General features: G+C 41.0%; 43 protein-coding genes and 2 tRNA genes (1 of these 45 only partly in view). 29 read left to right on the forward strand and 16 right to left on the reverse strand.

The window, feature by feature from the left end; genetic code table 11:
- Positions 1–1,494, forward strand: the 3' portion of a protein-coding gene (locus K1X66_07670) for a DUF11 domain-containing protein (GenBank protein MBX7158247.1). It extends 948 nt beyond the left edge of the window; only the last 1,494 of its 2,442 coding nucleotides appear in the window; its start codon lies beyond the left edge, outside the window; it ends in the stop codon at positions 1,492–1,494.
- A 169-nt stretch (positions 1,495–1,663) separates the two neighbouring features.
- Here K1X66_07670 and K1X66_07675 read toward each other — a convergent pair whose 3' ends face one another.
- Positions 1,664–2,623: a hypothetical protein gene (locus K1X66_07675; GenBank protein MBX7158248.1), complete on the reverse strand. Its 960-nt coding sequence runs from the start codon at positions 2,621–2,623 to the stop codon at positions 1,664–1,666.
- A 4-nt stretch (positions 2,624–2,627) separates the two neighbouring features.
- Positions 2,628–3,605 (reverse strand): hypothetical protein, encoded by a 978-nt coding sequence (locus K1X66_07680; protein MBX7158249.1) that lies wholly within the window; start codon positions 3,603–3,605, stop codon positions 2,628–2,630.
- A 42-nt stretch (positions 3,606–3,647) separates the two neighbouring features.
- Here K1X66_07680 and K1X66_07685 point away from each other — a divergent pair, with 42 nt between their 5' ends.
- A complete protein-coding gene (locus K1X66_07685) occupies positions 3,648–4,190 on the forward strand; it encodes a peptidylprolyl isomerase (GenBank protein MBX7158250.1) in 543 nt (180 codons plus the stop codon).
- Positions 4,191–4,218: 28 nt separating this feature from the next.
- On the opposite strand, the gene K1X66_07690 is transcribed toward K1X66_07685, so the two are convergent.
- Entirely contained in the window at positions 4,219–4,704 is a 486-nt protein-coding gene (locus K1X66_07690; GenBank protein MBX7158251.1) for a hypothetical protein, read from the reverse strand.
- Between the two features lie 91 nt (positions 4,705–4,795).
- Here K1X66_07690 and K1X66_07695 point away from each other — a divergent pair, with 91 nt between their 5' ends.
- Entirely contained in the window at positions 4,796–5,842 is a 1,047-nt protein-coding gene (locus K1X66_07695) for a fructose-bisphosphatase class II family protein (protein MBX7158252.1), read from the forward strand.
- 3 nt (positions 5,843–5,845) lie between these two features.
- On the opposite strand, the gene K1X66_07700 is transcribed toward K1X66_07695, so the two are convergent.
- From K1X66_07700 to K1X66_07715, 4 genes are read right to left on the reverse strand one after another with little or no spacing between them, the layout of a single operon-like run.
- On the reverse strand, positions 5,846–7,009 hold the full coding sequence (locus tag K1X66_07700) for a glycosyltransferase (protein ID MBX7158253.1): 1,164 nt from the start codon (positions 7,007–7,009) through the stop codon (positions 5,846–5,848).
- A complete protein-coding gene (locus tag K1X66_07705) occupies positions 7,006–8,943 on the reverse strand; it encodes a hypothetical protein (GenBank protein ID MBX7158254.1) in 1,938 nt (645 codons plus the stop codon). Before K1X66_07705 ends, K1X66_07700 begins: the two co-directional genes overlap by 4 nt.
- A gap of 15 nt (positions 8,944–8,958) precedes the next feature.
- Entirely contained in the window at positions 8,959–10,245 is a 1,287-nt protein-coding gene (locus tag K1X66_07710) for a glycosyltransferase (protein ID MBX7158255.1), read from the reverse strand.
- On the reverse strand, positions 10,242–10,400 hold the full coding sequence (locus K1X66_07715; protein MBX7158256.1) for a hypothetical protein: 159 nt from the start codon (positions 10,398–10,400) through the stop codon (positions 10,242–10,244). The genes K1X66_07710 and K1X66_07715 overlap by 4 nt, the downstream gene beginning before the upstream one ends.
- Positions 10,401–10,467: 67 nt before the next feature.
- Here K1X66_07715 and K1X66_07720 point away from each other — a divergent pair, with 67 nt between their 5' ends.
- From K1X66_07720 to K1X66_07765, 10 genes are all read left to right on the forward strand, one after another.
- Entirely contained in the window at positions 10,468–10,830 is a 363-nt protein-coding gene (locus tag K1X66_07720) for a hypothetical protein (protein MBX7158257.1), read from the forward strand.
- A 1-nt stretch (position 10,831) separates the two neighbouring features.
- Entirely contained in the window at positions 10,832–11,071 is a 240-nt protein-coding gene (locus tag K1X66_07725; protein ID MBX7158258.1) for a DUF4160 domain-containing protein, read from the forward strand.
- Complete coding sequence (locus tag K1X66_07730) at positions 11,052–11,315, forward strand: DUF2442 domain-containing protein (GenBank protein MBX7158259.1); 264 nt, start codon at positions 11,052–11,054, stop codon at positions 11,313–11,315. Before K1X66_07725 ends, K1X66_07730 begins: the two co-directional genes overlap by 20 nt.
- A gap of 94 nt (positions 11,316–11,409) precedes the next feature.
- Positions 11,410–12,546, forward strand: a complete 1,137-nt coding sequence (locus K1X66_07735; GenBank protein MBX7158260.1) for a Re/Si-specific NAD(P)(+) transhydrogenase subunit alpha — start codon at positions 11,410–11,412, stop codon at positions 12,544–12,546.
- Positions 12,547–12,567: 21 nt separating this feature from the next.
- Complete coding sequence (locus tag K1X66_07740) at positions 12,568–12,843, forward strand: NAD(P) transhydrogenase subunit alpha (GenBank protein ID MBX7158261.1); 276 nt, start codon at positions 12,568–12,570, stop codon at positions 12,841–12,843.
- Positions 12,844–12,847: 4 nt separating this feature from the next.
- Positions 12,848–14,215, forward strand: coding sequence for an NAD(P)(+) transhydrogenase (Re/Si-specific) subunit beta (locus K1X66_07745; protein MBX7158262.1), 1,368 nt, complete (start codon positions 12,848–12,850; stop codon positions 14,213–14,215).
- 6 nt (positions 14,216–14,221) lie between these two features.
- A complete protein-coding gene (locus tag K1X66_07750) occupies positions 14,222–14,674 on the forward strand; it encodes a hypothetical protein (protein MBX7158263.1) in 453 nt (150 codons plus the stop codon).
- 9 nt (positions 14,675–14,683) lie between these two features.
- Positions 14,684–14,968 (forward strand): hypothetical protein, encoded by a 285-nt coding sequence (locus tag K1X66_07755; GenBank protein MBX7158264.1) that lies wholly within the window; start codon positions 14,684–14,686, stop codon positions 14,966–14,968.
- Positions 14,965–15,750 (forward strand): tetratricopeptide repeat protein, encoded by a 786-nt coding sequence (locus tag K1X66_07760; GenBank protein MBX7158265.1) that lies wholly within the window; start codon positions 14,965–14,967, stop codon positions 15,748–15,750. Before K1X66_07755 ends, K1X66_07760 begins: the two co-directional genes overlap by 4 nt.
- Before the next feature lie 37 nt (positions 15,751–15,787).
- A complete protein-coding gene (locus K1X66_07765; protein ID MBX7158266.1) occupies positions 15,788–16,069 on the forward strand; it encodes a TfoX/Sxy family protein in 282 nt (93 codons plus the stop codon).
- 52 nt (positions 16,070–16,121) lie between these two features.
- Here K1X66_07765 and K1X66_07770 read toward each other — a convergent pair whose 3' ends face one another.
- The gene (locus K1X66_07770) at positions 16,122–16,793 is read right to left on the reverse strand and encodes an MgtC/SapB family protein (GenBank protein MBX7158267.1); all 672 of its coding nucleotides are present in this window, start codon (positions 16,791–16,793) and stop codon (positions 16,122–16,124) included.
- A gap of 28 nt (positions 16,794–16,821) precedes the next feature.
- Positions 16,822–18,090: a DNA recombination protein RmuC gene (locus K1X66_07775; protein MBX7158268.1), complete on the reverse strand. Its 1,269-nt coding sequence runs from the start codon at positions 18,088–18,090 to the stop codon at positions 16,822–16,824.
- A gap of 365 nt (positions 18,091–18,455) precedes the next feature.
- Here K1X66_07775 and K1X66_07780 point away from each other — a divergent pair, with 365 nt between their 5' ends.
- The 3 genes from K1X66_07780 to K1X66_07790 all read left to right on the forward strand — a co-directional run bounded on the left by K1X66_07780 (position 18,456) and on the right by K1X66_07790 (position 23,349).
- Positions 18,456–19,685, forward strand: coding sequence for a hypothetical protein (locus tag K1X66_07780; GenBank protein MBX7158269.1), 1,230 nt, complete (start codon positions 18,456–18,458; stop codon positions 19,683–19,685).
- A gap of 339 nt (positions 19,686–20,024) precedes the next feature.
- Positions 20,025–21,386 (forward strand): hypothetical protein, encoded by a 1,362-nt coding sequence (locus tag K1X66_07785; protein MBX7158270.1) that lies wholly within the window; start codon positions 20,025–20,027, stop codon positions 21,384–21,386.
- The gene (locus K1X66_07790; GenBank protein MBX7158271.1) at positions 21,361–23,349 is read left to right on the forward strand and encodes a hypothetical protein; all 1,989 of its coding nucleotides are present in this window, start codon (positions 21,361–21,363) and stop codon (positions 23,347–23,349) included. Before K1X66_07785 ends, K1X66_07790 begins: the two co-directional genes overlap by 26 nt.
- On the opposite strand, the gene K1X66_07795 is transcribed toward K1X66_07790, so the two are convergent.
- Positions 23,346–24,131 (reverse strand): hypothetical protein, encoded by a 786-nt coding sequence (locus K1X66_07795; protein MBX7158272.1) that lies wholly within the window; start codon positions 24,129–24,131, stop codon positions 23,346–23,348. The two genes, K1X66_07790 and K1X66_07795, sit on opposite strands and share 4 nt — an antisense overlap.
- Before the next feature lie 23 nt (positions 24,132–24,154).
- Between K1X66_07795 and K1X66_07800 the strand changes: the two genes are divergently transcribed.
- The 6 genes from K1X66_07800 to K1X66_07825 all read left to right on the forward strand — a co-directional run bounded on the left by K1X66_07800 (position 24,155) and on the right by K1X66_07825 (position 34,071).
- Entirely contained in the window at positions 24,155–25,360 is a 1,206-nt protein-coding gene (locus tag K1X66_07800; protein ID MBX7158273.1) for a hypothetical protein, read from the forward strand.
- 82 nt (positions 25,361–25,442) lie between these two features.
- On the forward strand, positions 25,443–29,480 hold the full coding sequence (locus tag K1X66_07805) for a hypothetical protein (GenBank protein ID MBX7158274.1): 4,038 nt from the start codon (positions 25,443–25,445) through the stop codon (positions 29,478–29,480).
- 311 nt (positions 29,481–29,791) lie between these two features.
- Positions 29,792–29,968 (forward strand): hypothetical protein, encoded by a 177-nt coding sequence (locus K1X66_07810; GenBank protein MBX7158275.1) that lies wholly within the window; start codon positions 29,792–29,794, stop codon positions 29,966–29,968.
- A 268-nt stretch (positions 29,969–30,236) separates the two neighbouring features.
- Positions 30,237–31,892: an Ig-like domain-containing protein gene (locus tag K1X66_07815; protein MBX7158276.1), complete on the forward strand. Its 1,656-nt coding sequence runs from the start codon at positions 30,237–30,239 to the stop codon at positions 31,890–31,892.
- Between the two features lie 772 nt (positions 31,893–32,664).
- On the forward strand, positions 32,665–33,714 hold the full coding sequence (locus K1X66_07820) for a right-handed parallel beta-helix repeat-containing protein (GenBank protein MBX7158277.1): 1,050 nt from the start codon (positions 32,665–32,667) through the stop codon (positions 33,712–33,714).
- Between the two features lie 3 nt (positions 33,715–33,717).
- A complete protein-coding gene (locus tag K1X66_07825; GenBank protein ID MBX7158278.1) occupies positions 33,718–34,071 on the forward strand; it encodes a diacylglycerol kinase family protein in 354 nt (117 codons plus the stop codon).
- A 66-nt stretch (positions 34,072–34,137) separates the two neighbouring features.
- Here the strand turns inward: K1X66_07825 and K1X66_07830 are convergent.
- A tRNA-Gln gene (locus tag K1X66_07830) sits at positions 34,138–34,210 on the reverse strand.
- 180 nt (positions 34,211–34,390) lie between these two features.
- Between K1X66_07830 and gltB the strand changes: the two genes are divergently transcribed.
- Positions 34,391–38,959, forward strand: coding sequence for a glutamate synthase large subunit (gene gltB / locus K1X66_07835; GenBank protein ID MBX7158279.1), 4,569 nt, complete (start codon positions 34,391–34,393; stop codon positions 38,957–38,959).
- Here the strand turns inward: gltB and queA are convergent.
- From queA to K1X66_07855, 4 genes are all read right to left on the reverse strand, one after another.
- Positions 38,956–39,993 (reverse strand): tRNA preQ1(34) S-adenosylmethionine ribosyltransferase-isomerase QueA, encoded by a 1,038-nt coding sequence (gene queA / locus K1X66_07840; protein ID MBX7158280.1) that lies wholly within the window; start codon positions 39,991–39,993, stop codon positions 38,956–38,958. The two genes, gltB and queA, sit on opposite strands and share 4 nt — an antisense overlap.
- Before the next feature lie 99 nt (positions 39,994–40,092).
- The gene (locus tag K1X66_07845) at positions 40,093–40,599 is read right to left on the reverse strand and encodes a DUF2335 domain-containing protein (GenBank protein MBX7158281.1); all 507 of its coding nucleotides are present in this window, start codon (positions 40,597–40,599) and stop codon (positions 40,093–40,095) included.
- Position 40,600: 1 nt separating this feature from the next.
- The gene (locus tag K1X66_07850) at positions 40,601–40,828 is read right to left on the reverse strand and encodes a hypothetical protein (GenBank protein MBX7158282.1); all 228 of its coding nucleotides are present in this window, start codon (positions 40,826–40,828) and stop codon (positions 40,601–40,603) included.
- A 360-nt stretch (positions 40,829–41,188) separates the two neighbouring features.
- A tRNA-Val gene (locus K1X66_07855) sits at positions 41,189–41,260 on the reverse strand.
- Positions 41,261–41,516: 256 nt separating this feature from the next.
- Between K1X66_07855 and K1X66_07860 the strand changes: the two genes are divergently transcribed.
- The 6 genes from K1X66_07860 to kdsB are packed head-to-tail and all read left to right on the forward strand — an operon-like array spanning position 41,517 to position 46,411.
- A complete protein-coding gene (locus tag K1X66_07860; GenBank protein ID MBX7158283.1) occupies positions 41,517–42,467 on the forward strand; it encodes a GDP-mannose 4,6-dehydratase in 951 nt (316 codons plus the stop codon).
- Positions 42,464–43,213: a DUF3108 domain-containing protein gene (locus K1X66_07865; GenBank protein MBX7158284.1), complete on the forward strand. Its 750-nt coding sequence runs from the start codon at positions 42,464–42,466 to the stop codon at positions 43,211–43,213. The genes K1X66_07860 and K1X66_07865 overlap by 4 nt, the downstream gene beginning before the upstream one ends.
- A gap of 12 nt (positions 43,214–43,225) precedes the next feature.
- On the forward strand, positions 43,226–44,164 hold the full coding sequence (locus tag K1X66_07870) for a hypothetical protein (GenBank protein MBX7158285.1): 939 nt from the start codon (positions 43,226–43,228) through the stop codon (positions 44,162–44,164).
- Positions 44,161–45,141, forward strand: a complete 981-nt coding sequence (gene rfaE1, locus K1X66_07875) for a D-glycero-beta-D-manno-heptose-7-phosphate kinase (GenBank protein ID MBX7158286.1) — start codon at positions 44,161–44,163, stop codon at positions 45,139–45,141. Before K1X66_07870 ends, rfaE1 begins: the two co-directional genes overlap by 4 nt.
- Positions 45,134–45,670 (forward strand): HAD family hydrolase, encoded by a 537-nt coding sequence (locus K1X66_07880; GenBank protein MBX7158287.1) that lies wholly within the window; start codon positions 45,134–45,136, stop codon positions 45,668–45,670. The genes rfaE1 and K1X66_07880 overlap by 8 nt, the downstream gene beginning before the upstream one ends.
- A 3-nt stretch (positions 45,671–45,673) precedes the next feature.
- A complete protein-coding gene (gene kdsB, locus K1X66_07885) occupies positions 45,674–46,411 on the forward strand; it encodes a 3-deoxy-manno-octulosonate cytidylyltransferase (GenBank protein MBX7158288.1) in 738 nt (245 codons plus the stop codon).
- Between the two features lie 127 nt (positions 46,412–46,538).
- On the opposite strand, the gene K1X66_07890 is transcribed toward kdsB, so the two are convergent.
- On the reverse strand, positions 46,539–47,227 hold a 689-nt coding region (locus K1X66_07890), incomplete at its 5' end, for a hypothetical protein (protein ID MBX7158289.1).

A 47,227-nucleotide genomic window follows, 5' to 3' on the forward strand; every position in this document is an offset into this window, starting at 1 on the left:
CGCGTTTTAATTTACAACCAAGTGCCTGACACCAATTTCCCCTCGGCTAATGTGGTTTTAGGTCAACCTGATTTTGTTTCTAACACGCCCTTTAATACTGGCACCAATGCTCAATCTATGGTGCGACCGTTTGGTATCAATTTCGATCTTAACGGCCGTCTTTTTGTGAACGGTCCTGACATGAATCGTGTGATGGTTTTTGGTGACTTGCCAACCAATAAAGCGGAGTTAGCAGTTGATATTAGCTTCAATCTCGCCACTCAAGGCATCGGTGGATTGGTTCAGATGCTTGTGACAGTGAATAACAATGGTGATTCTACTGCGGATAATGTCGTGGTCTTTACGGCGCCCCCCGTTGGATTGGTTACAAATGGTGCACCGATTGTGAGCACGGGCACTTATAATATCGCTTCTGGTTTTTGGAGTATTCCCAGCTTGGCAAGTGGACAAGCAGCGACGTTAACCATTCCTCTTAGAGTCGATGCCAATGCGCAAGTGGATAACACGTTAACCGCTTATGCTTCCATTATGGCCTCGGATGCTTTGGATCCTATTATGACTAACAACGCTGATCGTGCGGAAATTGTCATCGGAGGAGTTATTATTCCTGTTGGAACGGGCATTTATGGTGATTTGAATAATGATGGTCGCCCTGACTTGCTCTGGCAGAGAAAGCTGAAACTCGATGGTTCGAAACAAACTGTAGTTGCGGGTTATTTAGCCAATGGCCAGGGTGGCTTTAGCAGTTCGGAACAAGTGCTGGCTTCCAATACGAAAAAGTTCAGCGTGGTTTCCATTGGTGATTACAACCGCGATGGTTTTTCGGATCTCTTTTGGCAAGGTAAAGTCAAAGTTGCGGGAAGTCGCAAGAAGATGAATATGATTCAAGTTTCGCTAGGAAGCTTAAGCAATGGATTTGCAAGTCCGACTGCTATTGCTACCAACACGGCAAAATTCAAGCTTGCTACATCACGTGATGTGAATGGTGATGGCATTGAAGACTTGCTCTGGCATGGAAAAATTAAAGTCGAGGGCACTCGCAAAAAACAACGTGGCGTCCAAGCCTATTTTGGTGATGCCAATGGGGGTTACCCTACCAATGCTTTCATAGCAACGAACACTCTCAAACGTGTGTTGGTGACGGCGTATGACTTTAACGCAGACCTTCGTAACGATTTGATTTTTGAAGAAAAAGTGAAAGAAGGTCGTAAACGTGTCAGTCAATTAAGCGTTTATGAAAATCAAGGCAATGCAGTATTTGATGGTAAAAAAGAACCGGGTAAACCTTATAAAGTCACTGCGCCAGAACCGAAGTTGAAATTTGCTGCAGCTGGTTTCTTCAATAATGATGGTATTATTGATGTGATCTGGCAACGCAACAAACGAAAGACTCGTTCTGCGATTGCTGGTTATCTCGATGACTCGGGTAAAGTGATTGACAGTCCCGAAGTGGCGACCAATAAGAAGCCCTGGAATATTGCAGGACCCAAATAAGTAGACTTTCTTACCCCACAAAACTTAGAGCCGACTTCAAAGTCGGCTCTTTATGTTTTACCCTTTTTATTTGGCAAAACTCAAAAGTTTTCTTATGGAAAGAAGAAAAATTATTTTTCCCGGGTAAAAGCATTGCGGAAAATTTTAGAGAATTGCTAGGGATGCAATATTAAGGTTTGTTTTCCTGAGGTTGAAACATTTTCATGCTGGCTTCTTGCAGATTTAAAATACTTTCTTGATAAGCTTTATAGCGTTTCAATTGTTCTGGATTTAAAATAGTTTGAGCGCGCGCTAAAATGCGTTCATTTAATTCTCGCTGTTTCGTGAAATAATCATCGCTTGTTTTTTGAGATTTTGTCATGGCGTTTAGCGCTTGATTATCTGACATGCGATTCAATCGATTGTGCTGGTATTCATCGATTAGAATTTGAGTGAGTTGTTCTTTTTGATAAGGTTGAATCGGCATGTCGCTAGAGGCCATTTGATCCACAAATCCGCCAACTACCATGCGTTCGGATAATGTTTTTTGATAATTTTTAAATTGAGTATATTGATCCTCGCCTAGCAGTTCTTTGATTTCATTTTTGACAGAATCATTTTTTGTTCTGATGCGAGAGTTAGTTCCGCCAAAAATTTGTTGAACTGACTCAAATTGTTGCATTTGCTCTTTTTCAATTAACGCCATTAACTTTTCTTTGGCTTCTGGAGAAAGCGTGGTGTGTTGAATGAAATCGCGATAATTTTTTTCTACCATCATGTGTTGTTGAGCGCGCATGATTTCTTTCATTTGAGGATTGGCCATAAGTTGAGCTAGGGGATTATTATTATTTTTCGCTTTTTCTTGAGTGGGTTTTGTTTCCATGGGGGATGGAATAACAGTGGTTTCTTCATTTATTTCTTGGTCATCACGGGCTTTGATGGTTTGAGCGATTTGTAGACGTCTTTTTTCGCGTTGTTCTTGTCTTTTTTCGAAAGCTTTTTCTGCACGTTTTGTTTGGGCTACGAGGCGTTCATTTAATTGATGGGTTTCTTGCCTTAAAGCTTTAGCGGTTTGCCATTGATAAACATTGGTCATCAGAAGAAGGAAGCATAATAGGCTAAGCGCAAATGTGGTAATGGGTTCTTTCATGTTTTTAATTTTGTTGATTTTGTTGATTCGCACGATCGCGAAATACTTTTAAACCAGTTTCTTGAATTTTTAACAAACCATTTTGAAATTCTTTAAATTGTTCAAGTTGTTTAGGATTTAATACGGTTTGCGCGCGCAATAAAATGCGGTCGTTTGCTTTTTGTTGGGATTCAAAATATTGTTGAGCAGTCGCTTCATCCCATTGGCTGAATTGACGCATCATATCGCGTTGTCGTATGCCGCTAAAAGGAGCGTTGCGGTTTTCTTCAATTAAAATCTGTAACATTTGATCGCGTTGGTAGGGTTGTAGGGGTGCTTCGCTGAGAGCAATCTGTTGCTCAAACTGGCGCATGGCTGAACGTTGTCCTATAGTTTTTTGATAGGATTCATATTGAGCATAACGCGAAGAACCTAATAGTTCTTGAAGTTCCGATTCCATTTTATTTTCTGTTTCCGCGTTTAATTGATTGGTGGGAGAGTTGGACGGCCAGCGACGATTTCGTTCGGGAAATTGTGTCTGATTTTGTGCAAGGATATCTAAAAATTTTTCTCGTTCCTTTGGCGATAAACCAATTTGGTTAACAAAATCTTTATAAGTATCTGCCAAAAAACCACGCTGTCGCGCTTTGATGAACTCTTGCATTTCTGGAGTGCGAAAAAGCTCGCGAAAAGGGTTGTCTTGATTGTTGTTGCCGTTTGCGGATTTACTGTTTCCTTTCTTAGTGAGATCCATTTGATTAGTTAGTTTAGCATATTGGGCTTGGGATTTTTCTTTTTCCAGGGTGTGAATGCGCTTTTTTAATAAATCCTTTTTTCGTTCGGAAGATCCTTTCTCAGCCATTTTATCCTGTGTGAGATAATCATTTAAAAAATTTTGCAAGGCGGCTTGACGTTTTAAGGTCGATTGATGAATGTGCCATTGATAAGCATTAACCACTAACGAGCCAATGCATACGAAGCCGACAAGGATTTGTCTTTTCATTAGTTCAAGTTTAGTTAATATTAACTTCTGTCACAAGTCATTATGAAACGAATTTTTCTTCTTTCATTATTTTTAATCTTAACCGGAGTTCCCATGTCTGAAGCTGCTGAAACCAATACTGTGTCTCATCCTGTTATTCGTATGACCACTTCCAAAGGAGCTTTTGATATTGAACTTTATCCTGAATATGCGCCTAAACATGTGGAGCGCATTTTAATTTTGGTAGAGAAAAAATTTTATAATGGTATTCGTTTTCATCGGATTGTGCCCAATTTTGTGGCTCAAGCAGGTGATCCTGCTACGAAAAAGGGCCTGGATCAGCGTAACATTGGGTCAGGTGGCTCTGACCTTCCAGATATTCCTTTGGAAGTTACACCTAAAATAACTCATCAACGAGGCATGGTCGGTATGGCACGAGCATCAGATCCCGATTCAGCCAATAGTCAATTTTATATTGCTCTTAAGGACATTCATCAACTCGATATGCAATACACTGTTTTTGGCCGTGTGTTAAATGACGGCGTGAAAGTAGTGGATCAACTCAAAGTCGGGGATCAAATTATTGATGTGAAAAAACTGGATTGAAGGAGAAAAAAACGAAAATTTCTCGCGATTAATTATCAGAAATTAACCAGGATTTTAGCTCTTTTAAATCCTCATCCTTTAAAGCGATTTCGCGAAAGCTTTCATCTAGTTTAAAGCAACGCTCTAAAGAAACTTTCGCTAAATCAGGTTTGCCTAAGCGCGTTTCGTAACACGCCAAATTGTAATGAAATAGAGGTTGTCGAACTAAAGTGTCTGGACCAGATAATAATTTATCGCGCGCTTCTTTGGTGCGATTCATTTCGTGTAAACAAAATGCTGCGTGAACAAAATAATCGTCGCGATCAGGCACAACCTGGCATAGCGGTTCCAGAATTTCTAAGGCTTCTTTCCAATGTTTTTCTTGCATGTGAAGTGCGATGCGGAGATCGATTACCGCTGGCAACAGTTGTTCTTGCAAGGTTAATTTATGCACTTCTTGCCAGGCTTCACGATACATTCCTAGCAACACATAACCTTGAGCAGCCTCAATAACAGGTTGAATATCAATACTCACATCTCCTCCACTTTAATATCTTATAATAAGATTGCATTCTTTGAATTGACAAGCAACTATCTTGAGAGGTTTTTATAAAGAAATATTGCTTATGGCTAATTTAGAAAGAATGATTGAGTTTGAATTTGTGCGTGCTACGGAAAATGCTGCTTTAAATTCTATTCATTGGTTGGGGAGGGGTGAAAAAGAAAAAGCAGATGAAGCCGCATGTGACGCTATTTACGGTGTTTTTGATGTTGTCGATATTTGTGGAGAGGTGGTGATTGGCGAGGGGATTAAAGATAATGCGCCCGGAATTTTTTTGGGTGAACGTTTAGGCACCTGGAAAGAAGGGTCGCCTCATTTTGATATAGCACTGGATCCAATCGACGGCACAACCAATATTTCGAAGGGATTGCCCAATTCCATTTCTGTGATTGCGGGAGCTCAAACTCGCGACAGCCAAACTCGTGCGATGTCTAATGTGCCCAGTTACTATTCGCACAAATTAGCTTATGGTCCAAAAGTTGCAAAAGCGCTTAAGAAAAAAGGGAGTGCTCATGCGCTTTTGATTGATAATCCTTTGGACGAAACACTCAAACTAGTGGCAAAAGCCTTGGACAAGCGAGTGGCGGAAGTGGTGGTGGTGATTTTGGATCGCCCTCGGAACCAAAATTTTATCGATACGGTCCGAAGCGTTGGAGCTTCTTTGCGGATGGTGGGGGATGGTGATATTACTGCGGCGGTGGCTCCTTCGCTGCCCGATTCGGGTGTTGATCTTTATGTTGGCATCGGTGGCACGCCGGAAGGCATTTTAACGGCGGCGGCTTTAAAGTGTTTGGAAGGGGAAATTCAAATGCGCATGTGGTTTCCCACACCGGAAGCGCGCAAGAAAGAATGTGACGGGTTGAGTGATGCGGAGTTGGATAAAGTTTATTACACGGAAGATCTTTTATCAGGGAAAAGCTCTATTTTTTGTGCTACAGGCATCAGTGATAGCCCACTTTTACCTGGCGTAAAATTGATTGGTAAGACGGCGATTACGCATTCTATTTTGATGCGCGCTCACAGTCGCACCGTGCGCTACATTCGCGCGATTCACAATTTGGAGCACAAAACCATTCCGCTTCGCAGCAATCCGCGAGAGAAAACGATTTAAATTTTAGAGCAAACTTTCAACCCATTGCACTAGCTTTTGGGCGCGTTGAGACCAACTGAATGCGAATCCTCGTTGATGAGATTGCTCGCAAGCATTTTCGTAATTAGCACGATCTGCCAATAACATTTCACAAGTCTGGGCCAAAGTTTGGGGTTTATCGGAGTCAAAATATAATGCGGCATCTTGGAGTAAGGTTTTGACGCCCAATAAATCAGAAGCGATGATGGGCAAACCGAAGGATAAATAATCCAAAGCTTTGGCAGGGCAGGTGAGATAACGATTGTAAAAAGTGTCTTGCAAAGGCACTAATCCTAAACTTACTTCGCTCGCAAGGGCTTCATGAAGCTCTCGCAAAGGTCTAAATCCGATGCATTCCACAGTGTCTTGAACTTTTTCTTCATGCATCAATTTTTTAAAGCGTTTGATTTGTTCTTGCGAGCCGCCCCACAAAGCCATTTGAATATTGCGACGATTGAGTTCAGAAGCCATTTTTACCAGATCGGCTACACCTTTTTCGCGATCCAGATTGCCTACATACACAACTTTTCTTTTGAGCCGTCTTGGCTCTAAGATTAGTCTTATGTCTTCAGCTTGGGGCTTGGTGCCTAAGGGTAAATTGATAGCTGGCAATTTCGGGAATTTGCGTTGGTAAAGTTCTTTTTGAGGTTCAGTAATGCAAATCACGCCAGAAAGCTGGGGTAAAAAAAGATTTTCAATAAGTTCTTGTTTATAATCTTGAAACGATAAGTGATCGTTGCACCAAAATAAGTCAGCATAAAAATTGTGTGCTTCATAAAATCCAAGTGTTTTTTTATCTCGGCATAATTTGGCGAGGAAAGGAACAAAAGAGGCTTCTCGGGTTAATACCACAACACGATCTTTTTTTTGCAAACGTTGAATCAGTGATTTGGCTTCAGAAAAAATAGATAAACTCAACGTGGTTTTTCCTAGCTGTTTGCGTGGCACGCGATGAATGTGTAAATGAGGCGAAGGAGTGAGATCGTAGATTTCTTTTAAATCTTCTTCCGTGTCTGACGCTTCGCCTTGTCCAATGCAAAAATAAGTTTCATGACCCAACTGCGCTAAAGCATGCGCATTATGCACGCCCACATTCATAATCGGGCCGGGATGTTTCCAATTCCGTTTATTGACCCAAACAAAAATCATGATTTTTCTCCCGCCCAAGCCAGATTGGGTAAAGGTTTAGCCTCCTGATTTTGTAATAATTGATTGGAAGCCGCTAGCACGTCGGCGATAGTAACTTTTTTTAAGCATTGATAATGGCCTAGAGGACATTCTCGTCGAAAACAGGGACTGCATGGCACGTGATGTCTCACATAAGCTACGCTGGATTGTCTAGCGCGTGTGGCCTGAGGTTCAGTGGAACCAAATATCGCTACCACTTTAGCGCCACAAATGCCTGCGAGATGCATGACGCCGCTATCGTTGCATAAAACAAAATGCGATTTTAATAACAGTAAAATTAATTCTCCTAAATTGGTTTTGCCGCAAAGATTTTCTACTCCGGGCAAGAGTGTGGCTACTTCACGACAACTTTTTTGATCTTCTGGAGCGCCAACGATCACCCATTTTTCACACACTTCCGATAAGCCTCGGGCTGCATGAGCAAAACGTTCGGGTAACCAGCGCTTTGCAGGGCCAAAAGCCGCGCCCGGCGCAATCACGCCCAAGCTTTCCCGATTGATTCGCGTGGTCGCTTGTAGAAGATAAGGCTCTGTTTTGAATTCGCCCCCTAACCATTTTACGGCATTAAGCCAACGAAATGCTTGATGTTCATTGGGTCTGTCAAAATAGTTCATTGGAATTTTGTGGTTGATGGCTCGTTTCCCACGACCTTGAACACGAAAGCCAACCCGTCGTTTTATTCCACCCAACCAAACTTCCAAAACCGTTCGATAAGAGTTTGGCAATAAAATCGCCACATCAAACGATTGTCCTCGGAGTTGTTGTGCGGTGAGCCAAACTTGGCGCAAGGTTTTTAAAAAATCGGAGACTTGAGGAAGAGGTTGAACTGCGTCGACAAATTCACAGGCACAGTAAAGATCCGTTAAATTTTTTGGTGTTAAAACAGTGAGATGCAAATCGGGTCTGCCTTCTTTTAAATTTCGCAAGGCGCCCAGATGCATCACAGCGTCGCCCAGCCAATTCATGCCTCTCACTAGAACTCGGAAAGGTTTTACCGAAACGGATTGAGGAATATAAATTTCGCGTTTGGCTTGTTTTAATAAAAAACGCGGATTAGGAATTTTCCAACGTTCATGGCCCCATAACCAATCGTGTGGGTGTTTGCGAATGGCATTTTCCCATTGTTGATTGAGTTGAAAGGTTAACTCGGCCACCGTTTGCTTGTGTGGTTTGAGTGGCAAAGAAAATTCGACTTCCCATCCGGTTTTTGTGGTGCGGATAGTTGCCGGGACGATCCAGGTGCGAGTGCGTTTGGCGATTAAAGCAGAAAGGGGAGAGGTGGATGCTAATTTGCCAAAAAATGGTGTCCAAATACCATGATTGCCGGCATGTTGATCCGCAAAAATTGCCACGACTTCGCCTTGACGCAATTTTTCGCAAGCAGTTTTCCAAGCACCACGTCGACTGATTAATCCTACACCGCATCGCGCGCGGATTTGTCGCATCCATTCGTCCATGCGCCGATTTTTTAGAGGTTGGTAGAGAGTGTTAAATTTTAAATCGGCAGCAAATTGGGGAATGTGCGCCAGCAATTCCCAGCAACTGAAGTGACCTGTTGCCATCACTGCACCACCGCTTTGTTTTACGGCTTCGTAAAGGTGTTCTAAGCCGATAACACGCACCCATTTCTTTTTTTGTTCAAGGGTGGAAGCGCTCATTTTTAAGGATACCAATAAATTGCGACCTAAATTGGCCCAAAGTTTATTTTGTTCACAGAAAGAAAGTGGTTGTGAAAAAGCAATCTGCCAATTTTCTTGAAAGACGTGGCGATAAGGAAAAGCAAAAATTCCAATGATCAGACCTAAAAATGATCCTGTAATTCGACAAATCGACATGGGCAGGAGCGCGCAAATTTTTTGCAACAAACGAAGACTGAAAACCACACAGCTTTCCATGAATGATATTATACTCTAAATGTTTTGTTTTTTGCGACGCAAATAAGCTTCAACCTGATCGCAAGTGGTTTGGGTGCCGTTTTCAGATAAAATTTGTTTCTGTGCTGCAGTGGATTGTTTCAGAAAAGATAAGTAATGTTTAATAAGACATTCTAATTTTTTGATCACTTTTTTTCTTCGATACTGATGATGAGGTAGAACTTTAGCTACGCCTAACTTTTCCAGGCGATATGCGTTATCGGGTTGATCGTGTGCTTGAGGAACCGCAAGCATCGGTTTTCCCGCAAGTAGGGCTTGTGCCGTGGTGCCAATACCACATTGATGGACGATAATTTTAGCGTGAGGAAAAATTTTGGAGTGAGGCAGATAATCGGTAATATAAAATGATGAAAAATGCCAAGTGGCACGCAGCGCATTTGCTTGCTCGCCAGCGAGAATAATAGCTCGCAAACCTAGCTGTTGAGCCGCAACAAGGCTTTCTTCAAAAAATATACCGGGAGTGTGGACGCGAGATGAGCCAAGTGTGAAAACGATAGGCGCTTCGCCTTGCGCTAAAAAAGTTTCTAATTCTTTTTGTTGAGTCATCGATTGATTTTCTTCTTCGTAAAAAATAAAGCCTGTCATGACTGTTTGTTTGGGCCAATCGATTTGGGGTTCGCCCAAGAGGGAAGAATACCAAGCTAAGACTAAATCAGGAGAATGTTGTCCTTCTAAAATAGGATTTCTGCCTCGTTCTAAACCTAAGCTTTCGCGTAGCTGATAAACGGGTTCGCACCATCGATTCATAATGGATCGAATTAGATTAAAAAAATGATGATAAAATTTAGGGCCTAAATGCCACCCTCGCAAAAAAGGTAGGGCGGGCATAACGGGAGGATCATAACACGAAAAAAAACTAATCGGGGATAAAACCGTGGATATCCAAGGCATTTTTCTTTTGGCGGCAACAATCGGAGCGGCTTGAGTGATGGGGTGAGAAATTAATAAATCGGCATTTTCACAGGCGCGATTTAGGTCTTCATAGCTATCTCGGATGTGGGGAATGACGAATTTTCTAAAAACCCATTCTCCGCCGCGAAAGCGATCGTTGACTAATTGCAATGTTTCTTTGTCATTTGGCGAAAAGTCAGGTCGCGTTAAAGCAAAATTCAAGCCAGCTCGTTCCACTTTTTTTTGATAGTGGCTAATCGTAACGAAGGTAATCTGATGGCCGCGACGTTTGAGTTCTTTCCCAATTGCCAGGTAAGGGTGGAGATCGCCTAATGAACCCACGGCAACAATAATAATGTGCGAGGAACTCATTTAAATTGACGTTGAAAAAACTGATAAACTCTGCGGCCTTCCTGTTCGACGGCTTGTAAAAAACCGTTGTGGCTATGTTGCAAGAGCATGTAAAAACCGTAAGTCATGAGCGCAGTGAAAAGCAGCCAACCGAGCAAAGAGAGTTTTGATTTCATGAATAGAGAAAGACTGATTTAATGATAATACTATACTAAAATTCAAAATTTTCTAATCTAAAACGTTATGGGTTTATTTGGTATTTATCAGCACAGAAAAATTCAGGAAGCGGAAGCGCAAGCTTCGCAGGCGATTAATAAAACGGAAAAATTGATTTCCGATTTTCAAAAATTAGAAAATCGCGTGGAAACCCTCAGCTTAACGTGTCAAGCTTTGTGGGAATTGTTGCGAGAATCCAATGATTTTACTGAAGAGCAAGTCATGCAAAAGATGCAGGAAATTGATTTGCGTGATGGGGTTGTGGATGGAAAAATTGGTCAACAGGTTGTGGTTTGTCCCAAATGCAAGCGCAACTCCAATTCTAAGCGAAAAGTATGTCTTTATTGTGGTGGTGACCTTCCCGTAACCCATCTTTTTGAAAGGGGGTAGAATGCCGCGCATTCCAATCCCAGGTCGATTCCGTTTTTCGTTTGTTAGTTTTGATCTGAGTGAACCGATGCATGTTCATATCCGTGAAGGAAAGCGCGGTGCAAAGTTGTGGGTGGAAAACATGTCTTTTGCTTGGAGTGATTTTAAAGAGTATGAAAATGCTGAAATCTTGCGCATTACAGAAAATTACCGTAACTTAATTTATGAGAAATGGCATGAATATGAAGATAGAATCCAATAGATGTGTTGAAGTGGAAATTCAAGGGGAGGCATTTTTGCTTAAACTTAATGATGGTAGAAAAGTGATTGTCCCTTATGAATGCTATCCACTTTTAGCGCGCGCCACTTCAGAGCAAAGGCAAAAGGTTGAAATTTATGCTCAGGGTAGGATGTTGCATTGGCCTTTAATTGATGAAGATATAGAGGTGGAACATATTCTGGAAGGGAAAATGCCAGTTAAGTTACAGGTGGTGGCCCATTCTTAAATTTACTAAAAATAATTTTGTTTTCTTTTTTCGTGACAAATGTCCTGTTCCCTGACTATTTTCTTTCCGAAAAAAATAGGAAACAACAAAGTTTATGCTTCTTTTCTTCCCTAAGGAAAATCATCCTTCTGATAAACGAATTGCTTTAACCCCTGATGCCGCCAAGCGATTGGCAACGTTGGGTATAACTGTAGAAATTGAAAAAGGTCTTGGCGCGGGTCTTGGCTACTCTGATGAGAGCTACGAAAAAGTGGGCGCTAAACTGAGTTCGGATCGCGCAGCTTCTTCAAAAAATGCTGATATGGTATTGCGCCTTCGCAAGCCGGCTTCGGAAGACATTGCCTTGTTAAAAAAAGGAGCGATTCATGTTAGTTATTTGGATCCTTTTAATGAATCGTCTTTGATTCAACAACTGGCTCAAGCTCAAGTGAGCGCGGTAAGTATGGAGATGATTCCCCGAACGACTTTAGCTCAAAAAATGGACGCCTTAAGTTCGCAAGCCAATCTCGCGGGCTATGTAGCAGTGATTTTAGCGGCGGAACGTTTAGATAAAGTATTCCCGATGATGATGACGCCTGCGGGCACGCTCAATCCAGCGCGTGTTTTTATTATTGGTGTGGGTGTTGCGGGTTTGCAAGCAATCGCCACTGCGAAACGTTTGGGTGCTCGGGTAGAAGCGTTTGACACGCGTCCAGTCGTGGAAGAACAGGTGCAATCGTTGGGTGCGAAGTTTGTGAAAGTGGATTTGGGCGAGACGGGTCAAACTGCGCAGGGTTACGCAAAAGAATTGACGCCTGAACAGCTCGAAAAACAGCGTCAAGCGATGGCGAAAGTTTGTTCTTATTCTGATGTGGTGATTACAACTGCGCAAGTTTTTGGAAGAAAAGCGCCTCGTATTTTGACGCGTGCCATGGTTGAGGGTATGCAACCAGGCAGCATTGTGATTGATATGGCGGTGGAAACGGGTGGCAATGTGGAAGGATCGCAATTGGATCAGGAAGTCGATATCAATGGTGTAAGAGTGATTGGATTAGGCAATCTTCCGGGGCGTGTGCCGATTCATGCGAGTCAGATGTATGCCAGTAATGTGGCAAATTTTATTGAACATTTCTGGGATAAAAAGGAGAAAGTATTTCGTTTTAATACAGAGGACGAAATTTTAAAAAATTCGCTCATGACTTGTAATGGTCAGGTAGTGAATGAAGTCATTAAAAAACATCTTAATCTTTAAACGGTAAACGAGGAAAATTTTATGTTTTTACTTTTTATTTTTGTAATCGCGATTTTTTTAGGGTTTGAATTAATTGCCAAAGTTCCCTCACAACTCCACACGCCGCTGATGTCGGGTTCCAATGCCATTTCGGGAATTACCATTGTGGCTGCTTTGGTTTCGGCAGGTCATACCGATAGTGACGCGCTTCGAACTGTATTGGGAACCATAGCTGTAGCTTGTGCGATGGTTAATGTTGTTGGCGGTTATTGGGTGACGGATCGCATGTTGGGCATGTTCAAAAATAAGAAAAAATAAATCCATGAATCTCAATCAAATCATTGAATTTTGTTATATTGTTTCGGCTGTTCTTTTCATTTTAGGCTTAAAGATGCTCAGCTCAGCCACGACGGCGCGTAAGGGTAATTTTGTTTCTGCGATTGGTATGTTGTTGGCTGTGGTAGCCACTTTAGTGCAGCAAGGCATGAGTTATCATTGGATTATTGTGGGTTCATTAGTAGGCGCGGCGATTGGTGGAGTTGCTGCGCGCACCGTTAAAATGACAGCGATGCCGGAAATGGTGGCTTTATTTAATGGTTTTGGTGGTTTGGCTAGTTTGCTTGTTGGTTGGGCAGAGTTTCATCATAACCCAAATTCCGATTTACTTACTTTAGTTTCCACTTTTTTTGCAGTGTTAATTGGTGGCATTACTTTTACCGGTAGCGTGGTTGCGTTTGGTAAATTAAGCGAAATGATTCCGGGTAAACCCATTCTCTTTAAAGGCCAGCAATTTCTTAATGCTGTTTTATTGCTAGGAACTTTAGCAATTGGTGTTGTGATCTGCATGAATCCTACGGAAAGTTATACACTTTTCCTTGTTGCAGTTGCTTTATCTTTGGTGTTGGGCGTGCTGGCGGTCATCGGTATTGGTGGTGCTGATATGCCGGTTGTCATTTCTCTTCTCAACAGTTATTCCGGAATTGCGGGGAGTGCGGCGGGTTTTGTGATTTTAAATAGTGTTCTCATTGTTTCCGGCGCTTTGGTGGGAGCGAGTGGTATTATTTTAACGAGTATCATGTGTAAAGCGATGAACCGATCTTTGACCAATGTTTTATTTGGTGGTGTGGGCGCTTCGAAAAAGAAGGCTGCCACATTTCATGGTGAAGCGAAACCGGTTTCAGTCGAGGACGCTTATTATCTTTTGGAAGCAGCGCAATCCGTGATTATTGTTCCGGGTTACGGGATGGCTGTGGCCCAAGCACAACATGCTGTGCGTGAATTGGGCGAACTTTTGCAAGCCAATGGCGCGGAAGTGCGTTATGTGATTCATCCGGTTGCGGGTCGTATGCCGGGTCATATGAATGTTTTATTAGCCGAAGCAAATGTTCCATACGAACAACTCGTCGAGCCGCAAGATGTCAATCCTATCATGTCAACGGTTGATGTGGCTTTGGTTATTGGCGCAAACGATGTGGTCAATCCCGCTGCGCGCACAAACCCCGACAGCCCGATTTACGGGATGCCTATTATTAATGTGGACGAAGCAAAGACGGTTATTGTCTCCAAACGTTCGCTTTCTGCAGGTTTTGCGGGCGTGGATAATCCACTTTTCTTTAACGAAAATACGCGCATGCTTTTCGGCGATGCAAAGACTTCTATACAAGGACTGGTTTCGGAGTTGAAGGGATAAAAGTTCATGCCAAAACGTGAACTTCGCTATCCTAAACAAATAGAGGATTGGCTTGTTTCATGGGGACAGCAATTGCCCCGTTCTGCATCTCTTATTTTAATAGGTTCGGGTGGTTTGCTTTGGCATGCTTATCAAGCTGGTCTGGAAATACCATTGCCTGAAAATAGTATGGATGTCGATCCGATTACTAATGATGAAATCGTGGCAGAATATTGTTACGATGCCATGATTGGAAGTGAATTTGAATTGCAACATGGTTGGCATGTCAATTTGATGCCTAAAGAAGCTCTTGATTTGTTGCCTGAAGGATGGAAAGAAAGAGCAGTTCAAAAAAAATATGGCAATCTTGAAGTTGTAGTTCCTTCTGTAGTGGATTTAATAGCGCCTAAGCTAAAAAGAGCAGAACCTCGCGATTTAAAGCATGTGGAATGGGCTCGTAATTGCGGATTAATGAAATAAATTATAAGTATGATAGTGAATTTTGAAGATCAGGCTCGTTTGCAATATACGCGACTTTTGTGGAGGCGACAGGATTTCAGGGAAAGATTTTTAAGGCATTGGACCGATGAACGTCATCCGTATCGAGAACGTTTTCTGGAGCAGCAAACTTTAATTGAAGAAGTATTATCGTATGAAGCCAGAGATGATGAATCGTTAGATCAAAAACTTCGTAAACAAGGTAAAAGTTTGCGCACAATGATTCGTGAAATCCCTCCCGTGTTTGGTCATTTTTGGGTTGACTCGAAGAAATGATTGAATCAGTGAAAACGATTTTAGTCATTAGCATAATTGTTTTCTTGAATGGGATGCCTAGTGCGATGGGAGCATCTCATAAAAAAAAGGAAGTAGAAGACGTTTCGAGCGTGGAAACAATTTTGAAAAAAGGTAATGCGTTGCTTGCCGAAAAAAAATATACTGAAGCACTTATAGAATATCAAAAGGGTTTAACATTAGTTCCAGATGCTCAAGGATTACTTTACAATGGCGGTTTAGCTGCTTTTCAAGCGGGTGACTATTCTCAAGCGCTAAAACTTTGGAAAAAGCTTAAAAATCTGGACGCGAATGATTGGCAGGTGAGGGCGAAGTTAATTCAAACTTATCAGGCTTTAGGAAAATTATCGGATCGTGACGAGGAGCGAGAAGCGTTATGGGACCTTCGAAAAAGCGAAAGAGTGATTAGTTTAATTCGAACCGAATATTATGTCCGAGAACAAACTGAATTTGCCGGAAGAAGGATAATGGTTTCAGAGAATTTTGAGTTAAAAGGGGAGGTGCCAACGCGCTACGTTTTCTCTGTTTTAAATGAAGAAGAGCAACCGGTTTATAGAATTTTATTGCGCTGCGATGTTGCCATGGATGAGCTGGATGAAGACTTGGACGAGTCAGAGAAACCTTTATTCCATCTCGACGGTTATTTTAAGGATGATCGTCATGAAGCTTATCAAGTCTATGGAGAAGAACCCATATATGATGAAGTGCGGCAAACGGTAGAAAAACTTATTGAAAAACAGGTTAAAGTGGGACGACTACCTTAAAAATTAAAAAATATTTAAAGAAAGTAAATTGTGATTTGTGAAAATTTCTAAAGAATATGTTTCGCCGTTGGCAAGAATGCGTAATCTTGGTCCTAAAAGTGCTGAATTGATAGAGTCAATTGGTATTTTTGATGCTAAAGCATTAGCTAATGCTGGCACTTTAGAAGTTTGCCATAAACTTATTTTAGCCGGACATGTGATTTCCTTGAATATGGCTTATGCGATTCAAGGAGCATTAATGGATTGTGACTGGCGACGAATTCCAATAGAATTCCGTCGATATTTAGCTGTTGAGTTTAAAAAAATTAAGTCTCGTTAATTTAACAATTTTTATCCTTAAATTAAATTTTGGATCAAAAAATATATTTTGATTACGCCTTAATTTCTTGGACGCCTTCAACCTTTTGTAATTGCTCTACCAAAGTCAAAATCGTTTCGCGCGACGGGCTTCGCTCCAATTCAAATTGAGCATAATCTTTATTGGGTGAATGCCCTTGTTTTAACGTCAATTGTTTGACAGTAAGGCCGGAAGCTTGAAAGAGGTCTTCAATTTTTTTCAAAGATGTTTCATGACGATTAATCAACAGCGTGACCAGATTTTTTTGTCGAGGAAACAAACGTCTTTCCCAAGGTTTGATGACTGCGAGAATGACGACGATTAATCCTGTGCTCGCAAAGGCCGCAAAATAAAGTCCGCCGCCCACTGCCAACCCCACACCTGCCATGGTCCAAAGACTTGCCGCGGTTGTAAGACCGCGAATGATTTCTTGTCGGAAAAATAAAATCGTGCCCGCGCCGAGAAAACCAATCCCACTCACTACTTGAGCCGCAACTCGCGAAGGATCTAAAATGGCCTGCGGATTGGTCAAAATATCAGCAAACCCAAATGAAGAAACGATCATGATTAAAGCTGATCCGAGACAAACCAGCATGTGCGTCCGCAATCCCGCTGCCCATTCCAACCGCTCACGTTCTAACCCTACAATACCACCCAAGATGGCTGATGTGACAAGTCGAAGAATGATTTCCTGATACGATAACATGATTGAAAGTAGTAAGAATACCTAAACTTTAAAATTTTGCAGCATCAAACTCAACGTCATCGGTTGATAAATCCTCATGTTTTAATTCGAATTCGGAGCGAGTGGTAGAGAGGCGTAAAGAATCGTCAACTAAAGATAAATCTTCCAAGGTTTTGCCACTAACACCTCCGCCTAATTTTGCGAGCTTTTCTCCACTGGGACGCACCATTCTTTCGTAACTGCCCACCGCATCATTGTAAGCAGAATTCGCTCGAGTCAATCCGCTACGAATTTTTTCTAAATGTTCAGTAAATTTCGTGACTCGCAAATATAATTCTTGTGCCGCAACGGCAATTTGACGGGCATTTTCGGTTTGCGCCTGTTGTTGCCAGTTCATACTGACCGAACGCAAAATCGCAATCAACGAGCAGGGGGTCGCGACAAGAATTCTTTTATTTTGTGCCCAAATCATTAAATCGCGATCGCCTTCAAGCGCCGCGCTAAAGAGCGATTCTGCCGGTAAAAATAAAACCACATGATCCAGAGCATTCGGAAACTGCTTAGGATAATCGCGATCGGCTAAATTTTTAATTGTCGCTTTTAATTTATTGGCATGTGCCGCCAAAGCTTCGGCACGTTTGATTTCATCCGCTGTATCAATAGCCTCAAGAAAATCCAAATCCGGCACTTTCGCATCCACAATAATCATTCGATCGCCCGGTAATTTCACAATTAAATCCGGTTTACTTTCGCCACTCTGCGCTTGCACCGAAAAATCGCAATGAGCACTCATTCCAGCCGCTTCCACAATCCGTCGTAACGTTTCTTCACCCCAACGTCCGCGCGCTTGATTTGAGCTTAGCACTTTTCTTAACTGAAAGGTTTCATTGGATAAAAGCTGACTATTTTGCGCGAGCCCTTCCAACTGTTTTTTTACCTCGCCCAAAATTGTCGATTGACTCGTTTCACTTTGCGCTAAGCGTCGTTGATAAGTTTCCAACTGCTGCTTCAAAGGTTCAACCAATGTTGCAATTGCCTGCTGACGTTGCGATAAATCGCCTTTAGCCGTCTCCTGAAATTTTGCTAATGTTTCATTCGCCAATCGTAAAAATTCCGGATGCGTTTGCTTGAGAGCATCCGCGCTCAACGCTTTGAATGCCTCCCGCAAATCGGTAAGAGCCTTTTCTTGTGACTCTTTCGCTGCTTGCAAATTTTCTGCAAAATGTGTTTTTGACTCTGCATATACCCGTTGCGCAAAAAACCAGCCAATCAAAAGGCCAATTCCTAATCCGATCAAAAGATAAATTTCGTTGGGCATGATTTAATAATAGAACCTGTGTCAACCATTGCTAATATAGTTCCTTGATTTTATAGCATTTAAAGATTAATTTTATACTGACAACATATCCGAAAATGAGCGCAACTGAAATCTTTGAACAGATCAAAGCTTACCGCTTGAAGAGCGAGCCATCGTAACAATATGTTGTGGAACATGATGATTCTTGGGTTCCAGGAGGATTTTAAGCAAGCGATGATTAAAAGCTAACGATCAGAGATGAGCAGTTGCTTTGAATGATCGCGAAGCGACGCTGGCTGTATTAAAATCAAGAAAACAACCACAGGAAATTTATATTCTTTTCTTTTAATGAAACATTGCGAAAGTCGTCCAAATCCAGTTTCCTTATGAAGCTTATTAATATGTGGGTTTGTCTGCCATTTGCTTTAACACTTTTGCTTAAAGTTGAAACAGCTTTAGCCGAAGAACAAAAATTTCCCGACGCGCATGAAAAGCCGATCGAAAACTGGAAGGGGTCAGTGTTTCAATTAAGTCAGGATTATCCTCAAAAACTTGAGCCAGAAAAAGATTTAGCCTGGGAACAAATTGATTTCAAAAAAGAGCCGAAAAAATATCTCAAAGCAGTATTAAACTATGCCATCGAAGGCAACGAAGAAGTTGATTGGGCAGGGCAACATAACAAAATAAGGAAGTGGTATCATGCGCCTTGGTTGCATTGGGATTCCAATGGCAGGGAGTTTGTGCATGGATTAACGCGGGAAAGAGATTCATTGCCAGGTGAATTAGCCACATCGCAAACCAACCAATACCAAAATTGGGGAGTAGGACTTTATAATGCAGCAGGAGGTTATACGGTTGGACAGGTTTGGCAAAATCCCCAAGCCCCTGATCCTAGCAAAGCTGACTTTCCTGTAGGCACAGTTTCGGTAAAATTAATCTTCACCCAAGCTGATGAAAAAGAGGTGGCCTATTTAAAAGGCGCTAAAACCTGGGAAGCATTTATTCACGAAAACTTGAAAGACAGCTTGAAACGAAAAATTGAACCGCTTCATTTAATTCAAGTTGATCTAGCTGTGCGTGATTCCCGATCGGAAGAAACAGGGTGGGTATTTGGCGCATTTGTTTACAACGGAATGCTTCAAGGAAAAACAGTTTGGGACAAAATGATGCCTGTCGGCCTCATGTGGGGAAATGATCCTGGCGTGACAGAAGAAATGGTGGCAGCGAAAGAAGCTGTTATTAAAGAGACGTGGTTAAATCCTGACTTGGATTTTCTACCGAGAAAAGGCGGTTATGCGGGAAGAATGAATGGGGTGGTGGATAATCCTGTTTCATCCTGTTTATCTTGTCATTCGACAGCTCAACAGGTTCCTATTTCACCCTTGCTTCCACCTGACACCTTGCCTTTGAAACTCAAAATGCAATGGTTTCGAAATTTTAAATATCCCGAGCCTTTTGATCAAGGGCAACAATCGCTCAACTACTCTTTGCAGTTATCGGAGGGAATACGAAATTTTAATGCTTCTCAGTTGGCAAAATATTCCGAATCCATCCCCAATGAAAGAAAAGTTAGAACCTTTGAAAAGAAAGAAGAAGAAAAGAAAAAATCGCCATAGCTTAAAGTTGACGCCAGACTAAAGATTCTTTATAAAAATGATTCTGTTTTTTGAAATAGGTGTTCAATGGCTCTTTTCGTTAGAAACGTTTAACGAAAATGCTATGAAATTGGATAATTCCAGAAGCTGCGGCTTTGGTTTTGTCTTAGAATTTATAAATCTTATATGGTTTGGTAGTGGTTCGCTTAGCGCGTCTGCGTCCCTACGTGCCTGCGGTTTGCAACATCCGGCACTCCGGTCCTAGACTTGCGGCTTATCCAAACTTATGGTTTGTTAAGAATAAAGAAAACTCGTTACCCATTGAGCGCCTATTTCAAAAAACAGCGATTGTGAAAATGCATGAAAAGCTTGGTGCAATATCTTAGTGAAGCCAAGCGTTACCAAATCCAGATTTCCAAACTGCATTTAAAACATGCCCAAAGCCGAAGATTATTTTCCATTGAACAAGATGAAGTGGCTTTAGCGTCTGTGATTCGAGATGAAAAACGTTTTGCTAAACTCATGGCAAAAACAGTAGCTCAAGGGGAATATGAATTAAAACCGGCTCGACTAAGGACGATTGTAGTTAATGGGAAAGAGCGCGAGTTATTTCATTTTCGACTTTCTGATTATCTTTTGCATGGGGTAATAGCTGATTTGATTTTAGAATTGATGTTGCCCAATTTTTCACCTTGTCTTTATTCTTATTTGAAAGGAAGAGATTGGTGGAAGGCGGTACAGAATTTTTCCCATTATGTGCGAGATTATCGTCAAAAAGTTAAAGATCCCAAAAAGCGGGGGATTTATGTATTGCGATGCGATATTAAAAGTTATACGGACACCATCCCCGTTGGCAATAGCTCACCGGTTTGGGAACAGTTAAAAGAACTTTTTAAGTTTTATCCTTCTTCTAAAAATGAATTAAAAATTTGGGGATTGATTCAACAAGTTTTGCGTCCTGAAGTGTATATTAAAAAAGGACAATGTTTCACCAAACTTGAAGGGGTTCCTACGGGATCACCCATTTCAACGACATTATTTAATTTTTATCTTCATCCGTTGGATAAAATGCTCGATCAAATTTCTGGAGCATTTTATGCGCGTTATTCGGATGATTTATTGTTTGCTCATCCTGAGCATAAAATTGTTGAACAAGCCAAAGAACAAATAAATACCATGCTGAAACAGCTTTTTTTAACGACAAATCCCGACAAGGAAAAAGAACTGTTTTTCAATGGAGCAGGGCGACCTTGCCCTTTGAAAAGGGCTAAAGCTGCTGTGGTGGTAGATTTTTTGGGGTGCAGCGTTTATTTTAATGCAACCGTTGCACTCAAACCTGAGAAATTAAGGGTGATATTGGAAGAGCTACGTCAAAGAATTTTGCGAACGGTTCAATCGATCAAAGATGATAACAAGGAAAAGGCGGGAAAGATTATTTGTCACATGATTAATGAAACATTGGATCCTAATTCGTCGCGGTCACAAAAATATGCAGACTTTTTAAGAAGTATTATTACTAATCGCGAACAACTCAAACAGATTGACTACTTATTGGCTGTCTTGGTTTTGGAAGGTTTAACAGGGAGTCAGTCGCCGCGCGGATTTCGACAATATTCTTATCAAAAAATGAGAAAAAAATGGGGTTTAATATCCCTTTGTCATGCGCGAAATCGATTTGGGCGAAGGTTAAATGACTATGAAGAAGTTGAATCAATGGTTTGATAATCAAAGAAAAAAGTCTGAAGCCATTGTTACTTTGGAAGAGACTTTATTGGGAGGAAGCTTTTTGCGCTATGCCTGGTTTCGTTTGAGATATTTTACTTTTCGAACTGTCGTTGAAGTGATGCTTCGTTTAATTGAGTTAAAAGTTCTCCTCACCTTATTGCCAACGGCTGTTGCTTACGTTTTGATCGGCATTAGAATTCTTTTAGTTTTGGGTAGTGGATTTTGGTGGGGCGCTTTGGAGGTATTTCGGGAAAAACTTCGTAAACTTCATCGAGCCGGTAAATCATTTAAAATGCCAGAGGTCATTGGTATATGGCTTTCTTTTAGTTTATTAATCAGTTTTTTGGGATTAGTGATTTTGTTGGGAGTGGGACTTGATAAATTGCGTCATGGGATCCGAATGGAAACCGTTTACGGGTTAATTTGTTTTTTTCGTTTTTTACTGGAAATTCCTCTTACGACATTTCATTCTGGTGTTTACGCCATACGCCGTATTTATCGACCGTTATATTGGATTGTGGCGATAGAACTTGTCAGTTCTTTAGGCAGTTTAGCATTATTTCCCTGGTTTGGGGTTTGGGCGTTGCCTCTGGCATTTTTAATTTCAAGTTTGCTGAATTTTTCTATCCGTTTTTATTATACTAAAAAAGTTTATTATTTTTATCGTTATTGGCCTTTATCATTGAATCTTTCTTTGAAAAAATGGCAACGGTTTGGGCCGCTATTAAAAAATGATCACTTTTTCATTGCAGGTTTAGCACACGCCTTCATGCGTTATGAAGTGTTGCTTTTGATTCTTTTCTTTCATCATATAAAAAGTGGATCAGAGTCGGGCAATATTTTAACGCTTATTTTTATTTTATCACCGCTTTTGGTTGCCAGTCGGGAATGGGCCCAGATGTTTTATTTTGACTTTAAGCGATTGGAAGAAGGGCTCTATGAGAATTTTCGTAAGCAATTTCAAAGGCAGGTAGAGGATTTTTCACTGCTTTGGGGGGTGGGCGTTTGGATCATGATTATGAGTCTTGGAACGTTAATTTTGAGAAATTTTTCTTTTGAATCTTTTCTTTGGTTGGCTCCCTTTTTTGTCATTAATTCCCTTTTGGCTTATGAACAGGTAAAAGCTTTTAGTGATAAAAATTATAATTTAGTCATTCAAAGCGGTTTTATTTTTTTTATAGGCACTGCTTTTCTTTGGAATTTTTCGTCCAGTCCCACAGCTCAATTTGCTTATTTGGGATTAACGACTTTAGGAGCCTTGCGTCAGGTAAGAAAAAATGAGGAGTTCTTGAATCAAGAGACGCCTCATGTGCTTTCTCTATTGGAATGGTTGGAAAAATTAAAAAATTTATCAGAGCCTGTTAAATGGGGATATCTTGAGATCAATAAAGAGGAAAAAATATGGCAACTGAAAGTTTTAGCTGAAGAAATTCGAGTTTGTTTCAATCGAGGAGGTGAAATAACCCTTTGTTTTCCGAATAAAATCTTATGGTTTGAGGGGGGGGCTTTTACTGCCGAAAAATTAATCAAGACAGGCGCTGGCTTAATCAAACAATGGACAATAACACCCTTTTATTCTCGCGGAATTGAGATTTTGCAAAGCGCTAAATTGAAAGAAGTGTTGGAACTGAATGATGAAATAAAAATTGGTCGCGAAAATTTAGTTTTGCGTTTTAAAGATAAATTTCCGAGATGTTTTATTTACGATTTTAATGAGGCAGGGCAGTTAGCTCATTTCAATGCCAAGGAAAGAAGAAGTATTTTATTTGATGCCGTTTTCTTTGCTAGAAATCTTTGCCCCTCGGCAAGTCGAAGTGCTTTTGAGGTAACGACACTGTTGGATCAGGGCAAAATAGAGCTAATTTTTGTTATTCCTAAAGCAAAGTTTTCACAAGCATTACGGGATCAATGGAGCAGTGAATTGCGAAAAAATAACATAAGTTATGCTATGATTTCTTAAGGCCGAGCGGGAACAGAAGTAGACAAATTAAGATTGGTGGAAAGGGTAGATCGAATCAAATTGGATGAAGTAAACGAGTCGTTAAGTTTTTCGATGGTTCGCAATGATAAAACAGCTTCATTGCCTTTTAAAGCATTAGCTTCTCGCTGAATGTTTTGAATCAAAAGCTCAGAACGTGAGTTGGCCTGCCACATTTTTAAAAGATCATTGGGTAATCGAAGTTCGGTTAAGGAAAAACTTTTTAATTGGACAATTTCTTCGAAGGTTAAAGGTTGCAAGAGTTGATTCATGCTGGATTGCATGTTTTGTTGGAATTGGTTTGCCATGTTTTCACGATGAATAATCCATTCCTTGGCTTCCGCTTGGGCTGCGAGGTTTTGAAAAGTCGTTTTCACTGTTGGAATGAAAAGGTTTTGTATGAGATTTTTGGAGTTCCCAATTTTTTGGTAAACTTTGGGAAAATTGTCCGGGTTTAAAATGAATAGTAAATTCACTTTGCCGCGAATCGGCTGCAAATCTTTCGAATAACCTTCCAAGTTCACCTCGTAATTTAACAGACGTAAATTGACAAATTCTATCCGACTAAAGAAAGGCCATTTGAAATGAAAGCCTTCATTGAGAAGGTTACCTTGAACTTGATTGCCTTGGATAAGGATGCCTTTGTAGCCTGGAGAGATATATACAACGACTCGTTGATAAACAAAATAAAGCACCCCAACAACAAGCAATAGCGGGAACCATTTGACCAAATGATCGCTGACTGATTTTTGAGGGTTGCGCATGGGATTGAAAAAGAGATTTAAAAATGGATTGCATTAAATTACAACTGAATCTTGTGATAAGTAAACGTTTTCTTAATCGCTCTGGTTTTTTAATTTTAACCCTGTTTTTTGTTGGGTTTGCTGGCTATTTTTTTATCGATTGGCGGTTTTTATGGCCAACTCCCAGTCTTGATCTCACCAAAAACCAGGAAGGTTTTTATCAGACTTCATTTCCCTCACGTGTTGGTCTTGCGCCTTATGTGCGAAATTATCTTTATGATTACTTTTTAACCAATCAAGCGCCTCGGCTTAATTTTGACACTTCTCCTCAGATAACTTTTTATGACCGGTTGAGCGCTGAAAAGCAAAAGAAGTTTAATGATGATTTTCATCTTGAATCAGGAAATGAAAGAAAAGCGTTAATTCGGCTGCTGGCTTCTTACACCAATGTTTTCATGCAAGTGGATCAAGATAAAATAACGATTAATACAGGGGCCGGAAATTCTTTGAGCGATTCATTGTTGCCGCCGGCTCGAGGTCGTTTGGCGACACTTATGCTTTTTGATAAGAAACAAGGCTTGTTTTTGAAAGCACCCTTTTTTTCTTATGGCACTTATTTGGTTAAAATTAATCACAATAATTTACGAGCGTTCATTGAAGATGAAAAGGGTTATTTGGAGGATAAAAGCTATCCTCAAATCTGTCGTTCTTTGGCCCAAATTCAAAAGGCAAATTTTTATTGGCGATTGACTTGTCTTTTTGTTGAAGGATATCGGCCAGAAATTTTTTCAGAACTCTCCCAGGATGAGAAAAATCTTCTCGTTGATATTGGTGGAATTTATATGGCGGAAGTTTGGCGCATGAAGAGCATGAATCTTAAAAAAGATATTCTTCAAATCCTTCCTGAAGCTTGTTTGCTCTCGCTTTATTTTAATAACGGGGGACATTTTTACATTTCTGAAAAAATCCAACCAAGCTTAAGAAGCTACCAGTCTTGCCGACATTTTTCTTTGCCGCACCGGGATTTTGTTTTTTATGCAGAGCCACATGACCAAGCGATTTCAACTTATTTAAGTAAAAAACATTTGTTGCTTTACCTTCAACTGCAATGGCTTATGCCAGGGGAATCGGATCGATTGTTAAAAAATCTTTCACGTTACCTCGATAATCCGACTTATTATAGTTTGTATGTGAAGTGGTTGATTAAGAGATTGATTAACATCCTTCAAAAAGATGCCAAGCTAGTATAAGAAAAACTTATAAGTGAAAAATGTTCATAATTATTTAAGAAAAATCTTGCTACAGATTTAAACAAAGATGAAAATGAGGCGTATGTGTAAAAAGCCCATTTTTATTTTCACCCTTTTCATTTTATTTTTTAAGCCGTCAGACACTTTTGCTGTTCTAAAGGAATGGACTGAAGTCATCAACTATGACAAACGGGAAAGGGTGGGTGTCAATCCTATTGGCCCCGGTAATGGAAATGTGCAAAGAGAGATATTGGATTTACAAACTTTTGGTAATTCATCGGTAGAATTTAAACGCTTATATCGCAGTCGATATCGCAACTATATTAGCAAGGCATGGGAGTTGGGTGCAGTCAATACTTGGCAACATAATTGGGCGTGGGAATTGAAAGATCGTGATAGTAAACACAATGGCTTTATCGATATTCGATTAAACACACCTGAAGGCGAAACAATAGATTTTTGGGCCACCGATAATACGGGAATGTTACGAGCACCAGGACCAAGTCGTGGTGAAAGGCTTTACCAATGGAAGCCCAATGGAAAATCGAAAAATGGTCAGACATTGGTAACGCCGGAAGGTTGGGAATATTACTTTGCTCGTACTGATCATCCTAATTACGCTTTAGTCGGCGTTCGGGATCCTGAAGGACAGATGTGGGAATTGGAATATGACAATCAAAATCGTCTCATCAAAATTCAAAACCGTTTTGGTCGATTTATTACTTTGGAGCGAAAGGAAATCAACGGACAAGAGCGCATCAGCAAAATCAAAAGCAGCGATGGACGAGAAGTGGTTTATAACTACGACACTTTTTTAGTTACGAACACCATTTTAAAAAGCGTGACTTATCCTGATGGCGAAAAAGCCAACTACACTTATGTGGGCGGCCAAAGTCTAACTGAGGGCAGGCCACTTTTGGCCACAGCGGATGATCCGATGTTGGAGGGCCCGGGATCTCACATTCGTTGGGTCTACAATTACGAACCTAAATTTGGTGTGGGTCGTGATTATATGGTTATAGGCATGGCTAAAGAGGAAAGAAATCTCTTAACAGATGAGCTGGTTGTCAGCTTGCCTTTAGGCGCTGGCAGTGAAAGTTGGGTGGTCGAAGGGGATGGCACGGGCACTTATCGAAAGTTTTACAAGGGATTGCTTGTGGAACGAGTGGATGGCGAAGGGCGATGGGAAAAGATTTTTTATTCGCAAGGCGGCTTTGGTTATGTGAGTAAACGGCTTTATCCCAATGGTGCTGAAATTAACTACCAGCATGATGCACAAGGTCGGATCACCAAGCAGATCGATCCTTTGGGCAACAGCCGTAGCTACGCTTATAATGCTAACGGCTTTCTATTAACTAGCACCGATGAAGAAGGTCATACCACAACCATTGAACGCAACGAAGAAGATCTTCCCATCAAAAAAACCTATCCGGATGGTACTAGCGAAAGTTGGACTTACAATTCTGATAACCAAATGTTAACTCACACCGCTCGCAACGGCGGCATCACCACATATACATATTACCAGGGCGAACCCGGAGGATGGTATGGCGACTTAAAAACAGTTACCGATGCCTTGGGCAATGTCACGACTTATACTCATAATGCAGCGGGAAATATTCTTACCCAAACCGATGCTTTGAATCATACCACTAGCTACGCCTACAATGCCCGGGGCAAATTATTAACCATCACCTATCCTGACAATAGCCAATACATCAAAACCTACGACACCTATGGAAACTTGATACAGGACGAAAACGAACTCGGCTTTGCGACTACTTATACTTACGATGAATACAACCGATTAAAAACCCTTACCGATCCCGAAGGTGGAAAAACCACCTACCAATACGGTAAAGCGCCCGATTGTGGAACTTGTAGTGCTGCTACGACGATTAGCAAAATCATCGATCCTGAGGGTAGGGAAATCCACTATTTCTACGACAAAAGCGGCAATCGCACCCAACAAATCGAAGGCGCTAATACTCCTGATGCCGCCATCACCACATATATATATGATGCAGTAAGTGATCTAACCGGTATCACCGACCCCAACGGTCATCAAACCACCCAGAGCTACGATCTCAACCACAAACTTCTTACCCGGACCGACCCACTGGGCAACATCACCAGCTACACTTACGACAAAGTTGGCAACCTCAAAACCGAAACCCGAGCTAATGGCGCTGTAACTTCTTACCATTATGATTCCATGGATCGACTCATTAAAACTGTCGATGCTGAAAACAACATCACCCAGATGGCCTACGACAACAGCGATAATCTGGAAAAATTAATCGACGCTAAAAACAGCACTTACACTTACACGTATGATTTACTCAACCGTCGCAAAAGCTTGATTTACCCCGATAACAGCAAGGAAAACTGGGATTACGATAAAGCTGGAAACTTAAAAACTTACACCGCCCGCAATGGCGCAACACGCACCTGCACCTATGATTTGCGCGATCGCGAGCTTACCTGTGATTGGAGCGATAACACCGCTGATGTGATTAAAACTTATGATTTAGCAGGTCGCTTACTGACTTTGAATAATGCCAATAGCCAGTTGACTTACAGTTATGATGCTGCGAATCGGCTCTTGAGCGAAACACAGAAATTAAGCGATCAGCCATCAGCTTTCAGTGTTCAGTATACCTACGATAAAAGCGGACTGAAAAAGACCATGACTTATCCCAATGGCACATTACTAAGTTACGCTTATACAGCCAGAAAACAGCTCAAAACCATTTCCCAAAATCAGCAACTGCTGGTCAGCTATACTTATGACAAAGTTGGGAATCGATTAACCAAAAGTTTAACTCCCAATAATATTACCCAATTAGCGACTTATCAATACGATACCGCCAATCGATTGAAAAACATTACGCGGTCCAGTGATCAGAATATATTTGATGCACTGGATTATGTTTACAATACCGTCAACAACATCACCTCGCGCAAACAAAAAGCCCTTTTCTCCATTGTAACCGATTATCAATACGACAAAACCGATCAGCTCAAACAAGCTTTCTATAACGAAGGCAAACGCGTGGTCGACTACCAATGGGACAAAGTGGGGAATCGAATTCAAGTCAACGACAACTGGTTAAATCAGCCTACGACTTATCAAGCGAACAATCTTAATCAATACGAAGTAGCACAGGCATCCGTGCCTGTAAATTTTAGCTACGACAACAACGGCAATTTAACCGCAGAGAACGCTGAGGGCGCAGAGAAAACTTATAGTTACGATAGCCAAAACAGACTTTCCTCCGCAAACTCTATGAACTCAGTGGTAAAATGTTTTTATGACGCACGCAATAGAGTAATTAAACGCGAAATCAATGGTGAAGTGATTTATTTGGTTTATGACGATTGGAACCTCATCGCTGAATATAATAGTAAAGCTCAACTGATTGCTAGCTACATCCACGGTGCCAACATCGACGAACTCATTAGCAAAACCGAAAATGGCGACACCGTTTACTATCACCAAGACGCTTTAGGCAACGTCATTCATCTAACCAGCGCCAAAGGCCAAATCGTTGAAAGCTACCAATACGACGCCTTTGGCGAGCCCACAATTTATAATGCCCAAGGTCAAGAGTTAAGCGCTTCGTCTTTCGGTAATAGATTTTTATTCACAGGTCGTGAATATTTAAAAGAGATTGGATTGTATGACTATCGAAACCGCGTCTATTCGCCAGAGTTGGGGAGGTTCCTTCAGACCGATCCGGTTCGTTTCAATGCAGGGGATGTAAATTTGTATAGATATGTTTTTAATGAGCCAATTGATAAAAAAGATCCTTCAGGCTTGTTGGTTTATTGTGAAGATATTGTAATAAGTCCCCCAACTTGGCGTGACACTGGTCAGATCGGTTACAATGCTCGTACAGAGGTAGTACATTTCGCTATGATTTGGTATTTTGAATACAGAATAGAAAGCGTAGATCACTTATGGGAAAAACGCATGACCGTTCGAACTATTTGCAAGTGTCCAGATGGGACAGTCGTTTCGGATCAAGTTCATGATAAGCTCTTGGATCAAGAATGGCGTTTTCATCATGTAATGTCGGTCATACTTGTTAAGTCATGGATGGTTGGGGCTCCCTAATGAAAACTACTAAAAATATGAAAATTGTCTTAGCTATAACTTGTTTATTATTGGGAATAATATCTGCACCATGGATATCGACTCCTCTTTTAGAGTTTTGTCTAAAACGTATTGTAGGAATTTACCATCCTAATGAATTTGCTTTTAATCAGAAAATGCAAAATATTTTTCCATTTGTGATTGTTTTAACGGGATTGATTATTGGAGGATGTTTGTTTTACCTCATTAAACTTTTAGTATATTTGATATTTCGTCGAAAAATATAACTTATTATTAATGAAGGGTCATCCCTAGAACAGAGGGTTAGATTTATGAGGCAACCAATAGCAGGAAGTGTGCCGGCTATGACTAAATCAGCCCTTGGCGCAAGCTTCTTAGACGTCAGTGAATGGGGTCAGAGCATGACTGTCAACAAAACAAGCGATGCTAAACACATCATGAAATGGAGCAAAAAGCTAATGGTTGAGCAGGTTTTTCGAGGGCAATAACTGAAAGAATAAGTAATTCACGACATAAATATTGCCATGATTAAATCAAAATATTTTTTTATTATTTACTATGCCATTGGCGCTTTCTTATTAGCGTTGTTATTAAGTGATTGGTTAGCAGTAAATTATCGATGGCAAAAAGAGGGTTTGGAATTGTTTCTTTTTATTATATTTTATTCAGTTTCGGCTTATCTCAGTGAAAATTTTTTAAGGTTTGATAAACGCAAAAAGTCTTAATCGGAATAATATTAAACAGAAAATTTATTTTATGAAAAAAACACTTTTACTTCTGTGTTTCATTAATCTTTTTCAGGTCAGTTATGGCACCATCTTTTTGCAGGACTCTTTTCCTGTAGATGGGAGTTTGAATGGTAAACTACCGTTAATAGGTTCTGTCTGGACAAATAATTCAGGCAGTTTGGATCAGATGAAAGTGATTGGAGGGAGGGTTATATTTAATGGAGGTGACAATCAAGATGTTCAATCGTTATTTGCTTGGGGTGGTGGGGGAAGTCTTTTTGTGGGTTTTACCGTTAATGCTGCAGTTGTTCCGAATGCTGGAACAGGCGATTATATTGGATCATTTCGATCCAGCAGTTTTTTTAATGGTCGTATCTTTTACTCTCGCCCTAATGGTTCACCTCCAGACACTTTTCGTATGGGCATTGCAACGAATGGCTCTATTCCAGTTGTGGAGTGGCCTATGGATTTGCCTATTAATACTGATTTTCGAGTGGTAGTGCGTATGATTGAGAATGGTGCGAATGATAATGTCACGCTTTGGATTAATCCTGCTAGCATGGCTGATCCTTCTGTCGCCACGGAGAATGTTAGTTTGTTTAATGCGATTAGCGGTTTCATTTTAAGACAGGGTGGTAGTTTGACTGGTAAAGTGAGTATTGATGATTTAGTTGTCACAGATAATTTCACAAATGCGGCAGTGGTTAATACTCCTCCGACTATTGAAGGCCAAGGCGTTGCCAATGTAACACTAGGCAAAAATCCGTCCCCAACTATTATTAATTTACATCCCGCTTTTCAAGATGCAGAAACAGCAGATAGCGACCTCGTATATTCGGTGATAGCAACGAACTTGGTGTTGGGTGATCCACAGCTCTTTAGTGGTATCGCAATCGATAATGTGGCTGATACTTTAACTTTAAGTTATCAACCAGAAAAATTGGCTATTTTTAATATTACAGTTCGAGCTATGGATGAAGGAGGTTTATTTGGTGATGATACTTTTCAAGTTTCGGTTGGTCCTCCTGTTCCGCCATTAGTTATTACTAACATAGTTATTACTCCTTCTAATGAAATGGTTTTAATTGGGCAAAAACTGTCCTTAATGGTGACCGGTTATGGAACTAATGCTTCGAGTAATCTTACTTTTTCTGTAACATGGAGCTCAGAAGCGCCTAACATTGCTACGGTTGATAATGCGGGGATTGTAACCGGGCTTAGTCCAGGTGAAACATCTATTACAGCAGTTTACGATAACCAAACCAACAGTGTGAATGTCAGTGTGCGAAAAGAATTTCTCATTAATTTTAGTAAAATCAAACCGGCGAAACAAACGCCCAAATTAAAGACAGGCAAAGGATTTGCTGTGAATGGCAAATTTGAAACCGGTAGTAATATTTTTACTAAAGCCGATATCATTGCGAAACCGTTAAAGATTCAGTTTGCTTTTCTGAGCAGCACTAATACCAATGACATTACGTTTCGTGACATCACCAAAATTACAGGATTCAAAGCGGTGAAAGCTGGTAACAAAGGTAAGTTCGTCGTCAAACCTGTCGGCACAGATTTACCCGCAGGCAACGTGACTGTGCTGTTACGTGCTTTCCTAGGCCCGGAAAATGTAAATCAAGAAATCTCACAAATCTTTACGAATGCAACACCGTTTGAAGTAAGGCGGAAGTAAGTGTCATAACAATGATTCCGATTATGAAAGAAAGCTTTTGGAGAAATTTGTTGGTATTTGTTGGATGCCTGTTGATTGCTTCCTTATTATTTCCTTTTTTGAAATTGGGATCTTATTATTTGCTTATTGAAGGCAAAAATTTTTCGGGCTTATTTCGTCACATCTACATAGCTATACTAAGCTATTTTCCAACGGCTGTATTTTTTTTGCTGTTTGGTTTTATCATCTCATATTCATTAAAAACTTTGAAACTATTTTACTGGGTTTTGTTATTTGGAATATGCGTTTCGCTCATATCTTATATTCGATATGTGATGTATGGAGAAGTTTCTGGTCCGATTTGGTTTCGTATTTTATTTTACATGAAATTTCTAATTCCTCCTGTAGCTTCTGTTCTGGGATTTGTAATTTTCCGAAAATTAATGGAAAGATTGCGAACTCGCAATGAACATTCTCATTCATGAGATACGAATTTTATATGATGATCAGGGATTATTAACTTTTTGATAACAATTACTCTCTAACTTTCAATTCTTGCTTAATTGGGGGCAGCATAATTTTTATGAAGTATTTCTTAGCTTTTTTATTTGTTTTGGCGGGCATATTTATGTTGTATTATCAAGTGCGTGTTCATGGTGTTATGTTTGTTGCACAGATTGTAATCGCGGTAAATTTATTTTATAGTGCAGTTTGGCTTTGGGGTGCGCAGGATATCGTACTATTTAAGCGATCAAAATCACAAAACTCTAAAACCAAATTATAAATGATATTTATGATTCAAAAAAGATTTAAGAAATTAGCAAGTTATGGGGTGTTGATGCTTTTGTTTAGTGGTTGTTCACGTTCTTGGCATGTTAATGATGCATCGACAGAAGGTGATGTTTTTACAAAAGCTGTAGGGGATAAAGAAAAGGGGAATGGCTCAGTTAATAAACCATTTTTAACTATTGAACAGGCAGTTCAAAAAGCTTCGCCTGGTGATACTATTTTTATTGATACCGGGGTTTATACTAATCCGGTGGATCAAGCGGTTTCTGTCGTTGTTTCCGTCGATAAACCCAAATTAAGTGTGGAAGGCGCAGGGGTTGAGAAAACTAGGATACAACTTCCGACTAATCCTAAAGAGTTTCAATGCGGTATTAGAATTGCAGCAGAGAAAGTCAGGCTTCAAAATCTTAGTATAAAAGGAGGAACCTTGGGAGTTTTCATACATCAAACGAGTCAAGCTGTGGTTAAAAATGTAAACGCCGAAGGACAAACAGCGCATGGTTTTTTATTAGACCAAGCGCAAAAGTGTGAGCTGAGCGATTGCCAAGCTCAAAAAATTGGGTTTCGAGGATTTCAATTAAAAGACGCGACTGACAACAAGATACATCATAACCTTTCCAAGGAAAATGGTAATGCCGGGTTTTGTTTGTCATCATCGGCGGGAAATAGTTTGCAACAAAATATTGCTCAGGATAATGCCACCAGTGGATTCTTTATTAATGGATCAAGCCAGAGTAATTTGATTGCAAACAATCGAGCGATTTCTAATGGGATAGGAGGCTTTTATCTTTATGGAAAAAGCAGAGAAAATCAGTTGAAAAATAATTTTTCTCAAGGCAATGGGGTGGGGATTTCTCTCAATAATTCTTATGCCAACACATTATCCGAGAACCAGATTTGTTCCAATAAAGGTTACGGCGTTGTTTGCAAATCAGGCAGTGATTCCAATAAAATCTTGGGCAATCGACTTAGCAAAAATAAAGCGCCACAGATTTGTATTGCTAAAGAGAACGAGAAAAATAATAGAGTTGAGAATAACGTTGTTGAAAATTGAAGAGTGAAACAGCGATTAAAAAGTTTCCAGTATGCCGGGCAGGGGCTAGTCACTTTTTTGCGAACTCAGCCCAACGCATGGATTCATGCTTTAGCGACGGTTGTCGTAATCATTATGGGAATTTTTTTCTCTATTAGTCGCATGGAGTGGGTTGGCATTATTATGGCGATAGGTTTGGTCTGGGTGGCAGAATCGTTTAATACAGCAATAGAATTTCTGGCTGATGAGGTTACCCAAGAAAAACGTGAATTAATTGGTAAAGCAAAAGATGTTGCGGCTTGTGGAGTGCTGTTCGCTTCGTTGATAGCACTACTTGTTGGGATTGCGATTTTTTGGCCTTATTTAGTTTCGTTTTGATAGACTCATTGTTTGTTATGAGTGCTCATTTTTTTGATGGTGAGATGGTAAATGATAAAACTAAACCTGCCGCGCTAGGACTCGAACCTAGAACACTCAGATCCAGAATCTGATGTGCTACCAATTGCACCACGCGGCACTGAATGAATTAAGTTTTATCGTAAAAAATGGGATTGAAAAGGAAATCGTTTGGGGCAAAGTTAAGGAATTGAGAATGAAGAATAAAGAGGCTACGAGTTCAGGCTAGTAGTCAAATTGGCAAATAAAAACACGCTCTTGCTTGCCTTTCGTAGGTTTTCAAGGCAATTTCTTGTAGGACATGAAGTTAAATCAGGCTATTTGGGATAAAGTTGGAACGCGACGTTTGTTGTATCATCCGGATCGTGAGCATGATGCGTGTGGTGTGGGGCTTGTTGCGAATATTCATGGCACGCGGTCGCATGAAATTTTGAAGATTGCGATTACTTCGGTGTGCAATTTGAATCATCGTGGTGCCATTGATGCGGATGCGAAGACGGGTGATGGCGCAGGTATTTTAACGCAGATTCCGCATGAGCTTTTTGCCAAGGTGGTGGAGCAGATGGGGCATCGTTTGTATCAACCTCAGGATTTGGGTGTGGGGATGATGTTTTTACCGCGCCAAAATGCTTACAATCAAGCGCGTTGTCGTCAGATCGTGGAGGAAACACTTCAAAAGCGTGGTTTGTTTTTATTTGGCTGGCGTGTGGTGCCTGTTAAGCAAAAGGTTTTGGGTGATAAGGCGTTGTCGACTTGTCCTCAGATTGAACAGGTGCTCGTAGGGCGTCCGGCCGGCATGAAGATTACGGACGATGAGTATGAGCGTTTGCTTTTTTTGTGTCGCAATGAAATTGAGGATCGCGCGTTGGCTGATCAAATCCCGGATTTTTATATTCCCTCGTTTTCGAGTCGCACGATTGTTTATAAGGGGTTGTTAGCATCGCCGCAGTTACCGCAATTTTATCCTGATTTGAAAGATGCTAATTATAAAACGGCGGTAGCAGTTTTTCATCAACGTTACAGCACGAACACGTTTCCCACGTGGCCGTTGGCGCATCCGTTTCGGGTGGTATCGCATAATGGTGAAATCAATACAATTCGCGGCAATCGCAATTGGATGCATGCGCGCGAGGCCGAGTTACAGGCAGATTTTTGGGGTGAAGATATTAAGCATTTGCGCCCCATTATTCAGGATGGAGGAAGTGATTCGGCAAGTTTGGATAATGCGGCGGAGGTGCTTTTTATGTCGGGTCGGGATTTGTTGCATAGCATGATGATGTTGGTGCCGCCAGCCTGGGAAAATGAAAAAGAGTTATCGCAAGCTGTGCGCGATTTTTATCATTATCATGCTTGTTTGAATGAGCCGTGGGATGGTCCTGCTGCGTTAGTTTTTTCGGATGGATTAAAAGTGGGCGCTTGTTTGGATCGTAATGGGTTGCGTCCTGCACGTTATACCATTCGTAAAAATGGTATTTTTGTTTTGGCTTCGGAAGTAGGCACGAGCGCTTTGGGGGATGCAGACGTAATTGAAAAAGGGCGTTTGGCTCCGGGCGAAATGATTGCGATTGATTTGGTAAAAGGAAAATTGTTACGCGATCAAGAAATCAAAACGCATTTCGCTTCGCAAAAACCTTATGGAGAATGGGTCAAAAAACATTTGTTCGAATTAAAGGGAGCGAATCAAGAGCATGCTCTGGATCAGTTCGAAGCTAGCTCTTTAGTGCAGCAACAACTTTGCTTTGGTTACAATGAAGAAGAGCTAAAAATGATTGTGGCGCCGATGGCGCTCTACGGAGAAGAACCGATTGGAAGCATGGGGGATGACACGCCATTGGCGGTGTTATCGAAAAAGCCGCGTTTGCTTTATACTTATTTCAAACAGTTATTTGCTCAGGTGACCAATCCGCCGATTGATCCGATTCGCGAGAAAAATGTGATGTCTTTAGCGACTTATACGGGTCGCCGTCATAATTGGTTATCGGAAACGCCACTTCATGCCCAGTTGCTCAAGTTAGACACGCCGTTTCTGTTCAATGAGCAGGTGAAAACTTTATTGAATTTAAAAAATGATTCTTTAAAAACGGTGCGATTATCTTGTCTTTTTGCCGTGTCATCGGGTCGAGAAGGATTACGTAAGGCCATTGAAAATTTGTGTTCTGAAGTGGAGAAAGCGGTAGATCAAGGGGCGAGCATGGTTATTTTATCAGATCGTGGCGTGACTTCCGAACTGGTTGCCATGCCGATGCTGCTAGCTTTGGGTGCGGTGCATCATGCGCTAATTCGCGCAGGCAAACGTATGCGCTGCAGTTTTATTTGCGAAACAGCCGAGGCTCGTGATGTGCATCAGTATGCTTGTTTGATCAGTTATGGTGCTTCGGGAATTAATCCCTGGTTGGCTTTAGACACTTTGCGTGACCTACATGCAAAGGGAAGTTTAGGTGAATTAAGTTTAGCTCAAGCTTTGGAAAATTACGCGACAGCCTTGAATAAAGGGTTGCTTAAGATTATGTCGAAAATGGGAATTTCGACTGTAAGTAGTTATCGCGGTGCACAGATTTTTGAAGCAATTGGCGTTTCTGAAGCATTGATTGAGCAATGTTTTAAAGGAACAACTTCACAAATTGGTGGTGTGGACATCGAAGAAATTGCTGACGAATCTTTAGCCCGTCACGCGTTAGGTTACGGAAACAATGGAGAAAATGTTGGCGACCCAAAATTGTTTGATGCCGGGTATTATCGCAATCGACAAGGTGGCGAAATGCATGCGATCACAGCGCCAGTGATTCAAAATTTTCATACTTTTGTTGGACTCAAAGGCGCAGATAAAGCCAACCAAATGGAAGATTACAAAAAATATGTGGCTGCCACTTTGGAAAATTCGCCAGTTTCTTTAAAACATCTTTTGGCTTTCAAAGCTGCGCAACCAATTTCTATTGATGAAGTCGAGCCATTAGAGGAGATTCGTCAACGTTTTACCACTGCAGGTATGTCGCTAGGTGCTTTATCCCCGGAAGCGCATGAGGCACTAGCTATAGCGATGAATCGAATTGGTGGAAAATCCAATTCCGGTGAGGGTGGCGAAGATCCTGCGCGATTTACCATTCGCGAAAATGGAGATTCGGCTAATAGCGCGATTAAACAAGTAGCTTCGGGACGATTTGGTGTAACGGCAGAATATTTGGCATCGGCGAAAGAGTTGGAAATTAAAATGGCACAGGGCGCCAAACCCGGTGAAGGGGGGCAATTGCCGGGTTACAAAGTCAATGGATTGATTTCGCAACTGCGTCGCAGTGTGCCTGGCATTACGTTAATTTCGCCGCCGCCGCATCATGATATTTATAGCATCGAAGATTTGGCGCAGTTAATTTACGACTTGAAACAAGCTAATCCGCGCGCAAAAGTTTGCGTGAAATTGGTTGCGGAAAGTGGTGTGGGCACGATTGCTGCGGGTGTGGCTAAAGCGCATGCCGATATTGTTTTAATTAGTGGTCACGAAGGTGGCACGGGAGCTTCTCCTTTGTCTTCGATTAAAAATGCGGGTGGTCCTTGGGAAATTGGATTGGCTGAAGCGCATCAGGTGCTGGTTTTAAATGGGCTACGAAATCGTGTGACTTTGCGTACGGATGGTGGAATTAAAAATGGCATGGATATTGTCATGGCTGCGATGTTAGGCGCGGAAGAATTTAATTTTGGCACGACCGCACTGATTGCGATGGGCTGTGTGTATGTGCGTCAATGTCATCTTAACACGTGTCCTGTGGGTATTGCGACTCAGGATGAGCGTTTGCGCACCAAGTTTCGCGGATCGCCGGATATGGTGGTGAATTTTTTCAATGGTGTCGCACAAGAGGTGCGTGAAATTTTGGCTTCGTTAGGGGTTCGAACTTTGAATGAAATTATTGGTCGAGTTGATTTCTTGCAACAACGCAAAACCGGAAATCCTAAATTCGATAAAATTGATTTGAGTCGTTTATTAGCCATGCCGCCTGTGGATAATGACACGCCGCTTTATCATACTTGGGAACGCAACGATAAAAAAGAGGATCGGCCTTTGGATGATGTGATTTTGCAGGATTCTAAGACTGCGCTGCGAACCAAACGTAAGGTGGTGTTGGAATATCCGGTGAAAAATATTCAGCGTTGTGTGGGCACGAAATTGAGTGGAGAAATTGCTTATCGTTACGGCGAAGAAGGATTGCCGCAGGGCACGGTTCACTTAAAATTGAAAGGGACAGCGGGACAGAGTTTAGGCGCGTTTTTAGCTAAGGGAGTTCGTATTACTCTAGTTGGTGAAGCTAATGATTATGTGGGCAAGGGAATGAATGGGGGAGAGATTATTTTAATGCCTTCGCCTAAAGTTAAATATGAAGCGGAAGCCAATTCGATCTGTGGCAATACTGTGCTGTATGGCGCAACGGGAGGAGAATTCTTTGCTTGTGGTCGTGCGGGAGAACGATTTGCGGTGCGAAATAGTGGTGCTGTTGCGGTGATTGAAGGAGTAGGCGATCATGGTTGTGAGTATATGACCAATGGCATGGTAATTGTATTAGGTGAAACCGGGAAAAATTTTGCAGCTGGTATGAGTGGTGGAGTAGCCTATGTGTTGGATGAAAATGAAACTTTTTCCAATAAATACAATTCTACTATGGTTAATTTGCAACGCATCAATCTTGATGATGCAAGTTTAGTGAAAGAACAAATCTATAAGCATTTGGAATTAACCGATAGCAAGCGCGCGAAAACCATTTTGGCAAAATGGAATCATTACGAAAAACTTTTCTGGAAGGTGATTCCTCATCCTCCCACAGCGACTGTAGGGAAACCTGAAGCCGCTGTAAAAAGCACGAATCCTTTACCAACACGCTTTTAAAGAATCAACATCGCATCACCATAGCTATAAAAGCGATAGTTGTGTTGAATCGCGTCTTCATAGATTTTTTTCAAAAAATCGATACCTCTTAAATAGCGGAGTGACACAGGTTTTTTATTTTCTAAAAAAGCGCTTACTAACATTAATAAAGTAGAGCGAGGAAGATGAAAATTGGTTAGGAGTGCATCCGTATTGCTGAATGTATAGGGAGGATAAATAAAAATATTTGTACTTCCTTGAAGTGAAGGATGATGGGCTAATGTTTCTAAAACGCGGCAACTGGTTGTGCCAACTGCAACACGACGTTTTGCCTTGGTAATGGTCTTGGCCACTTCGGTAGTGACCTGGAATTTTTCTCGATGCATGTCGTGGTCTTGAATTTTTTCTGTTTTTACTGGGCGAAAAGTTCCCAAACCCACGTGAAGGGTAACAAAGGCGTGAGGGATTTTTTCTAAAAGGCTGGGAGTTAAATGAAATCCCGCAGTGGGAGCGGCTACAGAACCGATATGTTGCGCATAAACCGTTTGATAACGTTCTTTGTCTTCTTTAAAAATAATATTTTGAGTTTGGCGTTGTTGTTCAATGTAAGGAGGAAGTGGCACTTGCCCGAAATCATCTAAATTGAAGGGTCTATGAAAACGAACAACCCGCTCGCCCGTTTCTAAAGTTCGTAAAACTTCAGCCGTAAGTGGTGGATCATTTGGTAAGGAGCTTTGAAAAAACAGTGAAGCTCCCGCGCGTGTTTTTTTCCCGGGGCTGGCAAGACAAAGCCAATGCTGTGGTGAAGTTTCTTCTAAGAGCAGTAGTTCCACTTTTTGATCTGCGGTGATCAATCGTGCTGGAAAAACTTTAGTGTCGTTTAAAATCCAAAGATCGCCTGGATCAAGCCATTGTAACAGATCCGCAACAGAATGATGTTGCCAAGTTTGAGTCTTACGATCTACCACTAGCAATTTTGCTTGATCTCGTTGTGCCAAAGGATGAGTCGCAATCCGATCGGGCGGAAGGTGAAAATCAAAATCGGCGGTTAACATTAAATCAGTATGTAGTGCCAACTTTTTGAGTGCAAGGCAAGCGCTTAACAGTGACAGAGTAAAACAGTTTTAAAAATCGAACAGTCAATTGCAAGTCTATCACTGTTGCTTTTTACTGGCCAGTTCTTTTTCTTGAAAGATTTTGCCTGTTATAAAAACACTTGTAACACCTAATAGAGTAAATCCTAAAAGGATGCCTCCAACCTTGTCATGATCATACATTGTCAATAAAACACCTGCTATTAAAAATAATATCACCAAAATAAATGCAAATATTTGACCACGTCCGCTTTGATCAGTTTGACGAGGAATGGCGTAAGATTCTAAAGCTCTTCTGTGTTCAGATTGTTTTTTAAATTCTTGAAATATTAAATCGGCTGAACCAGGAACAATCTCGTTAAAAGCTTTTAAGTGTGATGGATGCGGGATGGCCCCACTATAGCTTTCCTGAATAGAGACATTAGTTCTTATAGTCTCAATTGCTAATTTTAGTATCTCATCTACTTTTTCTTTAGGAATATCGTCTAAAGCATGTGGCTTCTTTTGAAGAAGAGCTTCTTCAATTTGCTGAATTTCAGACGAATCCTGTTTTTCCTTATCCGCCAAATTAGTCCTTAAGTTTTGGAGCTACTTTATCTCGATAAACAGAAATGAATGAATTAAGAAGATCTTGAGAAACTACTCCCCAATCTTCCTTAAGAGCTCTCATATCAGCTTCTTCGGGAGTAGAACTAGAATTAAAGCTATAATAATTACCAGCGATACCAAATAGACTGCCAACGGATGTTACAACGTTAGGAGTGCTATACAAAAAATCTGTTCTAAATTGTCCCATAACTAAATATATTTAAAATTTCTGTGGTAACAAGGTTTTGGGAAAAGACATTAACGCGAAATATACTTCTCGACTAGTTGAATTGTCAACTACTTTTACTAATATTTTAATCTAAATTAATCAATTGTTTTAGGGTTAAGCGAATACCTACGAGTGCTTGTGTTTTAAGCTCTTCCATTTGAGGACTACCCCAAAATATTTGCTCCATTACTGGCAAATCTAGTCGCGTTTTATCTCCTGAAGAAAAATCCGCGACTTCCTTATCTATTCTTAATACATGTAACTATTTCCATGTAACCTTTTTACTAAAAAGGCAAGCGGCATCGCGCGGCACCGAGGGTTTTACCTCGTAAATGAGATTGCGCGATACAGGGTTCGAACCTGTGACCTCCTGCGTGTGAAGCAGGCGCTCTACCGCTAAGCTAACCGCGCGCGAGTTGATAGCAAAATCGTAGCAAGTGAAATTCCCATTTGGCAACTGGATTTCATGGATGCTTAAGGTGAATAAAAAAAGTGGGTTCGACTTTTGTCGCGTCAAGGAAAGAGGGAGGGGGACTCCCTTAAAGAAAAACGCGTGTCGAACCCGATATAGATAAGACGTCACCAGGAAAGAAGTGCTTCAAAAAAAATTCTTTTGTCTTTTTACCCTAAGCTTGCCGGTGAGAGAGGTTATTGCTAAGGGAATAAGATGCGTTTTTTAGTAACAGGCGGAGCAGGCTTCATTGGATCACATTTTTGTGATTGGGCATTGCAAGCGGGTCATGAAGTTACCATTATTGATGATTTTAATGATTTTTATGATCCAGCTATTAAACGTTCTAATATTAAAGGGATCATTCGAGACATTCATTTAATCGAGGGCGATATTCGTGACAAGACAGCTGTGAAACGGGCTTTTACTGAGAAGCCTGTGGATGCGGTGGTGCATATTGCGGCGCGAGCTGGGGTGCGACCTTCAATTCAAAATCCGCAATTATATGTGGAAACCAATGTGTTGGGCACTTTGAATTTGCTAGAGGCTTGTCGCGAATTAGAGATTAAAAAATTTATTTTTGCTTCGACCTCTTCGATTTATGGAGTGAATCCTAAAGTGCCGTTTAGCGAGGATGATTTGGTGCAATCGACCATTTCTCCTTATGCTTCGACCAAGCTTTGTTGTGAGCAGCTTTGTTCGAATTATTCGCGTCTTTATGGAATGCAGATTAATTGTCTGCGTTTTTTTACTGTTTATGGACCTCGACAACGGCCGGATTTGGCGATTCATAAATTTGCTTCTGCTTTATTGCAAGGAAAGCCGATTGATCAGTATGGCGATGGCACAACGCGTCGTGATTATACTTATATCGAAGATATCATCAGTGGAATGGTGGCTGCGGTAAATTATGATCAAACTCCTTATGAAATTATTAATTTAGGTGAAAATGAAACAACGACTTTAAAGCGGTTGATTGAGCTCTTGGAGCAAGAGTTGGGAGTTCGCGCTAAAATTAATCAGTTGCCCGATCAACCTGGCGATGTTCCTGTGACTTATGCGAATATTAGCAAGGCAAAACGCTTGTTTGGCTATCATCCTCAAACGAAAATTGAAGCGGGAATCAAAAAATTTGTGAAATGGTTAAAATCATCGGAGAGCTTATGAAGTATTGGTTCCTTGTGATTGTTTTTATTTCTAATGAATTGTATGCCGCACCTTTTCAAGTGGGCGAAAAGTTAACTTACCAAGCGACTTGGGGGCCTTTTGTGGCAGCGGATTTAACTTTTGAGGTGGCGTCACCTTTTCAACCGGATCAATGGCGATTCCAAGGTTTTTGTCGTTCGCGCGGGTTGGTGGAGACTTTTTATCCCATTGAGAGTCGTGTGGAAAGTCGGGCGCTAAAGAGTCCTTTTGTTACTACAAGTTTTTATGAAAATCGTAAAGAAGGCACACGGCGTTTGCATCGCTATATGGAATTAGATTTTCAAAATAAATGGGGTCTTTGGTATAATTATATTTCTGGTGATATCAAGAAGTTGAAATTGAAAGAGGGATCAGCTGTTGATCTTTTTTCTGCTGTTTATTACGCTCGTAGTTTGAATTGGACAAAGGATCAAACGCGTCAAATTAATGTTTTTTACAATGGTAAATATCGTCCACTTTCCTTTACGGCACAAAATTTTCGAGAAACTAATGTGCCTCATTGGGGTAAACAAAAGACATTCGAATTGGTTTGTAGCGAAATTTTTCAAGCAGCCACCGATGTTCGAGGAAAACTTATTGTTATAGCTACTGCGGATGAAAGGCATATTCCCTTGGAAGCACGATTGGATGTCAAATGGGGAACGGTTAATTTGTTTTTGACTCAAGCTGAAAATGTTACGGGTGCTCCTTTAAAATATAGTAAATAAAAAATGAAAAAAATGAATTTCCCAGCATTAGATTTTTCTCGGATTAAAACTTATCCCATTCAGCGTCGTGCTAATAAGGTGAGTCAAGAGTCCTTGGCTAAAGTTTTTCAGCGGGGCGATTCTTTCGCGAAGTTTTATGATTCTTTGCCGCATATTTTGGTGGCGGACGATTTTCGCAATTTAGTTCAAGCGGTTGTGCAAGCGAATCGTGAGGGAAGGCCTGTGATTTTTGCGATGGGAGCGCATCCTATTAAATGCGGATTAAATCCAGTGTTCATTAATCTGATGCAGCGTGATGTAGTGAATGCGTTGATGTTTAATGGTGCAGGAGGTATTCACGATTTTGAGTTGGCCTATCAAGGTGAAACATCGGAAGATGTTTTAAAGGGGCTGGAAGATGGTAGTTTTGGTATGATTGATGAAACGGGACGTTTGATGAATCAAGCTTTTCAAATGGGTAACGAAAAAGGGTGGGGTGCTGGAAAAGCCTTGGGGCAATTTATTTGCGATTATCAATTTTCTCACAAATCTTTGAGTTTATTAGCTACGGCAACTGAACGAAAAATTCCCACAACTTTGCATATCGCGATTGGCACGGATATTATTCATCAGCACCCAACCACTCAAGGGGCAGTGTTGGGAGAAGTCAGCTATCGAGATTTTCAGACGCTGGCGGCGGTGGTTGCTCAATTGGAGGGAGGCGTATTTGTTAATTTTGGTTCGACTGTTATTATTCCTGAAGTTTTTTTAAAAGCATTGACGGTGGCAAGAAATTTGGGGCATAAAGTGGAAAAATTTACTACCGCTACTTTTGATATGAAGCATCATTATCGCCCAGCCCAGAATGTGGTTTCGCGTCCGGTTTCAATGGGTGGTAAAGGTTATTACATCGTGGGACATCATGAAATCATGATTCCCTTGTTCGCAGCTGCTATTTTGGAAGAGCTATGAAAGAAGCCATAAAACAATTTTTAGAATCGTTTCGTGCCAAAAAAATTTTGGTGATTGGCGATATTATGTTGGACGAATTTATCTGGGGAAAAGTTTCTCGTATTTCACCGGAAGCGCCGGTGCCTGTTGTGGAGGTGCAAAGAGAGGAATTTTTTACTGGTGGCGCAGCCAATGTTGCTCGCAATCTCCGTCCTTTTGGTGTTTCCGTTTTGATGATGGGAAGAGTGGGTAAGGATCGGGAAGGAAAACAGCTTTTGCAATTATTGAAAAAAGAGGGAGTGAAAACGGATTACATTTTAAATACTTCCACGCTCCCGACTATCGTGAAAACGCGCATCATTGCCAAAACACAACAAATGGTTCGTGTGGATAAGGAGGTGTGTGATGGTTTATCACAAGAACATTTTGCTCGTATTAAAACGCTGTTGAAAAAGGCACTACCGGAAGTCGACGCGGTCATCATTGAGGATTATGGGAAAGGTTTTGTGACTCAATCATTGGTCGATGAAGTGGCTAAACAATGCAAAAAATATAAAAAAATTTGGACGGTTGATCCTAATCCTAACAATCCTTTGAACTGGTTTGGCGCCACGGCAATTAAACCGAATCGTAATGAAGCTTTTCTTTTTTCGGGCGTTCTCTTTTCCGAGGATAAGAAACAGTTGCAACGCGTTGGGGAAACTTTGTTAAAGCGTTGGAAAGCACAATTGTTGCTCATTACTTTGGGGGAGCATGGCATGCAACTATTTCAAAAGGGAAAATCTTCTTACGCGAGTGCCACCAAAGCGCGGGAAGTTTTTGATGTGTCGGGAGCTGGCGATACTGCAATTGCGATTTTTACTTTGGCATTGTCTGCCGGAGCAACGCCTCAAGAAGCCACAGAAATGGCAAACCACGCGGCAGGTGTGGTAGTGGGTAAATTAGGCACTGCCACTTTAACCGCTTCGGAACTTTTAGAATCGTTTCAACGTGGATAATAAAGCTGTTTTTTTAGATCGTGATAATACGCTGATTGTGGATGTTCCTTATTTAAAGGATCCGACTCAAGTGCGTTTATTTCCTGAAACGCAACAGGAATTGAAACGCCTGAAAGACAATGGTTACTATTTGATTGTTATTTCCAATCAATCAGGAGTGGCTCGCGGACTTTGCACAAGCGATCAAGTTGAAGCAGTAAATCGAGAAATGGAGCGTCAACTTGAACCTGTTGTTTTGGATGCGATTTATATTTCACCCGATGGGCCGGATAATGAAAATTCTTTAACGCGCAAGCCTGCCCCTGGCATGATTTTTCAAGCGCGTGACCATTTTCATTTGAATTTAAAGCAATGCTTTATGATAGGTGATAAAATAATTGATGTGGAATGCGGCAAGAATGCTCAATGTAAGACGGTTCATTTGCGTCGTGATGGCTTGAGAGAAAATATTTGTGGTGCGGATTTTGTAGCAGGTGACCTCACCGAAACAATTAATTGGATTTTAAAACAAGAAAATGCGGAGAAATAAATGATGAAAGTTTTGGGAGTGATTCCAGCGCGTTATGGATCGAGCCGATTTCCGGGCAAGGCTTTGGCATTACTTGGTGACAAACCGATGATTCAATGGGTTTGGGAAAAGACAAAAAAAGCGAAAACAATTCATCAGTTGATTATAGCCACCGACGACAAACGCATTTTTGCAGCAGCTAAAAAGTTTGGCGCTGAAGTGGTAATGACCCGAAAAAATCATCCCAGCGGCACTGATCGCATTGCTGAAGTAGCCCAAAAAATAAAATGCGATCTAGTCGTTAATATTCAAGGCGATGAACCTTTTCTAAATCCCCAATCTATCGACACTGCAGTTAAAGCTTTGATGGCACAACCTCGCTTTCACATGAGCACTTTATGCGAAAAAATCGAAAAATTCGACGATTTAAAAACTCCCAATGTTGTTAAGGTCGTATTTGGTAAAGAAAACCAAGCGCTTTATTTTTCGCGTTATTCCATTCCATTTAATCGTGACCAAATCAAAACCGTCACTCACTATAAGCACATCGGCTTATACGTCTATCGCAAGGAAGCTCTTTTACGTCTGGTTCGATATCCCATTTCTCCATTAGAAAATGCCGAAAAACTCGAACAACTGCGTGCCTTGGAAAATGGTTATCGCATTTACGTCAAACCTATTACTTATTCCGGCTTTGGAATTGACACCCCACAGGATTTGCTTAAAGCCAAAAGATGGTTGAAAATAAAATCTAACCTTTAGCATTTTAGTTTTTTTTCATGGCTGATTTGTGAAAAGATGAGCTCTAAAATCCGTTAGTCAAGATCTGACCCCGTTCACCCCGTTCAGACGTTCACTTAGCCCCATCAGTTTATCTTACATCTTTTCCTTATCTAAGACAGTCCACAGCATTATTTATGAAATTCACATTATGTTCCTGAGTGTAATCAGCAAATAGCTCTACTGCAAATTCTGCAAGTTTCTTTTGAACAACAGGGGCTTTAAAAAAAACTAGTCTGTTAAAAGGAATTAGATTGTATATTGCTTCGGTATTTTTTCCTTCAGTGTAGTAAAGGTAACTGTTTACACCAGTAGCAATAACACCGATAACAACCGTTGGTGCGGTTGGGATGAGTGCCGCATAACTTAAAATATCAAGGCCTGTATGAGTATCTAAATTAATTATAAATTGATAAGTAACAGTATCAACCGGTTGACCCGTCCAAGCTTGTCGAAAACCGGCTTGAATGTTGTCAAGACCATTTAAAGCAAGTGCCCCACAGCCTAGAGCAAGGCCACCTCCCTCCGATCCTCCAATACAAACACCCCCGGCCCCTGCTTCCAGTAATCCTCCTAAAACTTGAAGACCACCAAAAATTCGAGTTTCAAGCTCTGAAGGCTCACCTGTATCTGTATATTTTGTTGGATCAACGGCAATCATTAAAATAAATAGCCCCAATGGATCAATGCCATTCACAGGATCTCCGTTGCAATAAGCAAAACGATTCAAACTAAGAGGATCGTAGGTGTTTCCGAGGAGGATGTCTTGGTTGAGGAAGCGGTGGAGTTGGGGGCAGT

It is taken from the genome of Verrucomicrobiia bacterium (assembly GCA_019694135.1).
GTDB lineage: Bacteria > Verrucomicrobiota > Verrucomicrobiia > JADLBR01 > JAIBCM01 > JAIBCM01.

Excerpts from the sequence above, each read along its gene's own strand:
- K1X66_07815 (MBX7158276.1), top strand. The coding sequence starts at position 30,237 with ATGAAAAAAACACTTTTACTTCTGTGTTTCATTAATCTTTTTCAGGTC.
- K1X66_07715 (MBX7158256.1), bottom strand. The coding sequence starts at position 10,400 with ATGAAATCAAAACTCTCTTTGCTCGGTTGGCTGCTTTTCACTGCGCTC.
- K1X66_07740 (MBX7158261.1), top strand. The coding sequence starts at position 12,568 with ATGTTTTTACTTTTTATTTTTGTAATCGCGATTTTTTTAGGGTTTGAA.
- K1X66_07705 (MBX7158254.1), bottom strand. The coding sequence starts at position 8,943 with ATGGAAAGCTGTGTGGTTTTCAGTCTTCGTTTGTTGCAAAAAATTTGC.
- K1X66_07865 (MBX7158284.1), top strand. The coding sequence starts at position 42,464 with ATGAAGTATTGGTTCCTTGTGATTGTTTTTATTTCTAATGAATTGTAT.
- K1X66_07775 (MBX7158268.1), bottom strand. The coding sequence starts at position 18,090 with ATGCCCAACGAAATTTATCTTTTGATCGGATTAGGAATTGGCCTTTTG.
- rfaE1 (MBX7158286.1), top strand. The coding sequence starts at position 44,161 with ATGAAAGAAGCCATAAAACAATTTTTAGAATCGTTTCGTGCCAAAAAA.
- K1X66_07780 (MBX7158269.1), top strand. The coding sequence starts at position 18,456 with ATGAAGCTTATTAATATGTGGGTTTGTCTGCCATTTGCTTTAACACTT.
- K1X66_07870 (MBX7158285.1), top strand. The coding sequence starts at position 43,226 with ATGAATTTCCCAGCATTAGATTTTTCTCGGATTAAAACTTATCCCATT.
- K1X66_07685 (MBX7158250.1), top strand. The coding sequence starts at position 3,648 with ATGAAACGAATTTTTCTTCTTTCATTATTTTTAATCTTAACCGGAGTT.
- K1X66_07695 (MBX7158252.1), top strand. The coding sequence starts at position 4,796 with ATGGCTAATTTAGAAAGAATGATTGAGTTTGAATTTGTGCGTGCTACG.
- K1X66_07800 (MBX7158273.1), top strand. The coding sequence starts at position 24,155 with ATGGATTGCATTAAATTACAACTGAATCTTGTGATAAGTAAACGTTTT.
- K1X66_07680 (MBX7158249.1), bottom strand. The coding sequence starts at position 3,605 with ATGAAAAGACAAATCCTTGTCGGCTTCGTATGCATTGGCTCGTTAGTG.
- K1X66_07725 (MBX7158258.1), top strand. The coding sequence starts at position 10,832 with ATGCCGCGCATTCCAATCCCAGGTCGATTCCGTTTTTCGTTTGTTAGT.
- K1X66_07750 (MBX7158263.1), top strand. The coding sequence starts at position 14,222 with ATGCCAAAACGTGAACTTCGCTATCCTAAACAAATAGAGGATTGGCTT.
- gltB (MBX7158279.1), top strand. The coding sequence starts at position 34,391 with ATGAAGTTAAATCAGGCTATTTGGGATAAAGTTGGAACGCGACGTTTG.
- K1X66_07795 (MBX7158272.1), bottom strand. The coding sequence starts at position 24,131 with ATGCGCAACCCTCAAAAATCAGTCAGCGATCATTTGGTCAAATGGTTC.
- K1X66_07710 (MBX7158255.1), bottom strand. The coding sequence starts at position 10,245 with ATGAGTTCCTCGCACATTATTATTGTTGCCGTGGGTTCATTAGGCGAT.
- K1X66_07850 (MBX7158282.1), bottom strand. The coding sequence starts at position 40,828 with ATGGGACAATTTAGAACAGATTTTTTGTATAGCACTCCTAACGTTGTA.
- K1X66_07770 (MBX7158267.1), bottom strand. The coding sequence starts at position 16,793 with ATGTTATCGTATCAGGAAATCATTCTTCGACTTGTCACATCAGCCATC.
- queA (MBX7158280.1), bottom strand. The coding sequence starts at position 39,993 with ATGTTAACCGCCGATTTTGATTTTCACCTTCCGCCCGATCGGATTGCG.
- K1X66_07860 (MBX7158283.1), top strand. The coding sequence starts at position 41,517 with ATGCGTTTTTTAGTAACAGGCGGAGCAGGCTTCATTGGATCACATTTT.
- K1X66_07755 (MBX7158264.1), top strand. The coding sequence starts at position 14,684 with ATGATAGTGAATTTTGAAGATCAGGCTCGTTTGCAATATACGCGACTT.
- K1X66_07735 (MBX7158260.1), top strand. The coding sequence starts at position 11,410 with ATGCTTCTTTTCTTCCCTAAGGAAAATCATCCTTCTGATAAACGAATT.
- K1X66_07745 (MBX7158262.1), top strand. The coding sequence starts at position 12,848 with ATGAATCTCAATCAAATCATTGAATTTTGTTATATTGTTTCGGCTGTT.
- K1X66_07730 (MBX7158259.1), top strand. The coding sequence starts at position 11,052 with ATGAAGATAGAATCCAATAGATGTGTTGAAGTGGAAATTCAAGGGGAG.
- K1X66_07720 (MBX7158257.1), top strand. The coding sequence starts at position 10,468 with ATGGGTTTATTTGGTATTTATCAGCACAGAAAAATTCAGGAAGCGGAA.
- K1X66_07700 (MBX7158253.1), bottom strand. The coding sequence starts at position 7,009 with ATGATTTTTGTTTGGGTCAATAAACGGAATTGGAAACATCCCGGCCCG.
- K1X66_07790 (MBX7158271.1), top strand. The coding sequence starts at position 21,361 with ATGAAGAAGTTGAATCAATGGTTTGATAATCAAAGAAAAAAGTCTGAA.
- K1X66_07785 (MBX7158270.1), top strand. The coding sequence starts at position 20,025 with ATGAAAAGCTTGGTGCAATATCTTAGTGAAGCCAAGCGTTACCAAATC.
- K1X66_07810 (MBX7158275.1), top strand. The coding sequence starts at position 29,792 with ATGAGGCAACCAATAGCAGGAAGTGTGCCGGCTATGACTAAATCAGCC.
- K1X66_07675 (MBX7158248.1), bottom strand. The coding sequence starts at position 2,623 with ATGAAAGAACCCATTACCACATTTGCGCTTAGCCTATTATGCTTCCTT.
- K1X66_07760 (MBX7158265.1), top strand. The coding sequence starts at position 14,965 with ATGATTGAATCAGTGAAAACGATTTTAGTCATTAGCATAATTGTTTTC.
- kdsB (MBX7158288.1), top strand. The coding sequence starts at position 45,674 with ATGAAAGTTTTGGGAGTGATTCCAGCGCGTTATGGATCGAGCCGATTT.
- K1X66_07805 (MBX7158274.1), top strand. The coding sequence starts at position 25,443 with ATGTGTAAAAAGCCCATTTTTATTTTCACCCTTTTCATTTTATTTTTT.
- K1X66_07820 (MBX7158277.1), top strand. The coding sequence starts at position 32,665 with ATGATTCAAAAAAGATTTAAGAAATTAGCAAGTTATGGGGTGTTGATG.